This window comes from Actinomadura mexicana (assembly GCF_900188105.1).
Classification (GTDB): Bacteria; Actinomycetota; Actinomycetes; order Streptosporangiales; family Streptosporangiaceae; genus Spirillospora; species Spirillospora mexicana.
This window is the reverse complement of sequence record NZ_FZNP01000006.1, coordinates 57106-113588: the sequence shown is the minus strand read 5'-3', so window position 1 is coordinate 113588 and position 56483 is coordinate 57106. Positions and strand designations below refer to the sequence as shown.

General features: G+C 72.8%; 53 protein-coding genes (2 of these 53 only partly in view). 28 read left to right on the top strand and 25 right to left on the bottom strand.

What is annotated here, in order from left to right:
* Nucleotides 1-1318, top strand: the 3' portion of a protein-coding gene (locus CHC11_RS16955; RefSeq protein ID WP_089312721.1) for an ABC transporter family substrate-binding protein. Its footprint begins 356 nt before the window's first position; 1318 of the gene's 1674 nt are visible here — the last part of the coding sequence; its start codon lies off the left edge, out of view; its stop codon occupies nt 1316-1318.
* 3 nt (nt 1319-1321) lie between these two features.
* Here the strand turns inward: CHC11_RS16955 and CHC11_RS16950 are convergent, their stop codons facing one another.
* The 5 genes from CHC11_RS16950 to aceB all read right to left on the bottom strand — a co-directional run bounded on the left by CHC11_RS16950 (nt 1322) and on the right by aceB (nt 7788).
* A complete protein-coding gene (locus CHC11_RS16950; RefSeq protein WP_089312720.1) occupies nt 1322-2038 on the bottom strand; it encodes a hypothetical protein in 717 nt (238 codons plus the stop codon).
* Between the two features lie 110 nt (nt 2039-2148).
* On the bottom strand, nt 2149-3435 hold the full coding sequence (locus tag CHC11_RS16945) for a (Fe-S)-binding protein (protein WP_089312719.1): 1287 nt from the start codon (nt 3433-3435) through the stop codon (nt 2149-2151).
* Nucleotides 3435-4631: an FAD-binding oxidoreductase gene (locus CHC11_RS16940; protein ID WP_089312718.1), complete on the bottom strand. Its 1197-nt coding sequence runs from the start codon at nt 4629-4631 to the stop codon at nt 3435-3437. Before CHC11_RS16940 ends, CHC11_RS16945 begins: the two co-directional genes overlap by 1 nt.
* Nucleotides 4631-6079 carry an FAD-linked oxidase C-terminal domain-containing protein gene (locus CHC11_RS16935; RefSeq protein WP_089313007.1) on the bottom strand — a complete coding sequence of 483 codons (1449 nt, stop codon included), beginning with the start codon at nt 6077-6079 and terminating at the stop codon, nt 4631-4633. The genes CHC11_RS16940 and CHC11_RS16935 overlap by 1 nt, the downstream gene beginning before the upstream one ends.
* 101 nt (nt 6080-6180) lie before the next feature.
* Entirely contained in the window at nt 6181-7788 is a 1608-nt protein-coding gene (gene aceB / locus CHC11_RS16930; protein WP_089312717.1) for a malate synthase A, read from the bottom strand.
* A 219-nt stretch (nt 7789-8007) separates the two neighbouring features.
* Between aceB and hflX the strand changes: the two genes are divergently transcribed.
* The 3 genes from hflX (at nt 8008) to CHC11_RS16915 (ending at nt 11995) form a co-directional block, all read left to right on the top strand.
* Complete coding sequence (gene hflX / locus CHC11_RS16925) at nt 8008-9450, top strand: GTPase HflX (protein ID WP_089312716.1); 1443 nt, start codon at nt 8008-8010, stop codon at nt 9448-9450.
* A gap of 454 nt (nt 9451-9904) precedes the next feature.
* On the top strand, nt 9905-11119 hold the full coding sequence (gene hutI, locus CHC11_RS16920) for an imidazolonepropionase (RefSeq protein WP_089312715.1): 1215 nt from the start codon (nt 9905-9907) through the stop codon (nt 11117-11119).
* Between the two features lie 30 nt (nt 11120-11149).
* Nucleotides 11150-11995, top strand: coding sequence for a DegV family protein (locus CHC11_RS16915; protein WP_089312714.1), 846 nt, complete (start codon nt 11150-11152; stop codon nt 11993-11995).
* A 22-nt stretch (nt 11996-12017) separates the two neighbouring features.
* Here the strand turns inward: CHC11_RS16915 and CHC11_RS16910 are convergent, their stop codons facing one another.
* Nucleotides 12018-12767 (bottom strand): helix-turn-helix domain-containing protein, encoded by a 750-nt coding sequence (locus CHC11_RS16910; RefSeq protein ID WP_089313006.1) that lies wholly within the window; start codon nt 12765-12767, stop codon nt 12018-12020.
* A 68-nt stretch (nt 12768-12835) separates the two neighbouring features.
* Between CHC11_RS16910 and CHC11_RS16905 the strand changes: the two genes are divergently transcribed.
* From CHC11_RS16905 to holA, 4 genes are all read left to right on the top strand, one after another.
* Complete coding sequence (locus tag CHC11_RS16905) at nt 12836-14146, top strand: MFS transporter (protein ID WP_089312713.1); 1311 nt, start codon at nt 12836-12838, stop codon at nt 14144-14146.
* Nucleotides 14147-14213: 67 nt separating this feature from the next.
* Nucleotides 14214-14927 carry a ComEA family DNA-binding protein gene (locus CHC11_RS16900; protein WP_089312712.1) on the top strand — a complete coding sequence of 238 codons (714 nt, stop codon included), beginning with the start codon at nt 14214-14216 and terminating at the stop codon, nt 14925-14927.
* A 650-nt stretch (nt 14928-15577) separates the two neighbouring features.
* The gene (locus CHC11_RS16895) at nt 15578-17509 is read left to right on the top strand and encodes a DNA internalization-related competence protein ComEC/Rec2 (protein WP_245919322.1); all 1932 of its coding nucleotides are present in this window, start codon (nt 15578-15580) and stop codon (nt 17507-17509) included.
* Between the two features lie 364 nt (nt 17510-17873).
* On the top strand, nt 17874-18827 hold the full coding sequence (holA, locus tag CHC11_RS16890; RefSeq protein ID WP_089312710.1) for a DNA polymerase III subunit delta: 954 nt from the start codon (nt 17874-17876) through the stop codon (nt 18825-18827).
* Nucleotides 18828-19085: 258 nt separating this feature from the next.
* Here holA and CHC11_RS16885 read toward each other — a convergent pair whose 3' ends face one another.
* Nucleotides 19086-19490 (bottom strand): nuclear transport factor 2 family protein, encoded by a 405-nt coding sequence (locus tag CHC11_RS16885; protein ID WP_089312709.1) that lies wholly within the window; start codon nt 19488-19490, stop codon nt 19086-19088.
* 82 nt (nt 19491-19572) lie between these two features.
* Here CHC11_RS16885 and CHC11_RS16880 point away from each other — a divergent pair, with 82 nt between their 5' ends.
* Complete coding sequence (locus CHC11_RS16880; protein ID WP_089312708.1) at nt 19573-20115, top strand: TetR/AcrR family transcriptional regulator; 543 nt, start codon at nt 19573-19575, stop codon at nt 20113-20115.
* A 7-nt stretch (nt 20116-20122) separates the two neighbouring features.
* Here the strand turns inward: CHC11_RS16880 and CHC11_RS16875 are convergent, their stop codons facing one another.
* Nucleotides 20123-20551, bottom strand: a complete 429-nt coding sequence (locus CHC11_RS16875) for an SRPBCC family protein (protein ID WP_089312707.1) — start codon at nt 20549-20551, stop codon at nt 20123-20125.
* Complete coding sequence (locus tag CHC11_RS16870; protein WP_089312706.1) at nt 20491-21411, bottom strand: LysR family transcriptional regulator; 921 nt, start codon at nt 21409-21411, stop codon at nt 20491-20493. Before CHC11_RS16870 ends, CHC11_RS16875 begins: the two co-directional genes overlap by 61 nt.
* Nucleotides 21412-21480: 69 nt before the next feature.
* Here CHC11_RS16870 and CHC11_RS16865 point away from each other — a divergent pair, with 69 nt between their 5' ends.
* The gene (locus tag CHC11_RS16865) at nt 21481-22008 is read left to right on the top strand and encodes a hypothetical protein (protein WP_089312705.1); all 528 of its coding nucleotides are present in this window, start codon (nt 21481-21483) and stop codon (nt 22006-22008) included.
* Here the strand turns inward: CHC11_RS16865 and CHC11_RS16860 are convergent.
* Nucleotides 21950-22486: an RNA 2'-phosphotransferase gene (locus CHC11_RS16860; RefSeq protein WP_089312704.1), complete on the bottom strand. Its 537-nt coding sequence runs from the start codon at nt 22484-22486 to the stop codon at nt 21950-21952. The genes CHC11_RS16865 and CHC11_RS16860 overlap by 59 nt on opposite strands.
* Before the next feature lie 48 nt (nt 22487-22534).
* Nucleotides 22535-22804 carry a 30S ribosomal protein S20 gene (gene rpsT / locus CHC11_RS16855; protein WP_089312703.1) on the bottom strand — a complete coding sequence of 90 codons (270 nt, stop codon included), beginning with the start codon at nt 22802-22804 and terminating at the stop codon, nt 22535-22537.
* A gap of 240 nt (nt 22805-23044) precedes the next feature.
* Between rpsT and lepA the strand changes: the two genes are divergently transcribed.
* Nucleotides 23045-24886: a translation elongation factor 4 gene (gene lepA / locus CHC11_RS16850; RefSeq protein ID WP_089312702.1), complete on the top strand. Its 1842-nt coding sequence runs from the start codon at nt 23045-23047 to the stop codon at nt 24884-24886.
* Between the two features lie 18 nt (nt 24887-24904).
* On the opposite strand, the gene CHC11_RS16845 is transcribed toward lepA, so the two are convergent.
* The 3 genes from CHC11_RS16845 to CHC11_RS16835 form a co-directional block, all read right to left on the bottom strand.
* Nucleotides 24905-25435 carry a DUF4870 domain-containing protein gene (locus CHC11_RS16845; protein WP_143227095.1) on the bottom strand — a complete coding sequence of 177 codons (531 nt, stop codon included), beginning with the start codon at nt 25433-25435 and terminating at the stop codon, nt 24905-24907.
* Between the two features lie 147 nt (nt 25436-25582).
* Nucleotides 25583-27007 (bottom strand): hypothetical protein, encoded by a 1425-nt coding sequence (locus tag CHC11_RS16840; protein WP_143227093.1) that lies wholly within the window; start codon nt 27005-27007, stop codon nt 25583-25585.
* Nucleotides 27008-27099: 92 nt separating this feature from the next.
* Nucleotides 27100-27984 carry a hypothetical protein gene (locus CHC11_RS16835; RefSeq protein ID WP_143227091.1) on the bottom strand — a complete coding sequence of 295 codons (885 nt, stop codon included), beginning with the start codon at nt 27982-27984 and terminating at the stop codon, nt 27100-27102.
* 170 nt (nt 27985-28154) lie between these two features.
* On the opposite strand from CHC11_RS16835, the gene CHC11_RS16830 reads away from it, so the two are divergent.
* Both CHC11_RS16830 and hemW read left to right on the top strand, forming a co-directional pair.
* Nucleotides 28155-28595 (top strand): antitoxin YezG family protein, encoded by a 441-nt coding sequence (locus tag CHC11_RS16830; protein ID WP_089312698.1) that lies wholly within the window; start codon nt 28155-28157, stop codon nt 28593-28595.
* A gap of 53 nt (nt 28596-28648) precedes the next feature.
* Nucleotides 28649-29857, top strand: coding sequence for a radical SAM family heme chaperone HemW (gene hemW / locus CHC11_RS16825; RefSeq protein ID WP_089312697.1), 1209 nt, complete (start codon nt 28649-28651; stop codon nt 29855-29857).
* Between the two features lie 37 nt (nt 29858-29894).
* Here hemW and CHC11_RS16820 read toward each other — a convergent pair whose 3' ends face one another.
* Nucleotides 29895-30719, bottom strand: a complete 825-nt coding sequence (locus tag CHC11_RS16820; protein WP_245919319.1) for a DUF3097 domain-containing protein — start codon at nt 30717-30719, stop codon at nt 29895-29897.
* 204 nt (nt 30720-30923) lie between these two features.
* Between CHC11_RS16820 and hrcA the strand changes: the two genes are divergently transcribed.
* From hrcA to CHC11_RS16805, 3 genes are all read left to right on the top strand, one after another.
* On the top strand, nt 30924-31934 hold the full coding sequence (hrcA, locus tag CHC11_RS16815) for a heat-inducible transcriptional repressor HrcA (protein ID WP_089312695.1): 1011 nt from the start codon (nt 30924-30926) through the stop codon (nt 31932-31934).
* Complete coding sequence (dnaJ, locus tag CHC11_RS16810) at nt 31935-33068, top strand: molecular chaperone DnaJ (protein WP_089312694.1); 1134 nt, start codon at nt 31935-31937, stop codon at nt 33066-33068.
* 106 nt (nt 33069-33174) lie between these two features.
* A complete protein-coding gene (locus tag CHC11_RS16805; RefSeq protein WP_089312693.1) occupies nt 33175-33906 on the top strand; it encodes a 16S rRNA (uracil(1498)-N(3))-methyltransferase in 732 nt (243 codons plus the stop codon).
* Between the two features lie 15 nt (nt 33907-33921).
* On the opposite strand, the gene CHC11_RS16800 is transcribed toward CHC11_RS16805, so the two are convergent.
* Nucleotides 33922-34602, bottom strand: a complete 681-nt coding sequence (locus CHC11_RS16800; protein WP_089312692.1) for a hypothetical protein — start codon at nt 34600-34602, stop codon at nt 33922-33924.
* Nucleotides 34599-35186, bottom strand: a complete 588-nt coding sequence (locus CHC11_RS16795) for a SigE family RNA polymerase sigma factor (RefSeq protein ID WP_089312691.1) — start codon at nt 35184-35186, stop codon at nt 34599-34601. The genes CHC11_RS16800 and CHC11_RS16795 overlap by 4 nt, the downstream gene beginning before the upstream one ends.
* 300 nt (nt 35187-35486) lie before the next feature.
* On the opposite strand from CHC11_RS16795, the gene CHC11_RS16790 reads away from it, so the two are divergent.
* The 4 genes from CHC11_RS16790 to CHC11_RS16775 all read left to right on the top strand — a co-directional run bounded on the left by CHC11_RS16790 (nt 35487) and on the right by CHC11_RS16775 (nt 38852).
* Nucleotides 35487-35831: a histidine triad nucleotide-binding protein gene (locus tag CHC11_RS16790; RefSeq protein ID WP_089312690.1), complete on the top strand. Its 345-nt coding sequence runs from the start codon at nt 35487-35489 to the stop codon at nt 35829-35831.
* A 122-nt stretch (nt 35832-35953) separates the two neighbouring features.
* The gene (locus tag CHC11_RS16785; RefSeq protein ID WP_143227089.1) at nt 35954-37030 is read left to right on the top strand and encodes a PhoH family protein; all 1077 of its coding nucleotides are present in this window, start codon (nt 35954-35956) and stop codon (nt 37028-37030) included.
* On the top strand, nt 37027-37503 hold the full coding sequence (ybeY, locus tag CHC11_RS16780; protein ID WP_089312689.1) for an rRNA maturation RNase YbeY: 477 nt from the start codon (nt 37027-37029) through the stop codon (nt 37501-37503). The genes CHC11_RS16785 and ybeY overlap by 4 nt, the downstream gene beginning before the upstream one ends.
* On the top strand, nt 37503-38852 hold the full coding sequence (locus CHC11_RS16775; RefSeq protein ID WP_089312688.1) for a hemolysin family protein: 1350 nt from the start codon (nt 37503-37505) through the stop codon (nt 38850-38852). The genes ybeY and CHC11_RS16775 overlap by 1 nt, the downstream gene beginning before the upstream one ends.
* A 59-nt stretch (nt 38853-38911) precedes the next feature.
* Here CHC11_RS16775 and CHC11_RS16770 read toward each other — a convergent pair whose 3' ends face one another.
* Nucleotides 38912-39250 (bottom strand): cytidine deaminase, encoded by a 339-nt coding sequence (locus CHC11_RS16770; RefSeq protein WP_089312687.1) that lies wholly within the window; start codon nt 39248-39250, stop codon nt 38912-38914.
* A gap of 171 nt (nt 39251-39421) precedes the next feature.
* On the opposite strand from CHC11_RS16770, the gene CHC11_RS16765 reads away from it, so the two are divergent.
* The 3 genes from CHC11_RS16765 to era all read left to right on the top strand — a co-directional run bounded on the left by CHC11_RS16765 (nt 39422) and on the right by era (nt 45952).
* Nucleotides 39422-41557: an MMPL family transporter gene (locus tag CHC11_RS16765; RefSeq protein ID WP_245919317.1), complete on the top strand. Its 2136-nt coding sequence runs from the start codon at nt 39422-39424 to the stop codon at nt 41555-41557.
* Nucleotides 41558-41608: 51 nt separating this feature from the next.
* Nucleotides 41609-44950, top strand: a complete 3342-nt coding sequence (locus tag CHC11_RS16760) for an ATP-binding protein (RefSeq protein ID WP_089312686.1) — start codon at nt 41609-41611, stop codon at nt 44948-44950.
* A gap of 105 nt (nt 44951-45055) precedes the next feature.
* The gene (gene era / locus CHC11_RS16755; protein WP_089312685.1) at nt 45056-45952 is read left to right on the top strand and encodes a GTPase Era; all 897 of its coding nucleotides are present in this window, start codon (nt 45056-45058) and stop codon (nt 45950-45952) included.
* Here the strand turns inward: era and CHC11_RS16750 are convergent.
* Nucleotides 45943-46794 carry a hypothetical protein gene (locus CHC11_RS16750; protein WP_089312684.1) on the bottom strand — a complete coding sequence of 284 codons (852 nt, stop codon included), beginning with the start codon at nt 46792-46794 and terminating at the stop codon, nt 45943-45945. The genes era and CHC11_RS16750 overlap by 10 nt on opposite strands.
* A gap of 101 nt (nt 46795-46895) precedes the next feature.
* On the opposite strand from CHC11_RS16750, the gene CHC11_RS16745 reads away from it, so the two are divergent.
* The 3 genes from CHC11_RS16745 to leuA all read left to right on the top strand — a co-directional run bounded on the left by CHC11_RS16745 (nt 46896) and on the right by leuA (nt 50221).
* On the top strand, nt 46896-47507 hold the full coding sequence (locus CHC11_RS16745; protein ID WP_143227087.1) for a hypothetical protein: 612 nt from the start codon (nt 46896-46898) through the stop codon (nt 47505-47507).
* Nucleotide 47508: 1 nt separating this feature from the next.
* A complete protein-coding gene (gene ddaH, locus CHC11_RS16740) occupies nt 47509-48285 on the top strand; it encodes a dimethylargininase (protein WP_089312682.1) in 777 nt (258 codons plus the stop codon).
* Between the two features lie 208 nt (nt 48286-48493).
* Nucleotides 48494-50221 carry a 2-isopropylmalate synthase gene (gene leuA / locus CHC11_RS16735; RefSeq protein WP_089312681.1) on the top strand — a complete coding sequence of 576 codons (1728 nt, stop codon included), beginning with the start codon at nt 48494-48496 and terminating at the stop codon, nt 50219-50221.
* 57 nt (nt 50222-50278) lie between these two features.
* Here the strand turns inward: leuA and CHC11_RS16730 are convergent, their stop codons facing one another.
* The gene (locus CHC11_RS16730; RefSeq protein ID WP_089312680.1) at nt 50279-50530 is read right to left on the bottom strand and encodes a protealysin inhibitor emfourin; all 252 of its coding nucleotides are present in this window, start codon (nt 50528-50530) and stop codon (nt 50279-50281) included.
* Complete coding sequence (locus tag CHC11_RS16725; protein WP_245919315.1) at nt 50527-51546, bottom strand: M4 family metallopeptidase; 1020 nt, start codon at nt 51544-51546, stop codon at nt 50527-50529. Before CHC11_RS16725 ends, CHC11_RS16730 begins: the two co-directional genes overlap by 4 nt.
* Before the next feature lie 210 nt (nt 51547-51756).
* Here CHC11_RS16725 and recO point away from each other — a divergent pair, with 210 nt between their 5' ends.
* Nucleotides 51757-52521 (top strand): DNA repair protein RecO, encoded by a 765-nt coding sequence (recO, locus tag CHC11_RS16720; protein ID WP_089312678.1) that lies wholly within the window; start codon nt 51757-51759, stop codon nt 52519-52521.
* Nucleotides 52518-53324 (top strand): isoprenyl transferase, encoded by an 807-nt coding sequence (locus tag CHC11_RS16715; protein ID WP_089312677.1) that lies wholly within the window; start codon nt 52518-52520, stop codon nt 53322-53324. Before recO ends, CHC11_RS16715 begins: the two co-directional genes overlap by 4 nt.
* 253 nt (nt 53325-53577) lie before the next feature.
* Here the strand turns inward: CHC11_RS16715 and CHC11_RS16710 are convergent, their stop codons facing one another.
* From CHC11_RS16710 to CHC11_RS16695, 4 genes are all read right to left on the bottom strand, one after another.
* Nucleotides 53578-54003 (bottom strand): OsmC family protein, encoded by a 426-nt coding sequence (locus tag CHC11_RS16710; protein ID WP_089312676.1) that lies wholly within the window; start codon nt 54001-54003, stop codon nt 53578-53580.
* Nucleotides 54004-54102: 99 nt separating this feature from the next.
* Nucleotides 54103-55716, bottom strand: a complete 1614-nt coding sequence (locus CHC11_RS16705) for a M4 family metallopeptidase (protein WP_089312675.1) — start codon at nt 55714-55716, stop codon at nt 54103-54105.
* 208 nt (nt 55717-55924) lie between these two features.
* Nucleotides 55925-56311, bottom strand: a complete 387-nt coding sequence (locus tag CHC11_RS16700; protein ID WP_089312674.1) for a Fur family transcriptional regulator — start codon at nt 56309-56311, stop codon at nt 55925-55927.
* Nucleotides 56308-56483 carry the 3' portion of a metal ABC transporter permease gene (locus CHC11_RS16695; RefSeq protein WP_089312673.1) on the bottom strand. 727 nt of this gene lie beyond the right edge of the window, so 176 of the gene's 903 nt are visible here — the last part of the coding sequence; the start codon falls outside the window, past its right edge; the stop codon is at nt 56308-56310. Before CHC11_RS16695 ends, CHC11_RS16700 begins: the two co-directional genes overlap by 4 nt.

Below are 56483 nucleotides of genomic sequence, written 5' to 3'. Positions count from 1 at the left end.
CAGGCTCAACCCGCGCGCCAGGTGGTCGGACGGACGGCCCATCGGTCACGCCGACTTCCTGGCGCAGGCCCATGCCCTTTCTGGACGCGACCCGCGCTACGAGGTCTCGACCGTCACCGGATACCGGCAGATCGAGCGAGTCGAACGCGGCGCCGGTGACCACGAGGTCGAGGTGACGTTCGCCCATACGTACGCGGACTGGCGCGGCCTGTTCAGCCCCCTGTACCCGGCTGCCGCCTACGCCAGCCCGCGCGCGTTCAACACAGGCTGGACGGGCCGCGCACCCGTCACGGCCGGACCGTTCAGATTCCAGCGGATCGACCGGACGGCCAAGACGGTGACCCTCGCGCGAGACCCGGCCTGGTGGGGCGCGCCGGCGAAGCTCGACCGGATCGTGTACCGCGCCATGGACACCAGCGCGATGCCCGGCGCGTTCGCCAACGACGAGATCGACCTGATGGACATCGGCCTCGACGCGGATGCGCTGCAACGCGTCCAGGGCGTTTCCGGGGCCGCGGTCCGCAGAGCGGGCGGGCCGGACTGGCGGAACTTCACGTTCAACGCGGCCGGCGCCATCCTGTCCGACGCCAGGGTGCGTCGGGCGGTGATGCTCGGCATCGACCGGCGGGTCATCGCACGCTCCGACCTGTCCGGCCTCGGCGTACCGGTCCAGACGCTCGGCAACCACTTCTACGTCAACACCCAGGCCGGCTACCAGGACAATTCCCGCGGGCTCGGTGCGTACGATCCCGCGCGGGCCAGACGGCTCCTGGACGAGGCCGGCTGGAGACCGCGAGGCAGGTACCGCGCCAAGGCGGGACGCACGCTCGCGCTGCGGTTCGTGGTGCCGTCAGGGGTCCCCATCAGCAGGCGGGAAGGAGAACTGACGCGTGCGCTGCTCGAACGCATAGGCGTCCGGGTGGACATCCAGGTCGTTCCCGCGGACGACGTCTTCGAGCGGTACGTCACGCCCGGCAACATGGACATCGTTCCGTTCTCCTGGCTCGGCACCTCGTTCCCCGTCTCACAGATGAAAGCGGTGTTCGCACGACCGCACGGACGCAACGTCCAGCAGAACTACTCGCGGATCGGCAGCGCCGCGATCGACGCGGCGATGGACCAGGCCATCGCGGAGCTCGCTCCGGAGAGGGCTCACGCTCTGGTGAACAGGACCGACCGGCTCATCTGGCACCAGGCGTCGGTCATGCCGCTGTACCAGCGGCCGCAGCTCGTCGCAGTGCGCGCGGACCTCGCCAACGTGGGGGCCGGCGGCTTCCTGAGACCCGCCTATCAGGACATCGGCTTCACCGGCCGGTGAAGCTCACGGGAAGGCGAGCCGGACGCCCTTGCGGTCACTGGTGAAGCGGGCGTTCCACACGTACAGGCGCAGGGCGTCGGCGGAGAGGTCCTCCTCGACCGGGAGGTCGGAGGCGATGCGGACCACGTAGGAGGCGCCCGCCGGCATCATCGTGTCGCCGCCGTCCTCGACCGGCGCCTTCGCCCCGTCGACCCGGCCGGTGATCTTGCTGTGGTTGGGGAGGGTGCACATGTCGTCCGGGATGCCCGCCTGCGGCATGCACCGCTCCTGCGCAGCAGACGGGATCTGCGACTTCGGCATGAACAGGTCGGCGGGAAAGTCCAGCAGGACGGGCCGCCGCTGGCTGTTGGTGAGGACGTAGTCGGCGTAGGCGTAGGTCGTCCCGGACGGCGGGGCCTGCGTGGCGCCGAGCGGCTGCCGGGACGTCCCCGCCCCGACGGCGGCGAGGCTGTAGCCGTAGCCCTCCGGGGTCGTGAAGCCGACCGGCGGGCCGGCCTTCGGCGCGGGCACGGACGCGCCCGCCGCGTCGCCGCCCTGGCTGGCGAGGCTGGGAGGCGAGGTTCCGCCGCCGTCGCCCGTGCCGGGCCGCAGGACCACGATCGCTCCGGCCACCGCGGCGATCCCGACGGCACCGGTCAGGGCGCCGGCGAGTCCGAGCCTTCCCGCGTGGCTCTTCTTCCTGCGGCGGTGCGAGCGGTACGGCTGGTGGCTGTTGGACATGGTCGTCGGTGCTCCCTCAAGCCCTCTCCGGCTCGGTCGGCGTGTCCCTGCCCGCGGCGGGCAGGTTACGATACCCGACGGCCGGATCGGCGGCGGTCCCGGTCCGCGGGCTACGAACCGCGTCCGATGAGGGCGTCGCGGCCCAGTCCCCGCAGGGATGCGTCCAGCACCTGCGCGGTGTGCGCGATCGCGATGGCGGCCCCGCGCCGGCGCAGCGCCGTGGCGATCTGCATCGAGCAGCCGGGGTTGGCGGCGACGAGCAGTTCGGCTCCGGTGGCGTCCACGTTCACCGCCTTGCGGTCGCCGAGTTCTCCGGCGGCCTCCGGCTGGAACAGGTTATAGGTCCCGGCCGAACCGCAGCAGATGTCCGGATCGGCGATCTCGCGGACGGTCAGCCGGGGGATGGCGGCGAGCAGGTCGCGCGGCTGGCTCCGGACGCCCTGCGCGTGGGCGAGATGGCAGGCGTCGTGGTAGGCGATCGTGACCGGAAGCGGCCGCCGCTCCGCCCGCGGCCCGAGTTCCACCAGGTACTCGGCCAGGTCCCGCGTCTTGGCCGAGAGCGCCTCCGCCCGCCCGGACCATCCCGGGTCGCCGGCGAGCAGCGCCCGGTACTCCTTCATCGCGGACCCGCAGCCCGCGGAGTTCACCACGATCACATCGACGGACTCGAAGGTCTCGACCGTGCGGCGGGCGAAGGCGCGGGCCTCCTCCTCCCGTCCGGAGTGCATGGACAGCGCGCCGCAGCACCCCTGGCCCTTGGGGATGACGACGTCGCAGCCCTCCATCGCCAGGACCCGGGCCGTGGCGGCGTTGACCTCCGGGAAGAACTCGCCCTGGACGCATCCGGTCAGCATCCCGACCGTGGCGCGGCGCTCCCCGCGCGCGGCGACCCGCTCGGGCAGCCTCGGCGCCTTGCCGAGGGGCGGCGCGAGCCGCTCCATCGCCGCCAGGGACGGTGAAACGCGTTCCAGAAGGCCGCTGAGTCGCACGAGCCGTTCCAGACCGGACTTCTGGTAGGCCCGGAGGGGCCCGCGCAGTGCTCGGAGCCTCCGCTTGTACGGGAACAGCTGGAAGACCATCTCCCGCAGGGCGCGTTCTTTCAGGGGGCGGGGGTGTTCACGTTCGACGTCGGCGCGCGTCATCTCGATAAGCCGGTCGTACTGCACGCCGGAAGGGCAGGACGTCACGCACGCCATGCATCCCAGGCAGCGGTCGAAGTGCTCGACCATCGGCCCGCTGAGCGGTTCGCCGCCCACGTGCTGCTGCATCAGATGGATGCGGCCCCGGGGAGAGTCCATCTCCTCGCCCCACAGCACGTAGGTGGGGCACGTCGGAAGGCAGAACCCGCAGTGCACGCAGTCGTCGAGCAGGTTCGGGAAGTCGTCTTGGCCGCTCATCAGATCCCTCCCACGAAACGGCCCGGGGACAGCCGGTGATCCGGGTCGAACTGGTCCTTCACCCGCCGCATCAGCGCCAGCGCAGGAACCGGCCCCCACAGGTCGATCTCGCCGCGCACCTCTTGCGGCGCATAGCGGACGACGGCGTGACCGCGGTGCCTCCCCAGCACGTCCCGCAGACGGCCGAGGACATCGGCCACCTCGTTCGGGCCGAGTCCGGCGGGAAGGCCCACGTGACCGTGCCCGCCGGCGCTCCAGGCGGCGGCGGCATCCGGGCCGAGCGCGGTGATGACGTCGCGCAGCGAGGACGGCGGGGCGCCGATGTCGATGAGGGTGGTGCCGTCCGGGTAGAGGCCCCAGCCGTCCGGTGCGGTATCGGAGATCTCGGCCTTCTCGCCGAGGAGCTCCGCGGTCTGCCGGGCGCGCGCGGCAACGCCGTCGGGCACGCCTTCCAGGAAGACCGCGACCGTCCCCGGGCTGATGTACTCGACCGCGCTCGGGGCGGCAGCCGAGTGGAGGACGGTCTGGACCGCATCGTGCGTGTCCTCCGGCCCGTCGACGGCACACGTCACGTACGCGCTCGCCTCGGGGACCGGGTGCAGGCGGAACGTGGCGTCCACGATCAGGCCGAGCGTTCCGTAGGAGCCGCAGAAAAGGCGCCCCAGGTCGTACCCGGCGACGTTCTTGACGACCTTGCCGCCCGAGCGCGCGACCTGGCCGTCCGCCCGGACGACCGTGAGCCCGATGACCAGGTTCCGGGGCGTCCCGTAGAGCGTGCGCAGGGGACCGGCCGCGCTCGTGGCGATCGTTCCGCCGACCGTCGAACCCGGCAGCGGGACGTCGAGCGCGAGCCGCTGTCCCCGTTCCGCCAGTCTCTCGGCGAAATCCTCCATCGCGAGCCCGGCCTCCGCCTTGGCGACGAGGTCCCCGGCGGTGTGCTCGACGAGCCTGTTGAGCCGATGGGTGTCGATGAGCAGGTCGCAGCGTTCCGGTGGCTCGCCCCAGTCCAGGCGGGTCTCGGCCCCACGCGGGACGACGGCGAGGCCCTTCTCGGCGGCGACGCGCATGACGTCCGCGGCCTCGGCCAGGTTCTTCGGCGCCGCGACGAGCGCGGGCTCGACGCCGAGCACGCCTTCCGCGGGCTCACCGGGCCGCACATCGCCGCAGACCTTCGCCAGGGCGTCCAGGGGCCGCATCAGAAGATGTCCGCCTTTCCCTCGTACGGGTGCGGGCCCTTGCGCTTGCCGGGCACCTCTCCGCACAGCCGCGGCGTGGGGAAGACCTTGCCCGGGTTGCACAGCCCCGCGGGATCGAAGCCGCAGCGGACCATCTGCATCGTGTCCAGGTCGGCCTCGGTGAACATGCGCGGCATGTAGCGGGCCTTGTCGACGCCGACCCCGTGCTCGCCCGTGATGGAGCCGCCGTGCTCGATGCACAGGTCGAGGATCGCGCCCGAGACCTCCTCGGCGCGCTCCTCCGCGCCCGGCTCGGCGTCGTCGAACAGCACCAGCGGATGCAGGTTGCCGTCGCCCGCGTGGAACACGTTCGCGACCCGCACGCCCGACTTGGCCGACAGTGCGTCGATCTTGGCCAGGACGTCCGGGAGCACCGTCCGGGGGATGACGCCGTCCTGGACGAGGTAGGCCGGGCTGATCCGGCCCACGGCCGCGAACGCCGACCTGCGCCCCTTCCAGATCAGCGCCCGCTCCGCGTCGTCGGCGGCGATGCGGATCTCGAAGGCGCCCGCGTCCCGGCACATCCGCTCCACCTCGGTGAACTGGGCGGCGACCTCGGCCTCCGGGCCGTCCAGCTCCACGATCAGCACCGCGCCCGCGCCCGGCGGGTACTCGCAGCGCACCGCCGCCTCGGCCGCCTCGATCGCCAGGGCGTCCATCATCTCGATCGCCGCCGGGACGACGCCCGCGCCGATGGTCGCCGACACCGCGGCGCCGCCCGCCTCGATCGAGTCGAACGCGGCCAGCAGCGTCTGCACGGTCTCGGGGACCCGCGTCAGCCGCACCGTGATCTTGGTGGCGATGCCGAGCGTGCCCTCCGCCCCGACGAACACCCCGAGCAGGTCGTAGCCGGGCCCGTCCGCCGTCAGCTCCACCAGCTCGCCGTCGGGCGTGACGACCTCGCAGGCCAGCACGTGGTGGGCGGTGAACCCGTACTTCAGGCAGTGCGCGCCGCCGGAGTTCTCCGCGACGTTCCCGCCCACCGAGCAGATCTGCTGGCTGGACGGGTCGGGCGCGAAGTAGTACCCGTAGGGGCGGACGGCCCGCGTCACGTCCAGGTTGATCACACCGGGCTCCACCACCGCCCGCTGCCCGGGGATGTCGATCTCCAGGATCCGGTTCATCCGGGACGTGACGATCAGCACGCCGTCGGTGCGGGGGAGCGCGCCGCCCGACAGGCCCGTGCCCGACCCGCGCGCGACGTAGGGGACCCCGGCCGCGGCGCACTCGCGCACGATCGCGGCGATCTGCTCGGCCGTGTCGGGCAGCACCACGACGCCGGGCGTGGACCGGTGGTTGGTGAGGCCGTCGCACTCGTAGGTGCGCAGCCGCACCGGATCGGTGATCACCCGGTCGGTCCCGAGCAGCGCCTCCAGCCGGGGCCCGAGCGCCGTGAGCATGGTCTCCATCCTCTCCACGATCCCTCGCCCGCCGACCCGCCGCAAGGCCCGGCGGACCGTCCGGAACACCTCTCCCGGACGGTCCGTGAACACCGCCGGAGCCGGGCTCCCTACGGGAACTGCTGGTAGGCCGGGGTGGTGAGGAACTCGGAGTACTCGTCGGCCAGCGTGACCTCCTTGAAGAGCTCCACGGCCTGGCCGTAGCGGGGCTCGTTGTACGCCTGGCCCAGCTCCTCGCGGATCTTGCCCAGCTCCTCGTCCAGGAGCCGCTCCACCCAGTCCTTGGTGATCTTCTGGCCCTCGGCGGTGGAGACGCCGTTGTAGATCCACTGCCACACCTGGGAGCGGGAGATCTCCGCGGTGGCCGCGTCCTCCATCAGGTTGTGGATCGCGACCGCGCCGGCGCCGTCCAGCCAGGTGGCCAGGTAGCGCAGCGCCACGTCGATGTTGTTGCGCAGGCCCGCCTCGGTGATCTCACCCGGGGTGTCCTTGACGTTGAGCAGGTCGGCGGCGGAGACGTGCACGTCCTCGCGGAGCCGGTCGCGCTGGTTCGGCCTGTCGCCGAGGACGCCGTCGAACACCTCCCGGCAGACCGGGACGAGGTCGGGGTGGGCGACCCAGGAGCCGTCGAAGCCGTCGCCCGACTCGCGGGTCTTGTCGGCGCGGACCTTCTCCAGCGCGACCTTGTTGACCTCCTCGTCGCGGCGGGACGGGATGAACGCCGCCATGCCGCCGATCGCGTGCGCGCCCCGCTTGTGGCACGTCCGGACGAGCAGTTCGGTGTAGGCCCGCATGAACGGCGCGGTCATCGTGATCGCGTTGCGCTCGGGCAGCACGTAGTCGGCGCCCCGGTCCCGGAACTTCTTGATCACCGAGAAGAGGTAGTCCCAGCGGCCCGCGTTCAGGCCGGCGGAGTGGTCGCGCAGCTCGTAGAGGATCTCCTCCATCTCGAACGCGGCCGGGATCGTCTCGATCAGCACGGTCGCGCGGATGGTGCCGCGCGGGACCTCCAGGGCGTCCTGGGCGAGGTTGAACGCGTCGTTCCAGAGCCGCGCCTCAAGGTGGCTCTCCATCTTCGGCAGGTAGAAGTAGGGGCCCTTGCCCTTGTCCTGCTGCCTGCGGCCGCTGTGGAAGAAGTAGAGGCCGAAGTCGAACAGTGACCCGGACATGGGCTCGCCGTCGACGAGCAGGTGCTTCTCCTCCATGTGCCAGCCGCGCGGCCGGACGACGATCGTCGCGAGCTCCCCGTCGTCCTTCAGCGCGTAGGACTTGCCGCTCTTGGCGTCGGTGAAGTCGATGGTGCGGTCGAGGGCGTCCCGCAGGTTGAGCTGCCCCTCGACCATGTTGTTCCACAACGGGGTGTTGGCGTCCTCGAAGTCGGCCAGCCACACCTTGGCGCCCGAGTTCAGCGCGTTGATCGTCATCTTCCGGTCGGTCGGGCCGGTGATCTCGACGCGGCGGTCCTCCAGGCCGGGCGCCGGCGCGGCGACGCGCCAGGTGTCGTCGCCGCGGACGCCCGCGGTCTCGGGCAGGAAGTCGAGGGTCCCGCCCGCTGACAGCTTGCGCTGGCGTTCCGCGCGCGCCTCCAGCAGCTCCTTGCGGCGGGCGCCCAACTCGCGCTGCAGGGCGGCGAGCAGGCCGAGCGCCTCCGGGGTCAGGATCTCCTCGTACCGCTCGCCGAGGGGTCCGGTGACCTCGATGCCTTCCAGTCCAGCCATCTGCGCGCCCTTTCGTCTAGCGAAATTTCACTTCTGTTATGTGGAGAACGGTACTCGTCGGTTCGGAGGCCGGTCAAAGCGGGGTTCCCTGCAGACCTCCCCGCGCGCGCTTGCGTCAACCCAAGGGGAAACAGGGTGATAACCAGGTGACCGCTGGGGACGGTGCGTGAGACGATCGCCGGGAAGATTCAGCCGCGAAGCGGCGTTCTACGAGGACATATGACACAACCTTTCTCTGCAGACCAGGCCCAGACCCAGACTCCTGACGAGATCGAGTACGAGCCCCTGACGGGTGAGCTCGACCTGGAAGACCGGAGGGCACTGCGCCGCGTCGCGGGGCTGTCCACCGAACTGACCGACGTGACCGAGGTCGAGTACCGCTCACTCCGGCTGGAGCGGGTCGTGCTCGTGGGCGTCTGGACGGAGGGGACGGCCGCGGAGGCCGAGAACTCCCTGCGCGAGCTGGCGCTGCTCGCCGAGACCGCGGGCTCCCAGGTGCTCGAAGCGCTCGTCCAGCGCCGGTCCCGCCCCGACCCGGCCACCTACATCGGCTCCGGCAAGGCCGCGGAGCTGCGCGACATCGTGATCTCCACCGGCGCGGACACCGTCATCTGCGACGGCGAACTGGCGCCGAGCCAGCTGCGGCACCTGGAGGAGACCGTCCAGGTCAAGGTGATCGACCGGACGGCGCTGATCCTGGACATCTTCGCCCAGCACGCCAAGAGCCGCGAGGGCAAGGCGCAGGTGGAGCTCGCGCAGCTCGACTACCTGATGCCGCGGCTGCGCGGCTGGGGCGGCAACCTGTCCCGGCAGGTCGGCGGGCGCGCCGCGGGCGGCGTCGGCATCGGCGGCCGCGGCCCCGGCGAGACCAAGATCGAGCTGGACCGGCGGCGGATCCGCACCCGGATGGCCAAGCTGCGCCGGCAGATCGCCGAGATGTCCAAGGCGCGCGACACCAAGCGCGGCGAGCGGCGCCGCCACCAGGTGCCCGCCGTGGCCATCGCCGGCTACACCAACGCGGGCAAGTCGTCCCTGCTGAACCGGCTCACCGGCGCCGGGGTGCTGGTGGAGAACGCGCTGTTCGCCACCCTCGACCCCACCGTCCGGCGCGCCGAGACGCCGGGCGGCCGCGTCTACACCCTGGCCGACACCGTCGGGTTCGTCCGGCACCTGCCGCACCAGCTCGTCGAGGCGTTCCGCTCGACGCTGGAGGAGGTCACCGACGCCGGGCTGGTCCTGCACGTCGTCGACGGCTCCGACGCCGACCCGGAGGCGCAGATCGACGCCGTCCGCGAGGTGCTGCGCGAGATCGGCGCCGACCGCATCCCCGAGATCATCGTGATCAACAAGGCGGACGCCGCCGACGAGCTGGCGATCGCGCGGCTGCAGCGCCGCGAGCCGCACAGCGTCGTCGTGTCCGCCCGCACCGGGTCCGGCATGGAGGAGCTGCGCGCCGCGATCGAGGCCGACCTGCCCGGCCTGGAGAGCGAACTGCACGTCCTGGTGCCCTACGAGCGCGGCGGCCTCGTCGCGCGCGTGCACGAGCGCGGCGAGGTCCTCAAGCAGGAGCACGTCGCCGAGGGCACCGTCCTGCACGCCCGCGTTCCCGCCGACCTCGCGGGTGAACTGGCCCAGTACGAGACCGTCTCGCCGACGGCGTGAATCCTTGATCCACCGGGCCCCTGCGCAGGGGCCCGGTGGGTTTGGGACGAGTCGAGGAGCCGGTTCGAGGACGTCCGAAGACCCCTACTGGTCGCCGAACGGTGACAGCTTGTCCAATCCGCTTGACGGTGCGGTTGAAATCCGTACCGTCGTAGAGCTAAGGGGCGGGGTGATGGGTGTCGATGTGCTGTGAGCAGAGGTTGTCGGACGGACGTTCCGTGCACTACCGTGACGAAACCGATATCTCCGGTCTCGTTGCCGGCGGTGGCCTTCCGGCCGCCCGACCCTCCAAAGGTGGAGTCGCCGGCACCCAGTCGGCGTTTCGGATCGAGAGCAGGTGGCCCAACCATGGCAGGTCCGAAGGCTCGAACGAGGGACCGCGGCCCGCACCGTCGCCCCACGGCATCCTGCACCGCGCTCACGTGCGCATGGCCCCATCCAGGTCGGTGACCCTATGACCGTACGGCTGTTGACGAACATCGGCAGGCTCTGGACGGGCACCGACGTCTGCAGCAACGCCGCGGTGCTCATCCACGACGACCGGGTCGTCTGGGCCGGGCCCGCCTCCGACCTCCCGCAGAGCGTCCCCGGCATCATCGACGACATCGTCGACGTCGACCACGTCGAGAACCTCGGCGGCGGCCTCGTCACCCCCGGCCTCATCGACGCCCACTCCCACCCCGTCTACGCGGGCAACCGCTGGGCCGAGCTCGCCATGCGCACCAGCGGCTCGTCCCACTCGGCCATCACCGCGGCGGGCGGCGGCGTCAACTCCACCGTGACCGTCACCCGGGGGACCGACCCCTGGACGCTCTGCAACGGCGTCCGCGAACGGCTCCGCCAGTGGATCCTCGCCGGCACCACCACCGTCGAGGCCAAGACCGGCTACCACCTCACCCGTGACGGCGAGCTCGCCGACATCCGGATGCTGCGGTCGCTGGAGGGCGAGCCCTCCATGCCCCGCATCCATGCCACGTTCCTCGCCGCGCACATCCTGCCGCCCGAGTTCTTCGGACGCCGCCGCGACTACATCGAGGCCGTCCGGCTGTGGGCAGGCGACGCCGCCGTCGCCGGCGCCGACTCGATCGACGTCTACTGCGACGAGGGCCACTTCACCGCCGAGGAGGCCCGCGCCCTCCTGCTCACCGGCAAGCGCGCCGGCCTCAAGGCCCGCATGCACGCCTGCGCCAACGAGCGCATCGGCGCCGCGCAGGTCGCCGCCGAGGTCGGCTGCGCGTCCGCCGACCTGCTCACCCAGGCCAACGACGACGACATCAAGGCCCTCGCCCACGCCGGCGTCACCGCCACCGTCTGCCCCGGCAGCTCCCTCAACAGCAGCCGCGCCCCCGCGCCCGTCCGGCAGATGCTCGACCGCGGCGTCACCGTCGCCCTCGGCACCGACCACAACCCCGGCCAGTGCGGCATCACCTCCATGCCCCTCGTCATCGGGCTGTCGGTCGCGATGTTCGGGCTCAGCGTGACCGAGGCGCTGCGCGCCGCCACCCTCGGCGGAGCCGCCGCGCTGCGCGTCGGCGACCGCGGCTCCCTCGCCCCGGGCATGCTCGCCGACATCGTCCTGTGGGACGCCGACCACGAGGGCGCCTTCGCCTGGGCGTTCGGGCTCCGCGCCCTGCGCGTCTGGCGCGGCGGCGTCCCCGTGCAGCCCTGACGGTGGCGCGCGGCGGGTAGTGTCACCGGCATGGGCAGTGCGGTCGTGGTCGTCACCGATTCCACCGCCTACCTTCCCCCCGGGCTCGCCGAACGGCACGGGCTGACCGTCGTCCCCCTGCAGATCGCCGTCGGCGGCACCACCCGGGACGAAGGCGACATCAGCACCGCCGAAGCGGCTCGGGCGTTGAAGGAATGGCATCCCGTCACCACGTCCCGTCCCGCGCCCCAGCGGTTCGCCGACGCCTACAAGGCCGCCGCGGCCTCGGGCGCGCGTGAGGTGGTCTCGGTGCACCTGGCCTCCGCCGTGTCGGGGACGGTCGAGGCGGCGCGGCTCGCCGCCGAGGACGCCCCCGTGCCCGTGCGGGTCGTCGACAGCGGCACCATCGGCATGGGCCTCGGATTCGCCGCCCTCTCCGCGGCGGCCGCCGCGATGGCGGGCGGGTCCGCCGACGACACCGTGGCCGCCGCCACCCGGCGGGCCGGGCTCACCCGCTCCCTCATCTACGTCGACACCCTGGAGCACCTGCGGCGGGGCGGCCGGATCGGCGCCGCCGCCACCCTGTGGGGCTCCGCGCTGATGGTGAAGCCGCTCCTGGAGATCACCGGCGGCGGCATCGCGCCGCTGGAGAAGGTCCGCACGTCCTCGCGGGCGCTGGCCCGGCTGGAGGAACTGGCCGTGGCAGAGGCCGGCGACCGGCGCGTCGACCTCGGCATCCAGCACCTCGCCGCCGCCGCCCGCGCCGAGACCCTCGCCGCCCGGCTGCGCCGGCGCGTCCCGCGCGTCCAGGACCTCTACGTCGGTGAGGTCGGCCCCGTCATCGGCGCCCACGTCGGCCCCGGCATGCTGGGCGTCGTCATCGCCCCCCATCTCTGATGCCGCAGGCGCCGTAAGTCCCTCAGGGGCGCAGGAGGCGGCGAAGGACGGTCGGCGGGTGACCGGTCTCCGCCCTGATCGTCCGGGTGAGATGCGCGTGGTCGGCGAAGCCGAGATCGGCGGCCAGGCCGGACAGGTCCCGTTCGCCCTGCTCCAGCCGGTCCAGGGCGCGCCCGACCCGGATCCGGTTCCGGTAACGGGTGACGGACATGCCGGTCTCGCTGCGGAAAGTCCGGCTCAGGTGGGAGGGGGAGACCTCCAGCAGGCGCGCCAGCGGGACGAGCCCGCCCGCTTCCTGATGTCCGCTCGTCAAGGCCTCGCGCGCCTCGTCGACCAGGGCGCGCCGCTTCCCGCCCTGCTCGTCCACGGCGAGTCGGGCGAGAAGCACCATGAGCCGCTCGGCCGTCTCGAAGGCCACGTCAGGACCGGAACGCAGGAGGAGGCGGTGAGCGACGTCTGCGCGCGCGCTGACCCTGACCGGCCCGGACGGGCGTCGCCACAGGCCGGGGGAGAGCATGATGGCAGTGCACACGTCGCCGCCCGCGGGATGCGCGAACTGTCCCTCCTCATCGACGGTCTGGGCGTAGCCCATGGCGGGATCGATGACGGCGCGTCCGTGGCGCGACCGCATGCGGAACCGTCCCGCCCGCACCAGGACGATCTGATCTCCGGTGAAGGGCTCCGGCTCCGACCATCCGGGCCGCTGCCCCGTGCATCGCACCGTGTGGACGGCGAAGCCGTCCGTCTCCGCCACGGTGGTCGAATCGCGCATGCCCGCCATCGTACGCAGGGGCAAACATCTTCAAGCGCTCGTGTGCAGCCGCCCCGCACACTCGCGGAATGGTCAGACGATGGCTGCTGGTGGTGCTGCTCACGGGGCAGACGATGGTCTCGATGGACGGCTCCATCGTGGCGGTGGCGATGCCCGACATCGCGGAAGGGCTGCACGCGTCCGGCTCTCTGCTGCAACTCGTCACGGGCGGCTACATCTTCGCCTTGGCCGTCCTCGTGGTCACGGGCGCGCGACTGGGCGACACCTACGGCCACCGCACGATGTTCTTCCTTGGGCTTTTCGGCTTCACCGCCACATCGTTGGCCTGTGGGCTGGCGCCAACCGGTGCCGTTCTCGTCGCCGCGCGGATCCTCCAGGGTGCCGCGGCCGCACTACTACTGCCGCAGGTTCTGTCGTTGATCCAGCTGTCCTTCGAGGGGGCGGCCAGGGCACGTGCACTCGGCCTGTACTCGATGGTCCTGGCGCTGGGCGTCGCCTTGGGCCAGATGGCGGGAGGCGTCATCGTGACCCTGGGCGGCAGTTGGCGGCCCATCTTCCTGGTCAATGTCCCGGTGGGAGCTGCGCTTCTCGCCATCGGACCGCGTCTGATGCCGCCGGAACACAGGAAGGCCGTCCGCCTGGACCTGGCCGGCGTGGTGCTCCTCTCGTGCGGCATGGGCGCGCTCGTCGTACCGCTGGTACTCGGCAGGGAACAGCACTGGCCGCTGTGGACGTGGCCGTCCATCGCGACGGGATGCGTCCTGCTCACCATCTTCTGCGTCCACGAACGGAAAACGGCATCGCCACTCCTGGACCTCACCGTGCTTCGCGGACCTTTCATCAAGCCCGGCCTGTTCGCCGCCTGCGCGGTCATGGGCGCCTACACCGGCTTCCTCTTCACGCTCGCGCTCTACCTGCAGAACGTGCTCGGCTTCTCGCCGCTCCACGCCGGGCTCACGTTCCTCCCGTACACGGCGGGCTTCGCGACGGCCGGCCTGGGATGGACACGCCTGCCCCTTCCGGTGAGAGCGAATCTGCCGACATGGGGCCTGCTCACATTCGCCGCCGCCGCGTCGGCACTGGCCCTCCTGATCAGGGACGGCTGGCCGGTGCTCCTGTCGATACCCCTCATGTACGCCGCCGGGTTCGGTCACGCCGCCGGCTTCAGCCCTCTGGTCGATCGGATCACCGGGGCCGTGGGACCGGCCCAGGCCTCGTCCGTCTCCGCCCTGACGAACACGGGCGTCCTGCTGTCGAACGTCCTCGCGATCGCCGTCCTCGGCGGCGTCTACCTCTCGTCGCCCGGCACGTTGACCCACGTCACGGCCCTTCTTGCAGCGCTGCTCGTCCTCGCCGCCGCGGCGTCCCGGCGCCGCTGACCCAGAGTTGTCCACACTTTCAGAACTCCGCGCACCGGCCCGCTCAGCCTCTTTAACGTCAGGCCCCATGAGACCTGACACCGAAGACCGCCTGCACACCCTCACGGGCCGGTGGAAGCCGTCCGCAGCCTCTGCCGACGCGCCGCCGGCGGCCCGGTCACGCGCGGCACCCGAACGCTCCCATGTCCGCATGCTCGTCCTCGTCGGCGTGCTCGCCGCCCTGGTGGCCGCCGGATATCTCTGGCTCGCCCGGCCGCGCCCCCAGCCGGCGGCCCCCGCCGCGACCGCCTCCCTCACCGAACCGCGCCCCACCCTGTCGGCCGGCCCGGCGGCTGCGGCGTCCTCCCCGGTGGTCGTCCACGTCCTCGGCAAGGTCAAGCACCCGGGCGTGGTCACCCTGCCGTCCGGCTCCCGGGTCGCCGAGGCCGTCAAGGCCGCGGGCGGAGTCCGTCCGGGCGTGAAGACCGGCACCCTCAACCTGGCCCGCCCCCTGGTGGACGGCGAGCAGATCCCGGTCGGCATCCGCGCGCCGTCACCGCCCCCGCCGCCGCCCGGCGGTGCGACCCCGACCGCCCCGGGCGCACCCGGCGCCCCGCTCGACCTCAACGCGGCCACCCCCGACCAACTGGACGACCTCCCCGGCGTGGGGCCCGTCCTCGCCCAGCGCATCGTCGCCTACCGCACCCAGCACGGCGGCTTCCGCTCCGTCGAGCAACTCCAGGACGTCAGCGGCATCGGCGCCCACCGCTTCGCAGACCTGAAGACGATGGTGCGGGTATGACCCACGACCTTCGCCTCCTGGCCCCGGCCCTGGCCGCCTGGCTCGCCGCCGCCGCGACCCTAGGGCTGCCCCAGCCCCTCATCTACGGCCTGGCAGCGACCACCGCCGCCGCGTCCCTCTACCTTCTGACCACCCACCGACCACCCCCACCCGCCGAGCGGCAAGTGCCTCCCCACCCGAACGGCGAAACCACGCGTCACCCGAGCGCCCCACACCACGAACCCCACCCCAGCGAGCCTCCCGCGACCACGCGCCTCCCGCGTGGGAACGCCACATGGCCTGGGAACGGCAGCCGCCACGAAGACCTCCCCCACCAACCCCCCGAACCCAAACCCCCCGAACCCACACGACGCCCGAACGAGAGCGCCGCACGGCACCCGGGCAGCACCTGGCGTGAACGCTTCCTCGTCGGGCTCCTTCCGATCGCATGGCGGCCGGATGGCGGCGCCGCGCGGCGGCCAGGTGATGCGTGGCGGCTTCTCGTCGGAGCGGCCCTGGCGTGTGCTGCGGCATCGGCGTGCGGGGTGGCGCTGCGGACGACGGCCGTCGGCACGGGTCCCGTGCGGGATCTGGCCCGGGCAGGGCGGTTCGCGACGGCCGAGGTCGTGGTGACCGGGGACCCGCAGGCAAGGCCCGGGAACGGACGACCGATGATCATAATCCGCGCCCGTGCGGAGGCCGTGGAGCGAACCGAGGTCCGCGTCCCGGTGCTGCTGATCGCCGCAGAGCCCCGCTGGCTCCGCTCGATCCCCAGCCAGCGCGTGCGGCTTCGCGGCCGGTTCGTGCGGCCCCGAGGCCCCGATCTGCTCGCCGCGGTCGTGATCGTGCGCGGGCCGCCGACCGTCCTCGGGCCGCCGTCCTCGATCCAGCGCGCCGCGGAGCACGTGCGGGCGAAGCTGCGAGCGGCCGTGGCGCGGCTTCCGCCGGACAGGCGCGCGGTACTTCCGGCCATGGTCGTCGGCGACGCCTCGCGTCTCGACCCGGAACTCGCGGAGGAGTTCCGGACGGCCGGGCTCACCCACCTCCTCGTGGTCTCCGGCGCGAATCTGGCGATCGTCATCGGGGCGGTCCTCGGGCTGTGCCGTCTCGCCGGGCTCGGGCGGCGACGGGCGCCACCCGTCGCCGTCCTCGCGGTGTGCGCGTTCGTCGTCGTCGCCCGCCCGGAACCGAGCGTCCTCCGGGCGACCGTCATGGGCCTGATCAGCCTCCTGGCGCTGTTCAGCGGGCGGCAGCGCCAGGGCGTCCCCGCCCTGGCGGCGGCGGTGCTGCTTCTCGTGCTCATCGACCCGGAACTGGCGCGCTCCTACGGGTTCGCGCTGTCGGCCCTCGCGACGGCCGGCCTGCTCGTCCTGGCCCCGCCCTGGCGCGAGCGGCTCGCCCGCCGGCTGCCGGGCCCGCTCGCGGCGGCCCTCGCCGTCGCGGCCGCCGCCCAGGTGGCCGTCGCGCCCGTCCTGGTGATGCTGTCCGGAGAGATCGGCGTCGTCTCCGTGTTCGCCAACCTGCTCGCGGCCCCGGCCGTCGCCCCCGCCACCCTCCTGGGCGCCCTCGCCACGGTCACCGCGCCCCTCTCCCTGCCGCTCGCCCGCGTGATCGTGTGGCCCGCCGGTCTGGCCGTCGGCTGGATCGTCTGGGTCGCGCGGACCGCGGCGTCGCTGCCCTACGCGACGATCCCCTGGGCCGGCGGCGCCCTGGGCGCCACCACGCTTCTGCTGGGCGCCGGGGCGGCGGCCCTGGCCCTGCGCAGCCACCGCCTCCGGCTCATCACCGCCGCGGCCATGATCGGCGTCCTCGCCGGGGTCGTCGCCCTGCGCGTCATCGCCCCTTCATGGCCGCCGCCCGGCTGGCAGATGGTCGCCTGCGACGTCGGCCAGGGCGATGCGCTGGCCCTGTCGGCCGGCCCCGGCCAGGCCGTCGTCGTGGACACGGGCCCCGAACCCTCCTCGGCGGACCGCTGCCTTCACCGCCTCGGCGTGACCGACGTCCCGCTCCTCGTCCTGACCCACCCGCACGCCGACCACATCAACGGCGTCTCCGGCGTCCGCCATGGCCGCACCGTCCGCGAGGTGCTGATCACGCCCCGCACCTCGGGCCGCGAGGCCCGCCACACGTCCGGCCTCCGGACCGGCCCCGCCGAGACCGGCCGGCAATGGCGCGTCGGAGACCTCACCCTCTCCGTCCTCGCCCCGCTGACCACCGCCCCCGCCCTGTCACCCGAGGACGACGGCACCACGATCAACAACGCGAGCGTGGTCCTCGTCGCCCGCAAACCGGGCTTCAGCGCCCTCCTCGCCGGCGACGTGGAACCGGAGGCACAACGCGCCCTGGAGGCAAGCGTCCCTCACGTCCAGGTACTGAAGGTCCCCCACCACGGATCACCCAGCCAAGACCCGGCCTTCCTGGCCGCGGCGCACGCGTCCATCGCCCTGATCTCGGTCGGGGCCCGCAACGACTACGGCCACCCGTCCGCCGCCACCCTCGCCCTCCTGCACCGCCTCCACGCCCAGACCCACCGCACCGACAAGGAAGGCGACATAGCCATTGTCCGCACCCGATCCGGCCTCGCCACCATCCCCCGCCACTGACCAGCCCTCCGACGCGCAAGGCCCAGCTGGTAGAGGACGTCGCGCAAGCCGGCTACCGCACCCCGATGTGCCGTTGAGCCAGGGCCCTCCCCAGGCCACAACGCGTCCCGGAGGACCGCGGCACCCCGCACGAGACCGCGGCCCGGCGACCGCACCCACGAGGCGGGGCGCGCCCGCGCCGTGCGCGCGGTCAGGCCGACTTAGGTGCTCCCTTCGCGAGACTCTGAGGCCGGCCGCCTCATCTACCTCCCGGCGGCGCCCCGGCTGTTCCAACACCGACAGCAAGGTGGGCGCTCAGCAGTTGCTGCCGGAGGGTTCCCGGTGCTTGGGCGCGGGGGCGGGTGGGGCGTGGCATGCTGCAGGGGTGTCGGTTGAGTCCATCATTCTGGTCGTCGGTGACGAAGAGCTGCTCGTGGAGCGGGCGATAGGGGACGTCGTCGCGTCCATGCGGGCAGGGGATCCGGAGATCGAGGTCATCGATCTGGCGCCCGGCGCGCTGGAGCCCGGACGCATCTCGGAGCTGACGTCGCCGTCGCTGTTCGGCGGCGGGAAGGTGCTCGTGCTGCGCTCGGCGCAGGATCTGGGCAAGGACCTGACGGCCGAGGTGTTGAAATACGCCAGGGCTCCGGCGGAGGACGTCGTACTCGTCGCCGTCCATCCCGGCGGCGCCAAGGGGAAGGCGCTGGTGGAGGGGCTGACCAAGCTCAAGGCGCGCAAGATCGCATGCCCGAAGGTCACCAAGGCCGGTGAGCGGGTCGATTTCGTCCGGAGCGAGATCCGCAAGGTGGGCGGGAAGATCTCGGCGGACGCCGCGCGGGGGCTGATCGAGGCCGTCGGCAACGACCTGCGCGAGCTGGCCGCGGCCGGCAACCAGCTCGTCGCCGACACCGGCGGGAAGATCGACGATGCGGCCATCGCCCGCTACTACCGGGGGCGTGCCGAGGTCAGCGGCTTCACCGTGGCGGACAAGGCGATCGAGGGGCAGCTCGCCGAGGCCCTGGAGCAGCTCCGCTGGGCTCTCGCGACGGGTGTGGCGCCCGTTCTGATCGTCAGCGCCCTCGCCCAGGGCGTGCGCGGACTGGCGAAGGTCGGCGGCGCGCCCCGCGGCGCGCGGGGAGCGGCGCTGGCCAAGGATCTGGGCATGCCCCCGTGGAAGATCGATCGGGTGCAGAGGCAGCTGCGCGGCTGGTCGGGAGACGGGGTCGCGCGGGCGCTGACCGCCGTCGCCGAGGCCGACGCGGAGGTCAAGGGCGGCGCCGCCGACCCCGCGTACGCCTTGGAGAAGACCGTCGCCCGTATCGTCGCCGCCCGGAGCTGACCCGCCGACCGCTCGGCCGGGCATCGCCACCGCCTCTGGCTGGTCCTCTGCCTTCGTTGGATGTTGGGGTGGTGCGGGCCGTGCGGGGCAGCTCTTGGTGGCACCGGATCGCTGGACCGGGCTTCCTTGGCGGCCTCTGGCTTGTTTGCTGCCTTTGTTGGATGGCGGGGTGTTCGCGGGCCGGGTCGGGCGGGTCTTGGTGGCACTCGGTCGGCGCCTTGGGGCGGGTGGCGCTCGGGTGTGCAGGGTGCGGGGCGGTTACGTGAGGGCGTGCATGATGGCCAGGGTGTTCTGGTACTCGCGCCATAGGGCCACCTTGCCGTCGCGCGCTGTGAGGACGGCGATGAAAGCGGCCGTGGACTGCTTGGCCGTCCTGGTGTTCGTGCCGGTCAGTTCGTACTCCACCACGATCGTGTCCGGGTCGTGTGTGCCGTGGACGGCGATGGTGCGGCAGTCGTCGAACCGGACGGGAAGCGCGGCCCGCTGGGGGTCCGCGAACTCCAGGAACCGCTGCTTGCCTTCGAATCGGGTAGGCCGGCCCGGCGGCGCGAACGGGGTCTCGATGACGGCGTCGTCGGTGAGGAGATCCCCGATGTGGGCCGTCGGGTGGCTGAGCCAACACTGCTGCATCCGCTGGAACAGTTCGCGTGCTGTGGTCGACATGGCGGCCTCCTAAGATGAGCGGTGACTCATGTAAGGAGGATAATGAGTCCGGACTCATGTTGTCCAGGGAGGAGGTCGGCTGATGCGCTCGGACGCGCGGCGTAACCGGGAGCGGATCCTCGCGGCGGCGGAGGAGGTGTTCGCCGCCGGGCCGGACGCGTCGACGGAGGAGGTGGCGCGCCGGGCGGGGGTGGCGATCGGTACCGTCTTCCGGCACTTTCCGACGAAGGCCGATCTGCTGCGGGCCTTGATGAAACGGCTGCTGCAGCAGGTCACGGACGATGCGGCGGAGCTCATCGCGAACGGGAATCCGGCCGGCGCGCTGCTGGAGTTCTTCGCGCGGCTCGTGGAACGGACCGCCGCGAACCGGGCGGTCGTGAGCCTGCTCGCGGCCGAGGGGACGGAGGTGCCGATCACGGGTCCGCTCGGCTCGCTCAGCGATGCGGTGGGAGAACTGCTCGTGCGAGGGCAGGAAGCGGGAGCGATCGCCGAGGGAGTACGCCTCGACGAGGTGATTGCGCTGCTGGTCAGCGCATGTCAGGGCGCCCTGCACGGGGGTTGGGACGCCGACCTGCGCCGACGGACGCTCGGCATCATGTTCGCCGGCCTCCGGCCGGCTGCCTGAGGGCGGCTCAGGGGGTGGGGCGCTGTTCGGCCTTGGCCTTGAGGCCCTCTGCCTCCATGGTCACGTAGCGGCGGGTGAGGCGGCCGGCCAGGAGGGCGAAGAGGGGGGACAGGGGCCCCTTCTGGTCGAGCGTGAGGCGCACGGTGGACCCGCCCTCGGCGGTGGGGACGATCTCGTGGGCCCCGGTCGTGGTGACGCCGGTCGAGCGGGACTCCCAGGTGAAGGTCCTGTTCTCGTCGAAGGCGGTGACGGTCCAGACGGTCGCGGGGAGTTTCGGCTGGTGGACGCGGGCCCGGCTGCCGAGGGTGAAGGGTTCGTCGAGAAGTTCGACGCGGTCGATCGAGGCGGTCATGTCGGGCCAGCGTTCGACGTCCTTCAGGAGGTTCCAGACGGTCTCGGGCGGGGCGGCGATGTCGACGGAGGTCTCGAAGTACACGGTGTGCTCCTCAGTGATGTGCGGACGGCGGTCAGGAGGTCGGTGACGAGGGGGTCTCCGGTCCTGTCCGGCAGGTGGAGAGCGTAGTAGGGGACGGCGGGCAGGTCGATGATCTCGCGCGCCGCCAGGCCCCGGGGAGGGGGGACGCAGCCGTTGACGACGGCGAGGCCGACGCCGAGGGACGCGAAGTGCAGCATCAGGGGCCAGCCCGCGGCCTCGACGGCCAGGGACCAGGGCACCTCGGCGGCGCGCAGGGCGCGTTCGAGGGCGACGCGGTGCGGGCCCTCGGGAGGCGCGACGACGAGGGAGGCGCCGGCGAGGTCGGCGAGGGTGAGGTGCGGCCTCGTGGCGAGGGGGTGGTCGTCCGGCATGACGAGCGTCTGGGGATAGGACGCCAGCGGGACGGCGGTGATGTCGGCGGGCAGCACGTCGAGGACGGCGACGCCGAGGTCGGCGCGGCCGGAGCGGACGGCGGCGAGGGTGCGGGCGCGGTCGCCGTTGATCAGGCGGATGCCGGGGCGGACGACGCCGCCGAGGAGGTAGAGGTAGGCGCCCTCGCCGGCGGCCAGGGTCGGGACGCGGGAGGGGGACGTGCCGTGGACGTCCGCGAGGAACGCCGCCATGCGGGCGTCGAGGTCGCGGGCGAAGCGGGCGACCTGCTCGCCGGCAGGGGTGAGGGCCAGGCGGCGCCCGTGCCGGGTGTAGAGGGGGCGGCCCAGGGTGTCTCCGAGTTTCTGCACCTTGACGTGCAGGGCGGGCTGGGAGATGTGGAGCGCTTCGGCGGCGCGGGTGAAGTTGAGGTGGTCGGCGAAGACCGCGAACGAGGCGAGCGCGTCCGTGGAGAGGCGGCTCAGGTCCATAGATATGAACTATAGCTCCTGAGGTGACTGATAGTTCTGTTCTAGGGTGCTCGGGCCGAGGGTGGGGGCATGAACATCGAACCGCGGCTCGGCGTCGATTTCGGCCGGGTCATCCATGGCGGGCTCAGGGCTCCCGGTGAGGACGACACCGTGTTCCTCGACGGGAGCTTCGAGGAAGCCCTCGCGTCTCCCGCGACGGACGGCGTCTACGAGGTGCTGCCCGGCCTGATCGAGGCGTTCGGGGGACGGGCGTGGATCATCTCCAAGTGCGGCGACCGGATCCGGGAAAGGACGCTGGCCTGGCTCGACCACCACGACTTCTACGGGCGGACGGGCCTTCCGCGGAGCAACGTGCGCTTCTGCCGGAAGCGGCAGGACAAGGCCCGGCACTGCGCGGAACTCGGGATCACCCACATGATCGACGATCGGCTGGACGTGCACCGCGCCATTCGGGAGATCGTCCCGCACCGCTACCTGTTCGGGCCGAAGGAGGGACCCGGATGGGTGCGGCACGTGCCCGACTGGGCCGCCGCGGAGGTCATTCGCTCAGATATTCCGGCGGAACCGCGTCGACCAGCCACACCCCGTTCGCGCTGACGCGGAACTCGTGACCGCCGGCCGCCATCCGCCCGGCCTGGACGGTCAGCACGACGGGGGCGCCGCGCCGGGCGCCGACGCGCCGGGCCGTCTCGCGGTCGGGGGACAGGTGGACGGCGTGCCGCCCCATGGGCAGCAGCCCCTCCCGCAGGATGGGGTCGACGGAACGGCGCACGGTGCCGTGGTACAGGAGTTCCGGCGGGGGCGTCACCGGCAGGTTCAACGCGACGGGGACCGAGTGGCCCTGGACGGCCCGGATCCGGTTCCCGGCGAGCTCGTAGCGCTTCTTGTCGTTGACCGCCACCACGTGTTCGAGTTCGGCGCGGCTGAGCGCGAACCCGTGGGCCGCGGCGGCCGAGAGCAGGTCGGTGACGTCCGCCCATCCCTCGGGATCGAGCGTGAGGCCGATCCGCTCGGGGCGGTGCCGCAGGTGCTTGGCGAGGTACTTGGAGATCTTGACCGCGCGGCGCTCGTCCATGGACAGGCGTCGGGGCCGGCGCGTGGCCGGCCCCGGGCGTTGCGGCTCTTACCTGGCCTGCAGGGCGGCGGCCTGCTTGGCGATCGCCGACTTGCGGTTGGCGGCCTGGTTCTTGTGGATGACGCCCTTGCTGACGGCCTTGTCGAGCTTGCGCGCGGCGAACCGCTGCGCGGCGACGGCGTCGTCCACGTTGCCGGCCTCGGCGGCCTCGCGGAACTTGCGGATCGCCGTCTTCAGCTCGGACTTGACGGCCTTGTTGCGCAGCCGGGCCTTCTCGTTCTGCTTGTTGCGCTTGATCTGGGACTTGATGTTAGCCACGTCGTAGAGCCTCAGCTTGGTAGCGATCCTGGCCTGCGCGTATCGGCAGGCGCTGACGAAATGTCTGAACGGGGGCGGGACGGTGCCCCCGGGGCACGACGCTACGCCACACGCAGTCGCACAGCTTACCAATCACCGGGCCCGGTCCCAAACCGGACCGTGCACGGAGCATCGCGCGGAACATGGGACCATGGGAGACACAGATCCCTGTCCACCTGTGAGCATTGCGAACGGACCCCGGTGCCAGCGCCCCAGCTCGACAAGACCGATCCCGCGATCATCCGCAACTTCTGCATCATCGCGCACATCGACCACGGAAAGTCGACCCTCGCGGACCGGATGCTGCAGCTGACCGGCGTGGTCGAGGGGCGCCAGATGCGCGCCCAGTACCTCGACCGCATGGACATCGAGCGCGAGCGCGGCATCACGATCAAGAGCCAGGCGGTCCGGCTGCCCTGGACGTCCGGCGGCGTCGACCACGTCCTCAACCTGATCGACACCCCCGGCCACGTCGACTTCTCCTACGAGGTGTCGCGGTCGCTCGCGGCGTGCGAGGGCGCGGTCCTGCTGGTGGACGCGGCGCAGGGCATCGAGGCGCAGACGCTCGCCAACCTCTACCTGGCGCTGGAGGCCGACCTCCACCTGATCCCCGTCCTCAACAAGATCGACCTCCCGGCGGCGCAGCCGGAGAAGTACGCCGAGGAACTGGCCGGGATCATCGGGTGCGACCCCTCGGACGTGCTGCGCGTGTCCGGCAAGACGGGCGAGGGCGTCCGCGAGCTGCTCGACAAGATCGTCGCGGAGGTGCCGGCGCCGGTCGGGGACCCCGACGGCCCGGCGCGGGCGCTGATCTTCGACTCGGTGTACGACACCTACCGGGGCGTCGTCACCTATGTCCGGATCATTGACGGGCGCCTGTCGCGGCGCGAGAAGAGCCTGATGATGTCGACCGGGTCCGCGCACGAGACCCTGGAGGTCGGCGTGATCTCCCCGGAGCCCAAGCCCGTGCAGGGCCTCGGCGTCGGCGAGGTCGGCTACCTGATCACCGGGGTGAAGGACGTCCGGCAGGCGCGCGTCGGCGACACCGTGACCGGCGCGTCCCGCCAGGCCCCCCAGGCGCTCGGCGGCTACCGCGACCCGAAGCCGATGGTGTTCTCCGGGCTGTACCCGATGGACGGCGACCAGTACCCCGAACTGCGCGACGCGCTCGACAAGCTGCGGCTGAACGACGCCGCGCTGGTCTACGAGCCGGAGACGTCGGCGGCGCTCGGGTTCGGGTTCCGCTGCGGCTTCCTCGGCCTGCTGCACATGGAGATCGTCCGGGAGCGGCTGGAGCGCGAGTTCGGCCTGTCGCTGATCTCGACCGCGCCGAACGTGGTGTACCGGGTCGTGATGGAGGACGGGTCGGAGCACATCGTCACCAACCCCAGCGAGTTCCCCGAGGGCAAGATCGGCGCGGTGTACGAGCCGGTGGTGAAGGCGACGCTGCTGTCCCCGTCCGAGCACATCGGCGCGATCATGGAGCTGTGCCAGGGCCGCCGCGGCGTGCTGCTCGGCATGGACTACCTGTCGGAGGACCGCGTCGAGATCCGCTACACGCTGCCGCTCGCCGAGATCATCTTCGACTTCTTCGACCAGCTGAAGTCCAAGACGCGCGGGTACGCCTCGCTCGACTACGAGCCCAGCGGCGAGCAGGAGTCCGACCTGGTCAAGGTCGACATCCTGCTGCAGGGCGAGTCGGTGGACGCCTTCAGCCAGATCGTGCACAAGGACAAGTCCCGCGAGTACGGCCTGATGATGACGGCCAAGCTCAAGGAGCTGATCCCGCGCCAGCAGTACGAGGTGCCGATCCAGGCCGCGGTCGGGGCCCGCATCATCGCCCGCGAGAACATCCGCGCCATCCGCAAGGACGTCCTCGCCAAGTGCTACGGCGGCGACATCTCCCGCAAGCGCAAGCTGCTGGAGAAGCAGAAGGAGGGCAAGAAGCGGATGAAGACCATCGGGCGGGTGGACGTCCCGCAGGAGGCCTTCGTCGCCGCCCTCTCGACCGGGGGCGGCGACGCCGACAAGGGCAGGAAGTAGCCGCCGCCTCAGCGGCCGTTACTTCAGCAGGGGCCAGGCCACCGCGGACGGGACGCGCCGGAACTCGCCGCGGTTGGCGGCCCTGCCCGCGTACACCAGGAAGAACATCTGCACGGCCGTGAAGAGCAGCGGCACCCAGATGAGGAATTCGGCGACCAGCGACAGCAGGCCGAAGACGAACCACACGGCGATGGCCGCGATGCCCATGTTGAGGCCCTGCGCGGCGTGCCTGCGCACGAACGGCGAGCGGGCCTTGCCGAGGTAGACGACGGCGGGGGCGATCGCGCCGACGAGGAACTGCCCGACGTACGCCATCAGCGACCACGTCTTCTCGTCGTCGGTGACGGGGCCGAAGTGGCCGGGTATCTGGGCGGTGTGGTTCCCGCCCTGGGGGTCGCCCCCGCCCGGGGGCTGCTGCTGCCAGCCCATGCCGCCCTGGGGTTGCTGTGGCTGCTGCCAGGCGTTACCGGGCTGCTGCCAGGGGGCCTGTTGCTGCTGCCACTGGGGCTGCTGTCCCTGGCCGGGCGACGGGGGGTGCCCGTAGGCCATGGCGGACGTCCTCTCCGGGGTCGCTATGGAAGTTATTGGCGAAGTGTACGACTCCTTGGACGCGCGTGAAGTTCGCCCAGGTTCCCTATGAAGAAGGGCCCGTGGCCGATTCGCGCCACGGGCCCATCTGCGGTGCCTGGCGGGGTGTCAGGGACGCCAGAGGACGGCGGACGGGTTCGCCTGCGTGAGCGTGACCGAGCCCTTCCACTGGACCGACGAGGGTTGCGGCAGGAACGAGTCGTCCAGGAAGAACCCGCGGTTGACGGACGTCACCGTGGCAGGGGCGCCGTTGTCTCCGGTTCCGGTGGGACGGCGAAGGGCCTCGATGCTCGCGATGTCGGAGACCGTCGTTCCCTCCGGCAGTTCGACGGTGGTGGCGACGGCGCCGTCACGGTCGATCGACCAGGTCGGCTCGTCGTGGTCGGAGCGGTGAAGCCGCGACGGGTCGGACCTGAGCCGCACCCCGAGCGCGACGCCGGGCACCGACCCGGAGCCGGTCGCGGCGCCCGTCGTCTTGGCGAACTCCGCGAACAGGTACGTCCGCTGGTCGCCGACCTCGCGCGTCGCCGGATCGGACGGGTTCTCGATCTTCCCTTCGCGGACCATCTCCTGCGCCGCGATCCGGTAGGTCCACGGCTCGCGGTCCATGACGACCTCGCGGGCCCGGCCGTCCGGGCGCGTCCCGGTGGCGTCCAGCAGGAAGCGCAGCGGCGCGTCCGGCGAGATCACGTCGCACATGTTGTTGTTCTGGGTGCAGGTCTGCAGGACGGGGTGGTCGCCTTCGTAGCGGCCCGTGAACCGCAGGGTCAGGTGCATCGGCGCCTGGTAGACGGCGGTGCCGTCCACGCGCCCGCCGGACGCGTCGACCTCGACCCGGTAGATCCACTCGATGTCGGTCGTCCGGCCCCAGCGGGCCATCAGCGCGGGCGTGTCGGTACCGCCGTCCTCGTTGCTCCACACCACCGAGTACTCGATGATCTTGTGGCCGGGGGCGGCGGCGGGACGGGTCTCGTGCCAGGCGAGCAGCGGGGTGTCGGTGGTCGCGTTCTGGTACGGGTCGCCGAACGGCCAGCCCGTCCGCCCGACGACGACGGGCGCGTGGCGCAGGGCGAGCGCGTCCGCCTGCGGCATGCGGACCGCGGGGCGCCGCAGCGTGACGCGGCGGGCGGCGGGCGCGCTGCCCTCGGCGAACCGCAGCGTCACCCTGTGGTGTCCCTTCCCGACGCGCCCGAGCCCGAGGCTGCGGGGGACCGGGTCGGACGAGGGGACGACGAGGTCGGTCACATGGCGCCCGTCCACGGCGATCGACACGACGGCCGACTCGGCGCCCTCGCGGACCCAGGAGACGCCCGGGGCGGACGCGGAGAAGGAGATCACCGCCTCCCCGTCCCGGCGGGCGGTGAACGGCAGCGACCGGGCGGGACCGCCGCGATGGACGTTGATCGTGCCGGGCGACCCGGCGGCGCGGACGGGGGAGGCGGCGTGGGCGGGCGGGACGGTGAGGGCGAGGGGAGCGCCGGCGAGGACTGCACCGGTCACGGCGAGCACGGCATGGCGCGCGCGGCTTCTCATGATCGGGGAACCTAGGCGGCCGCGGTTGCGTTCCGGTGACGGGGCGGTCCCCCGTGGGTGTCGGCTCCGTGTAGGTGACGGATTCGGGCGCGTCAGGAACCGGCCCACAGCGGCGACAGCGCCGCCGGAACCCCCAGGGACACACTGGTGAACCGCTCCGCCTCGTCCGCCCCGTCGGGCGCGTGGAGGGTGAGCCCGCAGGCCTCCAGCCGGACCGAGCGGCCACGCCTGACGATCTCGTGACCGAGTTCTCGCAGCAGCGCGACGACGTCGCCGGCGGGCTCGTCGAGCAGGTCGACGCCGTCGAGCCGGAACCGCATCTCGGGGTTGCCGCTCCAGCCGGGCGCCCGCGTCCCGCAGATCTGCGCGAGCCGCTCGACACCGTCCTCGCTCCGGCCGGTCGACAGCGCCAGCGACCCGCGCCCCACCCGGACGCTGCGGTGCCCGGCCCACCCGCACAGGAACGACGACTTCGGCGGGAGGGTGCCGCAGCGCTCCGCGACCGCGGCGAGGGTCGTCCAGGCGTCCGCGGCGCGGGTGGAGAACAGCAGGCTCGCGTCCGGCAGCAGCGCCCCGCGCCCCGGTTCCAGCGTGACCACGAACGGCGGCACCCGGCCGGGGAACCGCGCCGGGTCGGCCTCCCGGAGGGTGACGATGCCCTCCCACTCGACGGGCTCCGCGACCGCGAACCAGGTGATCGCGGCCTCGGTGCCGAACTCGCGGAACGTCGCGTCGGTCAGGTCCTCGGCGACCGCCTCCCGCAGCCCGTCGGCCGTCTCGGTGAGCCTGCGGCGCCACCACGCGGGCTCGGGGTCGGACCGGCCGCCCGCGGACCAGCGCGTCCCCGCGCCGGAGAAGTCCGAGCGCCGCTCGGCGCCCGCGTCGTCCACCAGCACCCAGTGCCAGCCGTCCGGCTCGCCGCGCAGCATCACCCGGGCGGGCACTCGTCCCCGGCCGGTCGCACCCTCATTTCGCATCCGGACGACCTTATCCGTATTCGTTGCGCCTCCTCAGGCGGTCGGCGGCCGAAGTCGCGCCGGTCGGCCGCGACACGGCGGCGGCTGCTTCGCGCGGGCGCCGATGCCGGTACGGTCGGACGGGTACGGTGCCTTGATCGAACGAACCCGGCCGACCTCGCGGAGGCAGCGTGACCCACCCCGAGCAGGTTCTGCGTTCCGAGAAGGAACGGGAGACGGTGAACGGCGCCGTGCGCGCGCTGCGTTCGGCCGCCCCCGCGGGCTGGCAGCGGCTCGACTTCGAGTTCCGCGCGACCGTCGGCATCGACAGCGCCTCCTTCGAGGTCGAGGGTCCCGACGGCGGGCGCCGCACGGCCCTGCCCCCGGGCCAGGCGGTCGGGAAGATGGACGAGCTGCGCCGCGTCATGTACCGGTCCGACAAGGGCGCCTGGTTCACCGCGCGCCTCCAGGTCGAGCGCTCCGGCCACTTCAGCGCCGAGTTCGACTACGACGGCGAGCCCGACTTCACGCCGCCGCTGGCCTCGTCCGCCTACGTCCAGGACCTCGACCGCTTCCCCCGCGCGGCCGAGCACATCCCCGACTGGCTCCGCGACAAGCTCGCGGACGCCTGACCGGCCGGAGAGGCCCGGTCGAAGCAGGCGGCGGGGCGGGGCAGACTTGGGGGGTGCCCTCGACGCTGCCTGATGGCGATCCCGTACCGGCCGACGGTGCGCTGCCCCGTGATGCTCTGCACGGGCTGGGAAGGCGCCCGTTCGCGTTCTACGTGCACGTGCCCTTCTGCGTGACCCGGTGCGGGTACTGCGACTTCAACACCTATACGGCGACAGAACTGGGCCCGGGGGCGAGCCGCGACTCCTATGCCGACACCGCGATCCGCGAGGTCCGCATGGCCCGGCGAGTGCTCGGGGACGTGGACCTGCCCGTGGAGACCGTCTTCGTGGGCGGCGGCACGCCGACCCTCCTCCCACCGGACGACCTGGGCCGCGTCCTGTCCGCGATCGACGCCGAGTTCGGGCTCGCCCCGGGCGCGGAGGTCACCACCGAGGCCAATCCCGAGTCGGTGGACGAGGCGTCCATCGGCAAGCTCCGCGAAGCCGGATTCACGCGCGTCTCCTACGGCATGCAGAGCGCCCGCGAGCACGTCCTGGCCGTCCTGGAACGCACGCACACGCCCGGACGCGTCCCGCAGGTCGTCGAGTGGACGCGCAAGGCGGGCTTCGAGCACATCAACCTCGACCTCATCTACGGAACGCCAGGGGAGACCGACGACGACTGGAGGGGCTCCCTGGAAGCGGCGCTGGCGGCGGAGCCCGACCACGTGTCCGCCTACGCGCTCATCGTCGAGGAGGGCACCCGGCTGGCGGCGCAAGTGAGGCGCGGCGAACTGACCGCCCCCGACGACGACGCCATGGCCGACCGCTACCTGATCGCCGACGAGATGCTCAGCGGCCACGGCCTGCACTGGTACGAGATCTCCAACTGGGCGGCCGACCCGCGCGCCGCCTGCCGGCACAACATGCTCTACTGGACGGGAGCCGACTGGTGGGGCGTCGGCCCGGGCGCCCACAGCCACGTGGGCGGCACCCGCTGGTGGAACGTCAAGCACCCCGCCGCCCACGCCGCCCGTCTCGCCGAGGGCACCACCCCCGCCCACGCCAGGGAGATCCTCACCGGCGAGGACCGGCACATCGAACGGGTCATGCTCGAACTGCGCCTCGCCCAGGGCTGCCCCGCCCACCTCCTGGACGACGAGGCCGCCCGCAGAGCGGTAGGCGACGGCCTGATCGAGCCCGCCCCCTACGAGCAGGGCCGAGCCGTCCTCACCCTTAAGGGCCGCCTCCTCGCCGACGCCGTCGTCCGAGCCCTCACCTGACCAAGTGCCCGGCTCGTGACGGGGGGGCCAGGGGGCGCTACCCCTGGGAGGACACCGTCACGAAGTCGATGAGCTCTTCTACGCGGCCGAGGAGGGCGGGTTCCAGGTCGGTGTAGGCGTTCACCGAGCCGAGGATGCGCTTCCAGGCGGCGCCCGTGTCGTCGCCCCAGCCGAGTTCGGCGATCACGCCTTCCTTCCACGGGATGCCGCGGGGAATGCGGGGCCAGGCGCGGATGCCGACGGCCGCGGGCTTGACGGCCTCCCAGATGTCGATGAACGGGTGGCCGGCGACGAGGACGTACGGCGAGGTGACCTGGGCCGCGATCCGCGACTCCTTGGACCCCCGCACGAGATGGTCGACCAGGACGCCGAGGCGCCGTCCCTCCTCGGGGGCGAACTCCTCGACGATGGCGGGCAGGTCGTCCACGCCTTCGAGGTACTCGACGACGACGCCCTCGACGCGCAGGTCGTGGCCCCAGATCTTCTCGACCAGTTCGGCGTCGTGGACGCCCTCCACGTAGATGCGGCTCTCCTTGGCGACCTGCGCCCGCAGTCCCCGGACGGCGATCGAGCCCGAGGCCGACCGCGCCGGGCCCGCGGGCCCGGCGGCCGGCCGGACGAGGGTGACCGGCCGGCCGTCGATGAGGAAGCCGGACCTGGTCAGCGGGAACACCCGGCGCTTGCCGAACCGGTCCTCCAGGGTGACGCCGAACTTGTCGCAGCCGACCACGGCGCCGCAGAAACCGCTGTCGGGATCCTCGGCGACCAGGCCGGGCTCGGCGGGGACCTCGGGGATCCGGCCCTTGCGGGGCCGGCGCCAGTCGCCGCCCAGTACGTCGTTTCCGTAGTTCTTACTCCGCACAGATCCGCACATTAACCGGGCGGGACGCCCGCGCGGCGCCGCCCCGCGTTCCTCGGCGTGGCGCCGGCTCCGGGGCCGGATAGGATCACGCAGCCATGCGGAGAGTGCGGGGGCGCTCCAGCCGAGCCTTCCGGGCCGTAGACTTGGCACTCGAAAGCAAGGAGTGCCAGTAGCACGGACCGGCCGGACGAAGGAGGTGACATCGTGCTGGACGACCGGAAACTAGCGGTCCTGCGCGCCATCGTCGAGGACTACGTCTCCACCAACGAGCCGGTGGGCTCCAAGGCGCTGGCCGACCGGCACAACCTCGGGGTCTCGCCCGCGACCATCCGCAACGACATGGCGGTGCTGGAGGAGCAGGGCTACATCGCCCAGCCCCACACCAGCGCCGGGCGCGTCCCCACCGACAAGGGCTACCGGCTGTTCGTCGACCGGCTGTCCACGATCAAGCCGCTGTCGGTCGCCGAGCGCCGCGCCATCGAGACGTTCCTGTCCGGGGCCTACGACCTCGACGACGTCGTCGGCCGGACGGTGCGGCTGCTCGCGCAGCTGACCCGGCAGGTCGCGGTGGTGCAGTACCCGTCGCTGACCCGCTCGGCGGTGCGGCACGTGGAGCTGGTCCCGGTGGCGGAGGGGCGGCTGCTGCTCGTCCTGATCACCAACACCGGGCGGGTGGAGCAGCGCGTCATCGAGACCGGGCAGATCTCCGAGGAATCGATCGGGCACCTGCGGGCGTTGCTCAACACGTGCCTGGACGGGCTCGGCTTCGGCGACGTCCCGGCGGCCGTGGCGGACCTGCCCGACAGGGTGGGCCCGGACGAGCGGCCGGTCGCGGCGGCGGTGCTGTCGGTGCTGCTGGAGACGCTCGTCGAGAAGCACGAGGAGAAGATCGTTTTCGCCGGGGCGGCCAACCTCGCCGCCGTCGACTTCTCGCAGAGCCTGCGGGAGGTGCTGGTGGCGCTGGAGGAGCAGGTGGTCCTCATGCGGCTGCTCGGCGAGACCGGCGACTCCTCTACAGTTACGGTGCGGATCGGCACCGAGAACCCCGACCTGGGGCTCAAGTCGACCTCGGTCGTCGCCGCCGACTACGGGGTGGGCGACCTCACTCTGGCCCGGCTGGGAGTGCTCGGGCCGACACGCATGGATTACCCCAGCACGATGGGAGCGGTACGGGCAGTGGCACGCTACGTGGGACAGATCCTGGCGGGGTCGTAAGTGGCGAACGACTACTACGCGACCCTGGGCGTCCGGCGGGACGCCAGCGCCGACGAGGTCAAGAAGGCCTACCGCCGGCTCGCGCGGGAACTCCACCCGGACGTCAACCCGGATCCGGAGACCCAGGAGCGGTTCAAGGAGATCACCCAGGCCTACGAGGTGCTCTCCGACCCCAAGAAGCGCGAGATGTACGACCTCGGGGCGGACCCGTTCGCGTCCGCGGGCGGGGCGGGCGCCGGCGGGTTCGGCGGCGCCGGTTTCCCGTTCAGCGACATCATGGACGCCTTCTTCGGCACCGCGGCCTCGCGGGGCCCGCGGTCGCGCGCCCGGCGCGGGCGCAACGCGACGCTGCGGGTCGAGCTCGACCTCGCCGAGACCGCGTTCGGCACCACCCGGGAGCTGTCCATCGACACGGCGGTCGCCTGCACGACCTGCGAGGGGTCGGGCTGCGCGCCCGGCACCCACCCGGACACGTGTGAGACGTGCCACGGCCGGGGCGAGGTCCAGCAGGTCCAGCGCTCGTTCCTCGGCCAGGTCATGACGGCCCGGCCGTGCCCGGCGTGCGGCGGCTTCGGCTCGGTGATCCGCAACCCGTGCACCGAGTGCTCCGGCGACGGCCGGGTCCGCACCCGGCGCACCGTCAAGGTCAAGATCCCGGCCGGGGTGGAGAACGGCATCCACATCCAGCTCGCCGGCGAGGGCGAGGTCGGTCCGGGCGGCGGCCCGCCCGGCGACCTGTTCCTGGAGATCGTGGAGAAGCCGCACCCGATCTACGAGCGGGAGGGCGACGACCTGCACTGCACGGTCGAGATCCCGATGACCGCGGCCGCCCTCGGGACCAGCGTCACCATCGAGACGCTGGATGCCGCCGAGAGCGTCGACATCAAGCCCGGCACGCAGTCGGGGCAGGTCATCACGCTCTACAACCGGGGCGTCCGGCACCTCAACGAGAGCGGCCGCGGCGACCTGATGATCCATGTCAACGTGGAGACGCCGAACAGGCTCGACGAGGAGCAGGAGGAGCTGCTGCGGCAGCTCGCGGTGCTGCGCGGCGAGGAGCGCCCGCCCGGCAGGTTCGCCCCCGGGCAGCGCGGCGTGTTCTCCCGCCTCAAGGACGTCTTCAACCAGCACTGAAGCGCGGTGGCGGCGGCCTACCAGGAGGGCCGCCGCGGCGATTGAGGAGCGTGGTGGCAGCGATGAGCGACGTCGCCCTGGGTTCGGCCTCCCCCGGACGGCTCGGGTGAGCCCGCCGGTCTTTCTCGCCGGGACGGACGCCCTGGAGCGCGACCGCGTCCTGCTGGACGGGCCCGAGGGCCGGCACGCGGCGGCCGTGCGGCGGCTGCGGCAGGGGGAGCGGGTCGACCTGACCGACGGCGAGGGCCTGCTGGCCGAGTGCGTCGTCACCGCGGCCGACCGGGCGTCCCTCACGCTGGACGTGCTGGCCCGGCACCGGGAGCCCCCGCCCGCGCCCCGCCTCGTGGTCGTCCAGGCCCTCCCGAAGGGCGACAGGGGCGAGCTCGCGGTCGAGACCATGACCGAGGTCGGCGTGGACGAGATCGTCCCGTGGTCGGCGTCCCGCTGCGTCACCCGCTGGCGCCCGGAGCGCCGCGACAAGGCCCTCGGGCGCTGGCGCGCGACCGCCCGCGAGGCCGGCAAGCAGGCGCGGCGCAGCCGCCTGCCCGAGGTGGCGGAACTGGAGTCCACCGAGGACGTCGCCGGGCGGATCGCCGGCGCGTCCCTGGCCCTGGTCCTGCACGAGGAGGCCGAGGCGCCGCTGAGCGCCGTGCGGCCGCCCGCACGGGGCGACATCGTCCTCGTGGTCGGCCCCGAGGGCGGGATCAGCGAGGACGAGATGGAACGCTTCGGCGCCGCGGGCGGGTGCCCCGCGCGGCTCGGCCCGACCGTCCTGCGCACCTCGACGGCGGGCGTCGCGGCGGCCAGCGTGCTGCTGGCCGCCACCGGCCGCTGGTAGCACCGGCCGGCGCCGTCACGGCGTGGTGGCGGCGCCCTGCTCGGTGGTCTTCGCGGGCTCGCTCGTCTCGGACGGCGTCGGCTGCTCGGTCGGCTTGCTCGGCGGCTCGGGCGTCGTGGAGGTGGGCGGAGCCGGCGTCGAGGGCGGCGCCTGCGTCGGGGTCTCGCTCGGGCAGGGCGCGGTCGCCGGCGTCGGCGTCGCGGTCGAGCCGGCCGAGGCGCCCGGCGAGGGGATGCGGCACGACGACAGCCCGGGCGAGGAACTGGTGCTCGGCGTCTCGGAGGTGCTCGGCTCGCCGGACGTGCTGCCGCCCGGCGACGACGGGACCGGGAACTCGGGGTCGATCCCCGGACCGGTGCGGTCGCCGGCGGTGTCGTCGCCCCCGTCGCCGGACTGGCTGCTGTTGCCGACCGACTGCTGGATCAGGTCGATCGTCTGCGGCGCCGTCACGCCCAGCCCGGCGATCAGCACGGCCGCGGCCACGGCGAGGAGGGGACGCGCCCAGTTCACGGTGAACCGGTCGAACCCGAAGTGCGCCGGGCCGAAACGTCCGAGGCCGAGCCGGCGGCGCCGGCCGTCGGTGACGCGGGCCCGGATGCGCTCCAGGCCGTCGCCCGCGGGGTTGACCGAGTCCGCCTCCGCGTGCAGGGCGCGGCGGAGGATCTCGCCGTGCTCGTCGTGGGGGTCGGTGGTCATGAGAACTGCTCCAGGACGTTGCGTAGCGCGGTCATGCCGCGCGCCGTATGACTCTTCACGGCGCCGCGGGAGATGCCCATCGCGCTGGCGATCTCCGCTTCGGACAGATCGGCGTAGTAGCGAAGGACGAGCGCCTCCCGCTGGCGGGCGGGGAGCCGGGACAGCGCGTCGATCACCGCCGAGCGCTCCAGCTCTCCGATGGCCCCGGCTTCCGCGCTCGGCGCGTCGGGAAGGCCCTTGGGGGCGTACTTCTCGACGACGGCGCGGTGCCGGAGCACCGATCGCGACCGGTTGACCACCGACTGGCGCAGGTACGACAGGGCCTTGTCCGGGTCGCGCAGCCGGCGCCAGCCGCCGTGCATCGCGACGAACGCGTCCTGCACGACCTCCTCGGCCGTCCCCGCGTCCCGGACGAGCATCGCCGCCAGGCGCACCAGCGAACGGTAGTTGGCGCTGTAGAGGGCGGTCACCGCCTGATCGGCGTCCCAGGCGGCGGCCACCGCGCCCGCCGTGCCCCTGGCCACGAGGGTCTCGGTCACGTCAGTTGGACGCGCACCCTCGTCGTTCGGTTTACGAAAGGGCATGTCCTGGTTTGCCTCGGTCACCTATCCGCCGCCTTTGCCGGCCCCCCGCCGTCCATTCGGACGGTCGCGTCCGGCCGACGTGATCCGGGCGTTCCCGCCGGGGCGAGATGTGCCGCGACGCCTTGCGAACCGGGGGGTTACGCCTGAGGTGACAACCTTAGCCAGTGGCCGGTCGAAATGCCGACCGCTACCGGTAGTTGATCGATGGAAACCTTATCCGGCCCGGGCGGCCCTGATCCACGCCCGCGCCGGTCCCGATAGGATTTCGGAGCGGTCGCGGACCGCCCCGAGGGGAGACAGATGACCGACTGCCTGTTCTGCAAGATCGTTTCCGGGGACGTGCCCGCCACGATCGTCCGCGAGTCGGCGGGGACGGTGGCGTTCCGCGACATCAACCCCCAGGCGCCGACGCACGTGCTGGTCATCCCGCGTGACCACCACCCGACGGTCGGTGAGCTGGCCGCCTCCGACGCCGGGCTGCTCGCCGAGCTGGTGCGCGAGGCCCACCAGGTCGCCGTCGACGAGGGCGTCGCCGAGACCGGCTACCGGGTCGTGTTCAACACCGGCTCCCAGGCGGGCCAGACCGTGTTCCACGCGCACGCCCACGTGCTGGGCGGGCGTGGCCTGAACTGGCCGCCCGGCTGAGTCGCCCGCCGCGCCGGAAATGCGGCGGCGGTGTGTCGGGGGTCGCCAGTACGATGGAACCGGTACACCAGGACACCCGGAGCAGACAGAAGGCAGGTCCGACAGGCCGCAAGGCCCGGCTGATGGTCGAATCAACTCACGCGAGGGCAACCCGCACGGGGCGCGACGACCGGACAGGCTCGCGCTCGCAGATCAAGATCGTGGTGCCGGACGACCACTCGATGGTGAGCCTGCTGGGCTCCCGGGACGAGTTGCTCCACGCGATCGAGCACGCGTTCGGCGCCGGCATCGACATCCACGTCCGCGGCAACGAGATCACCGTGACCGGCCCGGAGGGCGAGACCGACCTGGTCTCCCGGCTGTTCACCGAGATGCTCGAACTGCTCAAGGGCGGCACCCAGCTCACCCCCGACGCCGTCGAGCGCAGCCTGGCGATGCTGCGCGGCGAGGGCGGCGCGCGACCCGCGGAGGTCCTCACCCTGGACGTGCTGTCCAGCCGGGGCCGGACCATCCGCCCGAAGACGCTGAACCAGCGGCGGTACGTCGACGCGATCGACAAGCACACGATCGTGTTCGGCATCGGCCCCGCCGGCACCGGCAAGACGTACCTGGCCATGGCCAAGGCCGTCCGCGCCCTGCAGGACAAGCAGGTCAACCGGATCATCCTGACGCGTCCCGCCGTCGAGGCGGGCGAGCGGCTCGGCTTCCTGCCGGGAACGCTCTACGAGAAGATCGACCCGTACCTGCGCCCGCTGTACGACGCGCTGCACGACATGGTCGACCCCGACTCGATCCCGCGCCTGATGGCCGCCGGGACCATCGAGGTCGCCCCCCTGGCGTACATGCGCGGCCGCACGCTCAACGACTCGTTCATCATCCTGGACGAGGCGCAGAACACCTCGCCCGAGCAGATGAAGATGTTCCTCACCCGGCTCGGGTTCGGGTCGAAGGTCGTGGTGACCGGCGACGTCACCCAGGTCGACCTGCCGAACGGGCAGCTGAGCGGGCTGCGCGTCGTCCAGGAGATCCTGGACGGCGTCGAGGACATCCACTTCTCCCGGCTGGACAGCCGCGACGTCGTGCGGCACAAGCTCGTCACCGAGATCGTCGACGCCTACAACCGGCACGACGAGAAGCAGGTCCCGCAGATCAAGCAGGGCGCGGCGCGCGGCGGCCCCCGCAAGCGGGGGCGGCAGTGAGCATCGAGGTGCTGAACGAGTCGGGCGCCGAGGTCGACGAGAAGGCCATCGCCGACCTGTCCCGGCACGTCCTCGACGGGATGCGCGTCCATCCGCTGGCCGAGCTGTCGGTGCTGCTGGTCGACGAGGCCGCGATGACCGAGCTGCACGAGAAGTGGATGGACGAGCCGGGCCCGACCGACGTGCTGTCGTTCCCCATGGACGAGCTGCGGCCCGGGCACATGGCCGGCGGCGCCGACGAGGACGGCGAGACCGACCCGGGGCTGCTCGGCGACGTCGTGCTGTGCCCCGCCGTCGCCGAGAAGCAGGCGCGGGAGGCCGGGCACAGCACCGCGGAGGAGCTGGAGCTGCTGTGCACGCACGGCATCCTGCACCTCCTGGGCTACGACCACGCCGAGCCGGAGGAGCACCGGGAGATGTTCGGCCTGCAGGATGAGCTCCTCGGCTCCTGGCGGGAGAAACGCGGCGGTTGATGAGCACCGCGCAGGCGTGGCTGTCCGCACTGGCGGTGGGCCTGGTCTTCTTGGCGGGCCTGCTGGCCGGCACCGAGACGGCGCTCGCCCGGGTGTCGCGCGTCACGGTCGAGGAGGCGGTCCGGGAGGGGCGCCGCGGCGCCGGGCGGCTGGCGGAGGTCGTCGCCGACCCGGCCCGCTACGTCAACATGGTCCTGCTGCTGCGGATCGGCTGCGAGCTGGTCGCCACCGTGATCGTCGCGGACCTGTGCATCTCCTGGCTGGACGAGACGTGGCGCGCCTACGTCGCCGCCGCCGCCGTCATGATCGTCGTCAGCTACGTGGTGATCGGCGTCGGGCCGCGCACCCTCGGCATCCAGCACGCCGACCGGATCGCGCTGGCGGGCGCCGCCGTGATCCACCCGGTGACCCGGGTGTTCGGGCCGCTGCCCCGGCTGCTGATCCTGCTCGGCAACGCCCTCACGCCCGGCAAGGGGTTCCGGGAGGGCCCGTTCGCCTCCGAGGCGGAGCTGCGCGACCTGGTCGACCTCGCCGAGCAGCGCAGCCTGATCGAGCCGGTCGAGCGGGAGATGATCCATTCGGTGTTCGAGCTGGGCGACACCCTCGTCCGCGAGGTGATGGTGCCGCGCACCGACATCGTGTTCGTCGAGCGCACGAAGACCCTGCGGCAGGCGATGTCGCTGGCGCTGCGCAGCGGCTTCTCCCGGATCCCGGTCGTCGGTGAGAACGAGGACGACGTCGTCGGCATCGCCTACCTCAAGGACGTCGTCCGGCGCAGCCAGGAGCACCGCGACGGCGAGTCGGTCGAGACGGTCGACTCGGTCATGCGGCCCGCCACCTACGTCCCCGACAGCAAGCCGATCGACGAGCTGCTGCGCGAGATGCAGGCGCGGCAGATCCACGTCGCGATCGTCATCGACGAGTACGGCGGCACCGCCGGCCTGGTCACCATCGAGGACATCCTGGAGGAGATCGTCGGGGAGATCACCGACGAGTACGACGTGGAGACCCCGCCGGTGACCTGGCTCTCCGGCGACGCGGCCCGCGTCACCGCGCGCCTGCCCGTCGAGGACCTCGCCGAGCTGTTCGACGTGGAGATCGACGCCGAGGACGTCGAGACGGTCGGCGGCCTGCTCGCCCACGCGCTCGGCCGCGTCCCCATCGAGGGCTCCACCGCCGAGGTCGCGACGAACGAGGCCTCCACCGGCGAGCCCGGCCCCGTGCTGTCCCTCAAGGCCGAGACGATCGCCGGGCGCCGCAACCGGGTCGGCACCGTCCTGGTGCGGCGGCTCGGCGGAGCCCCGGCCGCGGACGCCGGGAGCCGGGCGGCCTCCGATCGGTCCCGCTGACTCCGACCGGTCCCGCTGACTCCGACCGGTCCCGCCGACGGTCTCGGCCGGCGGCCGTCTCAGCCGCGGACGATGTCGCGGACGGCGCCGTCGGGGGCGGCCAGCAGGACCGGGGCCTTGGGGCCGAGGTCGCGGACGGCGGCGACGTCGGCGGGGTCGGCGGCCTCGGCGGCGGTGACGACGGCGGCGGCCTCCAGGTCCTCGGCGCCGCTGGACACGGCCATCGCGACGGCGACCTTCAGCGCCGAGAGCTTCAGGGACGGCAGGTCCACGCTGGTGGCGGAGTAGGTGCGGCCCGTCTCGTCGCGCACGGCGGCGCCCTCGGCGGCGCCCGTGCGGGCCCGCGCCGACCTGGCCAGGGTGATGATCTTCGCGTCCTCGGCGTTCAGCTCGCTCACACCCCCAGCGTACGGGCATCGCGGGCGGCCGTGGCGGGCGGCTCGGCGGTCCGGGAGCCGGGTCGGCGGTCCGCAAGTCCGGCCGGGCCGGGCCGCAAGTCGGCGGCAAGTGGACGGCAAGGGGAGGACGCCAGCCTGTAGGGCGTCGAACAATGCCGTTCTGGGGGAGAAATGATGTCCCGTCTGCTCTACCGCCTGGGCAGGGCCGCCGCGCTGCGGCCCTGGCGGTTCATCGTGGTGTGGCTGGTGCTCGTCGCCGCGATGGCCGGACTGTCCGGCGTCGCCGGAGGAGCCCTGCACGACAACTACACGCTGGCCGGGACGGGCTCGCAGCAGGCCACTGACCTGCTGCAGGAGAGGTTCCCCGCGCTGGCGGGGGCCGACGCCCGGGTCGTGGTGCACGCGGAGTCGGGGAGGGTCGACCAGCAGAAGCTGGCCGCCGCCGCGGCGGAGATGCGCACGCTGCCGCACGTGAGCGGCGTCGACCCGGCGCAGCTCGGCAAGGGCGGCGCGACCGCGCTGATCACCGTCCGGTACTCGGTGCCGGTCACCGACCTCGGGCCCAAGGAGACCCTCGACCTGCTGCGGTCGGCGACGCGGAACCTGGACGCCGCCGGCTACCAGGTGGAGTTCGGCGGCCAGGTCCCCGAGAACGTGACCGCGCCCGGCGGCGTCGCCGAGGCGATCGGGATCGTGGCGGCCCTGGTCATCCTGCTGCTGGCGTTCGGGTCGGTGGTGGCGGCCGGGCTGCCGCTCGCCGTCGCGCTGGCCGGCCTCGGCGTCGGCGTGTCCGGGATCACGCTGGTGGCCGCGTTCACCGACGTCGCGACCACCGCGCCCACGCTCGCCACCATGGTCGGCCTCGGCGTCGGCATCGACTACGCCCTGTTCGTCCTGACCCGCCACCGGGAGGGGCTCGCGGAGGGCCTCGACGTCCCCGAGGCGGTGGGCCGCGCCATCGCGACCGCGGGCCTGTCGGTGATCTTCGCGGGGTTCACGGTGCTGCTGGCGCTGTGCGGGCTGGTGCTGTCGCGAATCCCGGTGTTCATGACGATGGGCTTCACCACCGGCATCGTCGTCGCGGCGACCGTGCTGAGCGCCGTCACGCTGCTGCCGGCCGTGCTGGGCCTCGCCGGACGGAGGGTGCTGCGCCGCCGCGACCGGGCCGCCGGCGCGGTGATCACCGTGGAGTCGCCGCGGGTGCGGCGGTGGGCCGTGCACGTCGGGCGGCACCCCTGGCCGTGGCTGCTCGCCGCCGCGGTGCTGATGCTCACCCTCGCCGCCCCCGCGCTCGGCATGCGGACGTGGCCGAGCGACGCCAGCAGCGAGCCCACGTCCAACACCGTCCGCCAGGCCTACGACCTGGTCGCCGACGGCTTCGGCGCGGGCGCCAACGGGCCGCTCGTCGTCGCCGTCGACCTCACCAGGACCGACAAGGCCGCACTGCCGGGGCTGCGCGAGCGGCTGGAGGGCACCGAGGGCGTCGCGTCCGTGGCGCCGCCGCAGGCGTCCCCGCGCGGCGACGCCGCGGCGATCATCGTCACCCCGGACTACGGGCCGCAGGACGAGCGGGTGACCGGCCTCGTCGACCGGATCCGGGCCGACGTGCTGCCGCCGGACACCGAGGTCACCGGGCTGACGGCCGTCTACGTCGACCTGTCCCGGATGCTGTCGGACCGGCTGTGGCCGGTGATCGGCGTGGTGGTGGCGACGTCGTTCGTGATGCTGATGATCGTGTTCCGGTCGCTGCTGGCGCCGCTGAAGGCCGCGGTGATGAACCTGCTGTCGATCGGCGCCGCGTACGGGGTGCTCACGGCCGTGTTCCAGTGGGGGTGGGGCGCGGAGCTGCTCGGCCTCCCGCACAGCGTCCCGGTGTCGTCGTTCATCCTGCTGCTGATGTTCGCCGTCCTGTTCGGCGTCTCCATGGACTACGAGGTCTTCCTGCTCTCGCGGGTCCGGGAGGAGTGGCTGCTGCACGGCGACGCGCGCGGCTCGGTGTCCACCGGGCTCGCCGCGACCGGCCGGGTCATCAGCAGCGCGGCGCTGATCATGGTGGCGGTGTTCCTCGGCTTCGCCGCCGACCCCGGTCTGGTGATCAAGCAGATGGGGGTCGGGCTTGCGGTCGCGGTGGCGCTGGACGCGACGGTCGTCCGCCTGGTGCTGGTGCCGGCCACGATGTCGCTGCTCGGACGGGCGAACTGGTGGCTGCCGGGGCCGCTCGCCCGGGTGCTGCCGGCGATCGACCTGCACGGCGGCGCGAAGCCCCGGCCGGCCGCCGAGCGGCGTCCCGAACCCAGCCGCGCCTAACGGGGGAGTGATCGCAGGAGGGCGGCATGTCCCGGTTAGGCTGATCGGGACATGTCGCCTGTCGTACGCGTTCTCGGGGCCTTCGGGGCCGAGGTGGCCGGAACCGCCGCCGACCTCGGCGGTCACCGGCAGCGTTCCGTGCTCGCCCGCCTCGTCGCCGCGCGGGGGCGGATGGTGCCCGCCGACAGGCTCGTCGACGACCTGTGGGCGGGCACGGCCCCGCCGCGCGCAGCCGCCGGCCTCCAGTCGTTCGTGTCCCACCTGCGCCGCGCGCTCGAACCGGACCGCCCGCCCCGCACGCCCGCGCGGGTCCTGGTCACCGAGCCGCCGGGGTACGCGCTCCGGCTGCCGGACGGCGCCGTCGACGCGTGGCGGTTCGACGCGCTGATCGACGAGGCCGCGGAGCTCGCGGCGGCCGATCCGCGGGAGGCGCGCCGCCGCGCGGAGGCGGCGCTCGCCGAGTGGCGCGGGCCCGCCTACGCCGAGTTCGGCGACCTGCCGTGGGCCGCGGCCGAGGCCGCCCGCCTGGACGAGCGGCGCCGGCTGGCGGTCGAGCACCGCGCCGGGGCCCTGCTGCGGCTCGGATCGGCCGCCGAGGCCGTCCCCGACCTGGAGACCCACGCCGCCGCCAACCCGCTGCGCGAGGAGGCGTGGCGGCTGCTGGCCCTCGCCCTCTACCGCGCCGGGCGGCAGGGCGACGCCCTCGCCGCGCTGCGGCGCGCCCGCGCGGCCCTGGCCGAGGAACTCGGCGTCGATCCCGGCCCGGCGCTGCGCCGGCTGGAGAGCGACATCCTGGCGCAGGAGCCCGCGCTGGGGGAGACGGGGCGGCCGGCGCCGTCCCGTCCCGCGCTGCGGCTCGCGCCCGCGCCCCGTCCCGAGGAGGGCCCCGCCTTCGTCGGCCGCGTCCAGGAGACGGCGCGGCTGGAGGAGGCCGCCGAGAACGCCGCCGCGGGCCGCGGCGGCGTCGTCATCGTCTGCGGAGACGCCGGGATGGGTAAGACGGCGCTCGCCGAGAGGCTCGCGGGCGACCTGGCCGGGCGGGGCTGGACGTGCGCGTGGGGGACGGCGCCGGAGACCCCGGGAGCGCCCGCCGCCTGGCCCTGGGCCGAGCTGCTGCGCGAGCTGGCGGCCGCCGCCCCGCCCCCCGCCGACCTCGCCGCCCGGCTCGGGCCGCTCCTGGACGACTCCGCCATCGGGCGCGGCGACGCCGATGTCGTCACGGGGCGGTTCCGGCTCCACCTGGCCGTCGGCGACTACCTCGCCGGGCTCGCGGACGCGGCGCCGCTCCTGCTCGTGCTGGACGACCTGCACTGGGCCGACGAGGAGACCCTCGCGCTGCTGGTCCGGCTCGCCGGGCGGCTGCGGGACCGCCGCCTCCTGCTGCTGGCCACGTTCCGGCAGACCGAGGTTCCCGACGGCCTCGCCGCCGCGCTGGCCGCACTCGCCCGGCACGAGCCCGCGCGGATCGAGCTGTCCGGGTTGTCGCCGGCGGAGGTCGCGGTCCTCGTCCGGGACACCTGCGCCGCCGGCTTGGACGACGCGGAGCTGTCCGCGATCGCCGAGCGCACGGGCGGCAACCCGTTCTTCACCCGGGAGACGGCCCGGCTCCTGGACGCCGAGGGGCTGCCCGCCGCCACGCGCCGGGTCCCCGCCGGCGTCGGCGACGTGCTGCGGCGCCGCGTCGCGCGGCTGCCGGGACCGGTCCAGACCGTGCTGCGCGACGCCGCGGTCATCGGCCGGGACGCCGACCTGCGCGTCCTGACCGACCTGGCCGGGGACGAGGAGACGGTGATCGACGCCGTGGAGGCGGGCCTGGCCGCCGGGCTCGTCACCGAGCCCGCGCCCGGCCGGATCCGGTTCGCGCACGCCCTCGTCCGCGACACCCTGTACGCGGGCGTGTCCCGGGCCCGCCGCACCCGCGTGCACGGCCGGGTCGCCGCCGCGCTGGAACACCACCTCCCGCGCGAGGTCGCCGCGATCGCGCACCACTACCTCGAATCGGGCACCGACCCCGACAAGGCCGTCCGGTACGCGCGCCGCGCCGCCGCGGCCGCCGAGGCGCGGTTCGCGCACGGCGCCGCGGCCGACCTGTGGGTGCGCGCCGTCGAGACGCTTCGCGCGCAGGGCCCCGAGACCGCGCGCGACCGGCTGGAGGCGGAGGTCGCCGCGATCCGGTCGAGCGCCCTCGCCGGGCAGATCGTCGACGCCCGGTCCCGGCGGATCGCCGCCATCGCCGACGCCCGCGCGCTCGGCGACGTCCGCCTGCTCGCCCGGATCATCGTCGGCTTCGGCGTCCCGACGCTGTGGTCGGCCCGCGAGTACGGAAGCCTCGACCTCACCGTCGTGGAGGCCGTCGACGAGGCGCTGGCACGGCTCCCCGACGACGAGCCGGAGCTGCGGGTCCGGCTGCTGACCACACTGGCGATGGAGCTGGAGGGCGAGCAGCACGACCGGGGCGCCAGGGCCTCGCGGGAGGCGCTCGGCCTGGCCCGCGACCTGGGCGACCCCGAGCTGGTCGCCGTCGCCCTCAACGGCGCCTACATCAACGCCCACCGGAGCGCGGAAGGGGTGGTCGAGCGGCACCGGGTCGCCTCCGAGCTCCTCGACCTCGCCGTCGGGCACGACCTCGGCACCTACCGCGTCCTCGCGCACCTGCAACTCCAGCAGGCGTGCGTCGCCGCGCTCGACCTGCCCGCCGCGCACCGGCACCTGACGGAGGGCCGCCGGCTCGCGGACCAGTACGGGCTGCCGCTGCTGGCCCGCATCGCCGACTGGTACACGGCCCTGGTGCGGGCCTTCACCGCCCGGCCGGACGAGGCGGAACGCGCGTTCGCCGAGGTCGGCGGCTCCATCGGCCGGACCCGGATCTGGTTCAGCGAGCGGGGCATGGTGCTGCTCGGCCCGTTCTGCCTGCGGCTCGCCCAGGGACGGGCCGAGGAGATGGTGGACGAGGCCGCCTGGCTGCACGGCCAGTGGGAGCACGTCGCCGCCACCGCCGACATCTACGCGCTCGCCCTGGCCGCCGCGGGCCGCACCGCCGAGGCCCGCCGGGTCGTCGCCGGCGCCGGGCCCGTCCGGCTCGACTACTTCTTCGACCTGACCATGGCGGTCCGCGGACTGCGCGCCGTCGCCCTCGGCGACCGCCTCCTGGCCGAGGAGGCCTACGCGGCGCTGCTGCCCTACGAGGGCCACTTCACCGGCGGCGCCACCGCCGTCGCCACGGTCGGCCCGGTCGCCCAGGTCCTCGGCGACCTCGCCCGGTTCCTGGAACGCCCCGCCGAGGTCGCCGCCGCCCACTACCGCGCGGCCGCCGAGGTCGCGGGCCGCCTCGGCGCCCCCTTCTGGACGGAGAAGGCCACCGCCTCCCTCGCCGCCCTGGGCACCGCGGCATGACCGCCCTTCGAGCCCGACTAGAATGACGCGACGCTGACCTTTCGACGGCGACCGCCCGCAGTGCCCGATGTTCAAAGGGCCGCCAGGCCCGAGGGAGACACTGCCATGGAGACCCGTTCCGGTTTCGCCTGCTTCATCGGGCGGCCCAATGTGGGCAAGTCGACGCTGATGAACGCGCTGGTCGGGACGAAGGTGGCGATCACCAGCAGCCGTCCGCAGACGACGCGGCGGGCCATCCGGGGGATCGTGCACCGTCCTGACGCGCAGCTCGTCGTGGTCGACACCCCCGGCCTGCACAAGCCCCGGACGCTGCTCGGGGAGCGGCTCGACAGCCTCGTGCGGTCCACGCTGACCGAGGTGGACGTGATCGGGTTCTGCGTTCCGGCCGACCAGCCGGTCGGGCCCGGCGACAAGTACATCGCCAGGGAGCTGGCGGGCGTGAAGAAGACGCCCGTGGTCGCGATCGTCACCAAGACCGACCTGGCCGCGCCCCAGCAGGTCGCCGAGCAGCTCCTGGCGGTCGGGCGGCTCGGGGAGTTCGCCGACATCGTGCCGTGCTCCGCCGAGAACGGCTTCCAGGTCGACCTCGTCGGCGATCTGCTGATCTCCCACCTGCCGGAGGGCATGCCGCTCTACCCCGAGGGCGATCTCACCGACGAGCCCGAGCAGGTCCTCGTCGGCGAGCTGATCCGCGAGGCGGCGCTGGAGGGCGTCCGGGACGAGCTTCCCCACTCGATCGCCGTCGTCGTGGACGAGATGGCGCCCCGCGAGGGGCGCGACGACCTCGTCGACGTCTACGCGCACCTGTTCGTCGAGCGGTCCAGCCAGAAGGGGATCATCATCGGGCACAAGGGCTCGCGGCTGCGGGAGGTCGGCGCGGCGGCGCGCCGGCAGATCGAGGCGCTGCTCGGCACGAAGGTGTTCCTCGACCTGCGCGTGAGCGTCCTCAAGGACTGGCAGCGCGACCCCAAGCAGCTCCGCCGGCTCGGCTTCTACGACTGACCGGCGTCCTCCGGATCCTGCCTGGTGGCCTGGGGCGTCCCGCCGGAGTTCCTCTTCGGATCGTTCTCGGAGGGCGGGGCGTCCTCGTGCGGGAGGGCCTGGCGTCCCCACGCCTGGTCCTCCGACGGCCAGGCGGCGTACTCGCCGGTCGGGTACTCGCCGGTCGGGTACTCGCCGGTCGGGTACTGCCGGTCCGTGTAGGCGTGGTCCGTGTAGGCGTGGTGCGGGTGGTCCTGGTCCGGTTGCCGCTGCGACTTCGAGACCTTGTCGCTGACGGGGCGGGCGAGGCTGAAGCCGACCACGAGCAGCGCCGCGACGACCGTGAGGTACCAGCCGAACCGGACGGTGATCTGGTAGCCGAGGTCCAGGCCGGTCTGGGGCAGCTCGTCGCGGACATGGCCGAGCCGCAGCACGAAGATCCCGCACACCAGCAGGGCGAGCATGCCGGGGACCGCGGCGAGCGCGCCGATCCGGGCGTCGCGCCCGATCAGGTCCCAGGCGGCCAGCGCGATCGCGATCACGGCGAGGACCGGCACGGCGAGGACGATGTCGTCGGCGTCGATGCCGGCGACGCTGCCGAGGTCGCGGCTCAGCGAGCGGCCGAACAGGTCGACGACGACCTCGGCGCGCGCCCACGGCAGGAACGCCGACACCAGCAGGCCCGACGCCGCGGCGATCAGAGCGAGGACCCAGGCGGCGCCGCCCCGCCGCGGGGAAGAGGCCGGCGCCGCGGGGACGGCCTCGGCCGGGCCGTCGTGCTGCGGAGGGTAGCCGTCGACGGGCGGCAGGAAGGACGGGCGCGACCGTGCGCGCCCCGCGTCGGATCCCAGGTCACCGGTCATGAACCCAGCGTAAACGCACGGCGGGCCCTGTCCGGGAGCGCCACCGTGGCGCCCGCGGGTCGGTAGGTTGGAACGACGTCCGTTATGGGAGGAGAGCGCCGGTGTTGCTCGTTTTTGGCCTCACGGTGGTGTTCCGTACGGTCAGCGAGGGGACGTTCCACTGCCCGCAGTGCGGGGGTGACCGCGCCTACCGCAGGCGCGCCGGACGCCGCTGGTTCTCGGTCTTCTTCGTGCCGATGGTGCCGCTGTGGCGCCTCGGGCAGGCCGTGGAGTGCCGCGCGTGCCGCGCCCGCCTCCCCGTGTCGGCCCTGCGGACGCCGACCGCGCAGCAGATGGCCGAGGCCCTGGCCGCCGGCATGCGGGCCGCCGCGGCCCTGGTGCTGCGCTCGGGCGACCCGGCCGACGCCGCGGCCCGCGCCCGCGCGGTCGCGACGGTCACCGGGTACGGCGAGCCCGACTACGACGCGGACGCCGTGGACACCGATCTGGCGCTGCGCCGGACGTTCCTGGAGCAGGAGGTCATCCGGGCCGGGGCGCACCTCGCCGTCGAGGCCAAGGAGTGGTTCCTCGCGCAGGCCGTCCGGATCGGGCTGGCGGACGGCCCGCTCGGCGAGGGGGAGCGGCTCGCCCTGCACGGCATCGCGGACCTGCTCGGCATGTCCCGCGCCTACGCGCTCGGCGTCATCGTGACGACGGAGGGGGCGGCGCGCTGACATGGACGCCGCCGCCGGTTCCGCGCCCGCGGGCAGGGCACTGGTCAGACCGCCGGGCCCGCGCCTGGCCGAGGGCGTCGTCACCCATGCCGCCCGCCGCCCGGTCGACGTGGGACTTGCCGCGCGCCAGCACGAGGCGTACGTCGCGGCGCTGCGGGCGGCGGGGTGGCGCGTCCGCGCCGTCGCCTCCGCCGACGACCTGCCCGACGCCGTCTTCGTCGAGGACGCCCTGGTCGTCTGCGGCGACCTGGCCGTGCTCGGCCGGTCCCGGGTGCCGAGCCGCCGCGGGGAGACCGCCGGCGCGGAGCAGGCCGCGCGCGGGCTCGGCCTGCGGGTCGAGCGGATCAGGGAGCCGGGCACGCTGGACGGCGGGGACGTGCTGGACGTCGGCGGCACCGTCTACGTGGGGCGCGGCGCCCGGACGAACGAGGAGGGCATCTGCCAGCTCGCGCGCCTGCTGGGCGGGCGGAAGGTCGTCCCGGTGGACGTCTGCGGCTGCCTGCACCTGAAGTCGGCGATGACCGCGCTGCCGGACGGCGGGCTGATCGGCGTTCCGGAGATGGTGGACACCTCGGTGCTGCCGTGCCTGCGAGTCGCCCCTGAGCCGGAGGGCGCCCACGTGGTGGTGCTCGGGCCCGACCACGTCCTCATGGCGGCGTCGGCGCCGCGCACGGCCGCCCGGCTGGCGTCCGACGGGCTGCGCGTCACGAGCGTCGACATCAGCGAGTTCGAGGCGCTCGACGGCTGCGTGACCTGCCTCTCCGTACTCGTCCCCTGAACTGGCGGGGACCGCGGGACGGGCATTGCGTCTCAGCATCCGGACGTCGGTTTCCGTAACGCGGATGGCATCTGTTAACTTGGCGAACGTGTTGCGTGCGCTGCTCCTCCTTAGCGGCCGCAGCGGGGACCTGTAACAGGCCGGCTCCCTCGCTGCGGGGCTTCGCCGTGAACGTCGGCCGCGAGGTTCGAGCAGAGAGACTCAACGGATGTATCCGCAACAGCAGACTTCCGGCATGCCCTTCCAGCGTTACAAGCCGTACGCGCCCGTCAGGCCGGCCGATCGGACCTGGCCGGACCAGGTGATCACCGAGGCTCCGCGATGGTGCGCGGTCGACCTGCGCGACGGCAACCAGGCGCTGATCGACCCGATGGACTCCCACCGCAAGCTCCAGATGTTCGAGCTGCTGGTACGGATGGGCTACAAGGAGATCGAGGTCGGGTTCCCGGCGGCCAGCCAGACCGACTTCGACTTCGTGCGGCAGATCATCGAGGAGGACCGGATCCCCGATGACGTCGTCGTCCAGGTGCTGACGCAGGCCCGCCCCGAGCTGATCGAGCGGACCTTCGAGGCGGTGCGCGGCGCCAGGCAGGCGATCGTCCACCTGTACAACTCGACCAGCACGCTGCAGCGCCGCGTGGTGTTCGGGCAGGACAGGGACGGCATCACCGCGATCGCGGTGGAGGGCGCCAAGCTGTGCGCCAAGCTCGCCGAGGACATGGGCGACACCGAGATCTACTTCCAGTACTCGCCCGAGTCGTTCACCGGCACGGAGCTGGAGTACGCCGTGGAGGTCTGCAACGCCGTCAACGACGTGTGGAGGCCGACGCCGGACCGGAAGGTCATCGTGAACCTGCCGGCGACGGTGGAGATGGCCACCCCCAACGTCTACGCCGACCAGATCGAGTGGATGAGCCGGAACCTGGCCTACCGCGACTCGGTCATCCTGTCGCTGCACCCCCACAACGACCGCGGGACGGCCGTCGCCGCCGCCGAGCTCGGCTACATGGCGGGGGCCGACCGCATCGAGGGCTGCCTGTTCGGCAACGGCGAGCGTACCGGCAACGTGTGCCTGGTCACCCTCGGCCTGAACCTGTTCACCCAGGGCGTCGACCCGCAGATCGACTTCTCCGGCATCGACGAGATCCGCCGGACGGTCGAGTACTGCAACCAGCTGCCCGTCCACGAGCGGCACCCCTACGGCGGCGACCTGGTCTACACCGCGTTCTCCGGCTCCCACCAGGACGCCATCAACAAGGGCTTCGACCACCTGCGCCGCGACGCCGAGGCCGCCGGCGTGCCGGTGGAGCAGTTCGGGTGGGAGGTCCCGTACCTGCCGATCGACCCGCACGACGTCGGCCGGACGTACGAGGCCGTGATCCGGGTGAACAGCCAGTCCGGCAAGGGCGGCGTCGCCTACATCATGAAGACCGAGCACGCGCTGGAACTGCCGCGCCGGCTCCAGATCGAGTTCTCCCGGGTCGTGCAGGAGCACACCGACAGCGCGGGCGGCGAGGTCACGGCCGAGCGCATGTGGGAGATCTTCGAGGCGGAGTTCCTCGCCAACGGCCCGCGCGCCGGGCTGCTGGCGCACCGCACGACGTCCCGGGTGGACGAGAAGGACGCGCTCAGCTGCGACGTCCGCGTGGACGGCGAGATCCGCGAGATCGAGGGCGTCGGCAACGGCCCCGTCTCGGCGTTCGAGGACGCGCTCGCCGCGGTCGGGATCAACGTCCGGGTGCTGGACTACGCCGAGCACGCGATGAGCGCGGGCGGCGACGCGCGCGCCGCCGCCTATGTCGAGTGCGACGTGCGGTTCGGCGACGGGCAGGGCACGACGGTGTGGGGCGTCGGCATCGACGGCAATATCGTCACCGCGTCCCTCAAGGCGATGCTGTCGGCCGTCAACCGGGTGGCCCGCGCGCAGGGAAGGTAAGCGGCCGGTTGTCTCGGGTTCAGGTCCCCCCAGGTTCCTGAACCCGAGACGAAGCGGTCAGAGACGTCCGAGGACGTGGTGGACCAGCTCTCGCAAGGGGCCGTGGAGCTGGGCCTCGCCCACGGTGGTCCGGTCGCCGTCGATGTCGATTTCGTACAGGAACTGGTCAGGGATTCGGCCCGGCGGCGGCACGCTCTTCAGATCGACGCGGCCGACGAGCCTGGACAGCATGGGATCGCTGGCGCTGTCGGACTCGGCGCGCCGTTCGATCCCCGCAAACCCCCCGCTGCGGACGACTGTCACTTTCACTGCGTTTCGTTCGCCTCCAGGGAGACGCCTACCCCCGTCCAGGCCCGGTTCACGGCGTTGGTCTCGACGGCCTCGGCTCCGTACAGCGCGGTCGCGGCCTGGACCGTCGCGGCGGCGAAGCCGGCGAAGCCGACGTCGGCGGCGAGGGAGCCGCCCGTGAGCGTCTGGTACCAGATGCGGCCGGCCTTCTCCCAGGCGTTGCCGCCGATGCCGGCGGCGACGAGGTAGAAGGCGCGGTTGGGGATGCCCGAGTTGATGTGGACGCCCCCATTGTCGCGGTAGGTGTCGACATAGTCGTCCATGTGGCCGGGCTGCGGGTCCTTGCCCAGCTGCGGGTCGTCATAGGCGGTGCCGGGCTCCTTCATGGAGCGGAGTGCGACGCCGTTGACGCCCGGTGCGAGCAGCCCCTGCCCGATGAGCCAGTCGGCCCGGTCGGCACTCTGGTCGAGATGCCATTGCTTGACGAGCGAGCCGAACACGTCGGACACGGACTCGTTGAGCGCGCCGGACTGGCCGTAGTACTCCAGGTTCGCGGTGTACTGGGTGACGCCGTGGACGAGTTCGTGCCCGGTGACGTCCAGGGGGACGGTGAAATCGGTGAACAGGACGCCGTCGCCGTCCCCGTACACCATCTGCTCGCCGTTCCAGAAAGCGTTGTCGTACCTGTCGCCGTAATGGACGGTCGAGACCAGGGGAAGGCCCGCCCCGTCGATCGAGTTGCGCCGGTACGCCGCCTCGAAGAAGTCGAAGGTCGTTCCCAGCCAGTCGTAGGCCCGGTCGGCGGCCCGGTCGCCGGTGGCCGGGGCTCCCTCCGCCCGCACGGTGCGGCCGGGCAGGTCCTCGCGGTGCTCGGCGTCGTTGATCGTCCGGTCGGGGATGAAGTCCTCGGAGGGGGAGGGGGCCGCGGCCGCGGCCGTCCGCCGCTCGGTGAACTGGGCGGAGGTGAGCGCCAGCGTACGGCGGGCCCGGCCGCGTATGGCCGGGTCCTCGGCTTCGCGGGCGATCCGTTCCAGCATGTGCGGTGGCACGATGTGGCATCTCATGCCACAACGCTGCCAGGTGCCCGTGGTTCCAGCCATGACTTTCGGGGGACCGCTACGGCCGAATCCGGTCACATTGTGTGTTCGTCTTGCGGCGCAGCGGGGTCACTGGTGTGACTTGTGAAGATCCTGGGCAGATGCCCCCGGGGCACCGAGGCATCGGGCGGGGTGCGTCAGAATGAACGGGTGACCCTGTACCGCGACGAAGGCATCGTCCTGCGCACCCAGAAGCTGGGCGAGGCCGATCGCATCGTGACGGTGCTGACCCGGCGGACCGGCCGCATCCGCGCCGCGGCGAAGGGGGTCCGCAAGACCAGATCCCGGTTCGGCGCCCGGCTGGAGCCGTTCACGCACGTGGACCTCCAGCTGTACGAGCGGCGCTCCCTCGACCTGATCACGCAGGCCGAGACGTTGCGCCCGTACGGGGAGGCGCTGGTCACCGACTACCCCCGCTACACGGCGGGGACGGCGATGCTGGAGACCGCGGAGAAGCTCACCAGCGAGGAGGGCGAGCCCGCGCTGCGGCAGTTCCTGCTGCTGGTCGGCGGGCTGCGCACGCTCGCCGAGCGGACCCACGACCCCCGGCTCGTCCTGGACGCCTACCTGCTGCGCTCGCTGTCGGTCGCCGGCTGGGCGCCCGCGCTCGACGAGTGCTGCCGGTGCGGCAACCGCGGCGGGCTGCGCGGGTTCGCCATCGCGGCGGGCGGCGCGGTGTGCGCCGGCTGCCGCCAGCCGGGCGCCGCGACCCCGGCGCCGCCGACGTTCGGGCTGATGCTGGCGCTGCTGCGCGGCGACTGGGAGTACGCGGACGGCAGCGAGCAGCGCCACCGGACGGAGACCAGCGGCCTGGTGGCCGCCTACCTGCAGTGGCATCTGGAGCACGGGATCCGTTCCCTGCGCCATGTGGAGCGCGAGACGCGCGACGACGACACCGATAGGGAGAGAGTTTGAGCAGGGCCGTATCGCCTCCGGAACCGCACCGGGACGGCGCCACCCCGCCCCCGATCCCCGCGGACCTGGTACCGCGGCACATCGCCATCGTCATGGACGGCAACGGCCGCTGGGCCAAGGAGCGCGGCCTGCCGCGCACCGAGGGCCACAAGCGCGGCGAGGACTCGCTCTTCGACGTGATCATGGGCGCGATCGAGCTCGGCGTCCCCTACCTGTCGGCGTACGCGTTCTCCACCGAGAACTGGAAGCGCTCGCCCGACGAGGTGCGCTTCCTCATGGGCTTCAACCGGGACGTGATCCGCCGCCGCCGCGACCAGCTCCACTCGATGGGCGTGCGGGTGCGCTGGGCCGGCCGGCGGCCCCGGCTGTGGCGCAGCGTCATCAAGGAGCTGGAGACGGCCGAGGAGATGACTCGCGACAACGACGTCCTCACCCTGCAGTTCTGCGTGAACTACGGGGGCCGCGCCGAGATCGTCGACGCGGCCGCGGCGATCGCCCGGGACGTGCGGGACGGCCGGCTCGACCCCGGCAAGATCAACGAGAAGGTCTTCGCCCGCTACCTGGACGAGCCCGGCATCCCCGACGTCGACCTGTTCCTGCGCTCCTCGGGGGAGCAGCGCACGTCCAACTTCCTGCTCTGGCAGTCGGCGTACGCGGAGATGGTGTTCCTCGACACGCTCTGGCCGGACTTCGACCGCCGGCACCTGTGGCACGCCTGCGAGCTCTACGCCTCCCGCGACCGCCGCTACGGCGGGGCTGTGCCCAATGCGGTCGGCCTGGGTCAGGCGCCTGGGGGCGCCTGAGTGCGTTCGTCGTGGTGGGGGTGGGGCGGGCGCCTAGACGCCCGCCCCACCCCCGCCAACCACATGTGATCGCCCAGCCACCGCCGCAACCCCGCGACGACCTCAACCGTCGCGATCGCGTCCGAAGGCAGTTTCGAGCGAAGCAAGAAACTGATCGCGCAGCGAGCCGCCAGGCGAGCCGGAGCGATGCAGCGATCGCACGCAGTGCCCGACGATGGAGGGCCTTCAAGGCCCGAAGGAGGAGGGCACTGCCTCAGACGAGAGCGGCGTCCAGGGTGATCTTGGTACCGGCCAGCGCCTTGCTGACGGGGCAGCCCTCCTTGGCGGTCTGGGCGGCCTTCTCGAAGTCGGACGCGGACAGGCCGGGGACGCTGGCCCGGACGGTCAGGTGGATGCCGGTGATGCCCTCGCCCGGCTGGAAGGTGACCTCGGCCTTGGTGTCCACCTTCTCCGGCGGGGTGCCGGCGCCGGCGAGGCCGTGCGAGAGCGCCATCGAGTAGCAGGTGGAGTGCGCGGCGGCGATGAGCTCCTCCGGGCTCGTCCGGCCGCCCGGCTCCTCCGAGCGCGACGCCCAGGTCACGTCGTAGGTGCCGAGCTTCGAGGAGTCCAGGGAGACGGTCCCCTGCCCCTCCAGGAGAGAGCCTTCCCAGTGCGCGTTCGCGGTGCGTGTCGTAGCCATGCCCCGATTCTTCACCATGGCGCGACCGGTCGATCACCCGAACCGCGGGAACGCCCCGCGCCGGTGGCCGGCGCGGGGCGTGCCGCCTGCGGATCCGTGCTAGCCGACGTTCACCGCGGACCAGGCCGCGGCCACGGTGTTGTACTGGGTGCTGCCCGCGCCGTAGAGGTCCTTGGCCGCGTTCAGCGTCGCGGTGCGCGCGCCCGCGTAGTTGGTCGAGGACGTCATGTACGTGGTCAGCGCCCGGTACCAGATCTTCGTGGCGGCGTCCCGGCCGATGCCGGTGACCGTGGAGCCGTTGGACGTGGGGCTGTTGTAGGAGACGCCGTTGATCGTCTTCGCGCCGCTGCCCTCGGACAGCAGGTAGAAGAAGTGGTTGGCGACGCCCGAGGAGTAGTGCACGTCGAGGTTCTTGGTGCCGGTCGACCAGGAGTCGGCGGAGCTGCCGTCCCTGCTGGGCTTGTCCATGAAGCGCAGCGCGGGCTTGCCGAAGCCGGGCAGGACGACCTCCTCGCCCACCAGGTAGTCGCCGACGTCGCCCGAGTTGTTGGCGTAGAACTCGACGGCGGCGGCCATGATGTCGGACGTCGCCTCGTTCAGCCCGCCGGACTCCCCGCTGTAGGTGAGGTTCGCGGTGGAGCTGGTGACGCCGTGGCTCATCTCGTGCGCGGCCACGTCCAGGGACGTGAGCGGGCCGAGCTGGCTGCCGTCACCGTCGCCGTAGGTCATGCAGAAGCACGAGTCGTCCCAGAAGGCGTTGGCGTAGCCGCTGCCGTAGTGGACGCGGTTGTAGGACCCCTTGCCGTCGCCCGCGATGCCGGTGCGGCCGAAGACGTTCTTGTAGAAGTCCCAGGTCTCGTTGGTGCCGAACTGGGCGTCCACGGCGACGGTGGCGCGGTCGGACGTCGTGCCGCTGCCCCAGTGGTTGTCGGCGTCGGTGAACAGCGTGGCGGGGGCCCGGTGGAAGCACCAGCTGAGGAAGCAGAGGTCGGTGTCGTTCTGGGCGTCACCGGTGTAGGTGTTGCCGCGGGTCGGGTCCTTCAGCTGGTAGGTGCTGCCGGACAGCGTCGTCTGGAGCGGGACCGTTCCGGTGTAGAGAGACCTGCCGTCGCCCGCCTCGGTGAGGATCGTCTCCTCGCTCAGCAGCACCTTGCCGGTCGCGGCGTCCACGGAGGTGAAGACGCGGCTGGGCGTCCCGTCGGCCTTCTTCCCGACGGTCTGGACGCGCCAGGCGAGGCGCGGCGCGTGGTCGGCGGTGCGGGATTCCACGACGAGCGCGGGGGAGCCGTCGGCCTTGCGGCTCTTGGTGACGGCGCGCTTCTGCGCGGTCGCGGCGGAGACCTCCGGGCTGGAGTCCGACGGCGCCTTGGCGAGGGTGAGGCTGGTGCCGCGCCACGCCCCGGCCGCCGTCTCGTGGACGACGACGTCGCCGCCGAGGACGCGGAGGCCGTTGTAGGTGCGGGTCATGCGGGTGTGCGAGGTGCCGTCGCGGTCGATGCCGACCCCGACCACCTGGAACGCCTGCCCGTCGCCGCCGCGCACCTCGGCGCCGCGGCCGGTAAGCGCCCGGAGCGCGTGCTCGGCGGCGGCGCGCGGACCCGGTGGGGACGCCGGCTGCCGCGCGGAGGCGGGGAGCGCGGTGGCGGCCGACGCGAGCAACGTCGCCGAGGCCAGGAGCGTGATCCTTCGGCTGGTGAACGCCCGTCTTGTCATGAACGCCCTCTCGTGCGGGCGCCACGCTCCCCCGAGGACCCTCCGTCGGGCCCGCCGTGGCGACGGGACATTTATGACATAGGGCTACTGGGAAGTAGATGTAGCAATTTGACAAGAAACGCCTACGGTGCGTGTGAATTACCGGCTCTGTCCGAGTTCAGGGGCGGCTTCCGACCGGCGGGCACGCGGGCGCGGGGGGTTTCGGGCCTCAGGACGGCTTCGCGGCGCAGTTCGCGCACGTCCCGAAGACCTCGACGGTGTGGGTGATGTCGACGAAGCCGTGCTCGGCGGCGATCGTGTCGGCCCAGCGCTCCACGGCCGGGCCCTCGACCTCGACCGTCCGGCCGCAGTCGCGGCAGACCAGGTGGTGGTGGTGCTGCTCGGTGCGGCAGGCGCGGTACACGGCCTCGCCCTCGTCGGTGCGCAGCACGTCGACCTCGCCCGCGTCGCTGAGCGCCTGCAGCGCCCGGTAGACGGTGGTGAGGCCGATCTTGGAACCGTCGGCGCGCAGGTCGGCGTAGATGTCCTGGGCGCTGCGGAACCCCTCGCAGCCGGCCAGCACCTGCCGTACCGCGTCCCGGCGGGCCGTCGTCATCCCCTGAGCACCTCCGCCTCGGCATCCACGCGCGGCGGGGCGCCGGGCCCGGCGCCCCCCGCGGTAACGGCTCCGGCCGCGGCGCGGGAGCGCCTGCGGCGCACCACCGAGCCCCCGGCGACCGCGGCCACGAACACCGCGAGCGCCAGCAACACGATCGAGGGGCCCGGGG

Coding starts and splice junctions, on each gene's coding strand:
- CHC11_RS16910 (WP_089313006.1), bottom strand. CDS start 12,767: ATGCGCGATTCGACCACCGTGGCGGAGACGGACGGCTTCGCCGTCCAC.
- CHC11_RS16705 (WP_089312675.1), bottom strand. CDS start 55,716: ATGACAAGACGGGCGTTCACCAGCCGAAGGATCACGCTCCTGGCCTCG.
- CHC11_RS16950 (WP_089312720.1), bottom strand. CDS start 2,038: ATGTCCAACAGCCACCAGCCGTACCGCTCGCACCGCCGCAGGAAGAAG.
- CHC11_RS16760 (WP_089312686.1), top strand. CDS start 41,609: ATGTCGCCTGTCGTACGCGTTCTCGGGGCCTTCGGGGCCGAGGTGGCC.
- CHC11_RS16800 (WP_089312692.1), bottom strand. CDS start 34,602: ATGACCACCGACCCCCACGACGAGCACGGCGAGATCCTCCGCCGCGCC.
- CHC11_RS16915 (WP_089312714.1), top strand. CDS start 11,150: ATGGGCAGTGCGGTCGTGGTCGTCACCGATTCCACCGCCTACCTTCCC.
- CHC11_RS16865 (WP_089312705.1), top strand. CDS start 21,481: ATGAACATCGAACCGCGGCTCGGCGTCGATTTCGGCCGGGTCATCCAT.
- CHC11_RS16860 (WP_089312704.1), bottom strand. CDS start 22,486: ATGGACGAGCGCCGCGCGGTCAAGATCTCCAAGTACCTCGCCAAGCAC.
- CHC11_RS16935 (WP_089313007.1), bottom strand. CDS start 6,079: ATGGAGACCATGCTCACGGCGCTCGGGCCCCGGCTGGAGGCGCTGCTC.
- CHC11_RS16795 (WP_089312691.1), bottom strand. CDS start 35,186: ATGCCCTTTCGTAAACCGAACGACGAGGGTGCGCGTCCAACTGACGTG.
- CHC11_RS16940 (WP_089312718.1), bottom strand. CDS start 4,631: ATGCGGCCCCTGGACGCCCTGGCGAAGGTCTGCGGCGATGTGCGGCCC.
- CHC11_RS16900 (WP_089312712.1), top strand. CDS start 14,214: ATGAGACCTGACACCGAAGACCGCCTGCACACCCTCACGGGCCGGTGG.
- CHC11_RS16785 (WP_143227089.1), top strand. CDS start 35,954: ATGGTCGAATCAACTCACGCGAGGGCAACCCGCACGGGGCGCGACGAC.
- CHC11_RS16880 (WP_089312708.1), top strand. CDS start 19,573: ATGCGCTCGGACGCGCGGCGTAACCGGGAGCGGATCCTCGCGGCGGCG.
- era (WP_089312685.1), top strand. CDS start 45,056: ATGGAGACCCGTTCCGGTTTCGCCTGCTTCATCGGGCGGCCCAATGTG.
- CHC11_RS16845 (WP_143227095.1), bottom strand. CDS start 25,435: ATGGCCTACGGGCACCCCCCGTCGCCCGGCCAGGGACAGCAGCCCCAG.
- CHC11_RS16835 (WP_143227091.1), bottom strand. CDS start 27,984: ATGCGAAATGAGGGTGCGACCGGCCGGGGACGAGTGCCCGCCCGGGTG.
- CHC11_RS16725 (WP_245919315.1), bottom strand. CDS start 51,546: ATGCTGGAACGGATCGCCCGCGAAGCCGAGGACCCGGCCATACGCGGC.
- CHC11_RS16765 (WP_245919317.1), top strand. CDS start 39,422: ATGATGTCCCGTCTGCTCTACCGCCTGGGCAGGGCCGCCGCGCTGCGG.
- CHC11_RS16945 (WP_089312719.1), bottom strand. CDS start 3,435: ATGAGCGGCCAAGACGACTTCCCGAACCTGCTCGACGACTGCGTGCAC.
- hflX (WP_089312716.1), top strand. CDS start 8,008: ATGACACAACCTTTCTCTGCAGACCAGGCCCAGACCCAGACTCCTGAC.
- CHC11_RS16885 (WP_089312709.1), bottom strand. CDS start 19,490: ATGTCGACCACAGCACGCGAACTGTTCCAGCGGATGCAGCAGTGTTGG.
- hutI (WP_089312715.1), top strand. CDS start 9,905: ATGACCGTACGGCTGTTGACGAACATCGGCAGGCTCTGGACGGGCACC.
- leuA (WP_089312681.1), top strand. CDS start 48,494: ATGTATCCGCAACAGCAGACTTCCGGCATGCCCTTCCAGCGTTACAAG.
- CHC11_RS16870 (WP_089312706.1), bottom strand. CDS start 21,411: ATGGACCTGAGCCGCCTCTCCACGGACGCGCTCGCCTCGTTCGCGGTC.
- CHC11_RS16775 (WP_089312688.1), top strand. CDS start 37,503: ATGAGCACCGCGCAGGCGTGGCTGTCCGCACTGGCGGTGGGCCTGGTC.
- ddaH (WP_089312682.1), top strand. CDS start 47,509: ATGGACGCCGCCGCCGGTTCCGCGCCCGCGGGCAGGGCACTGGTCAGA.
- CHC11_RS16700 (WP_089312674.1), bottom strand. CDS start 56,311: ATGACGACGGCCCGCCGGGACGCGGTACGGCAGGTGCTGGCCGGCTGC.
- CHC11_RS16895 (WP_245919322.1), top strand. CDS start 15,578: ATGATCATAATCCGCGCCCGTGCGGAGGCCGTGGAGCGAACCGAGGTC.
- CHC11_RS16790 (WP_089312690.1), top strand. CDS start 35,487: ATGACCGACTGCCTGTTCTGCAAGATCGTTTCCGGGGACGTGCCCGCC.
- CHC11_RS16710 (WP_089312676.1), bottom strand. CDS start 54,003: ATGGCTACGACACGCACCGCGAACGCGCACTGGGAAGGCTCTCTCCTG.
- CHC11_RS16750 (WP_089312684.1), bottom strand. CDS start 46,794: ATGACCGGTGACCTGGGATCCGACGCGGGGCGCGCACGGTCGCGCCCG.
- CHC11_RS16905 (WP_089312713.1), top strand. CDS start 12,836: ATGGTCAGACGATGGCTGCTGGTGGTGCTGCTCACGGGGCAGACGATG.
- aceB (WP_089312717.1), bottom strand. CDS start 7,788: ATGGCTGGACTGGAAGGCATCGAGGTCACCGGACCCCTCGGCGAGCGG.
- CHC11_RS16840 (WP_143227093.1), bottom strand. CDS start 27,007: ATGAGAAGCCGCGCGCGCCATGCCGTGCTCGCCGTGACCGGTGCAGTC.